The organism is Rhodococcus sp. BUPNP1 (assembly GCF_002215235.1).
Classification (GTDB): domain Bacteria; phylum Actinomycetota; class Actinomycetes; order Mycobacteriales; family Mycobacteriaceae; genus Rhodococcus.
In genome coordinates, this window is record NZ_NERM01000003.1 from 283,661 (window position 1) to 336,714 (window position 53,054).

Consider the following 53,054-nt stretch of genomic DNA (forward strand, 5'->3'; position numbering starts at 1 on the left):
ACCTCAAGGCATTGTCGCTGCACCTCGACCTCCGTCCCGGCGACCGCTTCCTCTGGTACACCAGCCCCAGCTGGATGATGTGGAACTTCCTGCTCTCGGGCCTGCTCGTGGGATGCACCGTCGTCACCTACGACGGCGCCCCGTCCCATCCCGAGGTCGATCGCCTGTGGCGGATCGCAGCCGACGAGAACGTCACGGTGCTCGGGACGAGCCCCGGTTACGTGCTGGCCTGCATCAAGGCCGGTGTCGTCCCGCAGGACGACCACGATCTGTCGGCCCTCCGCGGCGTCGGCGTCACCGGCTCGACGCTGCCCGCCTCGTCGTCGTTGTGGCTGGCGGACAACGCGGGGGAGCACGTGCAGGTGATGTCCATCTCCGGCGGGACCGATGTCGTCACGGCCTTCGTCGGGGCCGTCCCCACGGTGCCGGTGTGGCCGGGGGAGATCTCGGTGCCCTGCCTCGGCGTGGCGGTCGACGCCTTCGACGAGACGGGGCGGCCGGTGCGCGGAGAGGTCGGCGAACTCGTCGTGACCGCTCCCATGCCGTCCATGCCGGTGCGGTTCTGGAACGACCCGGACGGCACTCGTTACCGCGACTCCTACTTCTCCGTCTATCCGGGCGTGTGGCGGCACGGCGACTGGATCACGATCACCGAGCGCGACACCTTCGAGATGCACGGCCGGTCCGACTCCACGCTCAACCGTCACGGTGTGCGGATGGGCAGTGCCGACATCTACCAGGCCGTGGAGACCCTGCCCGAGATCGTCGAGTCGCTCGTGCTCGGCATCGAACGACCCGACGGCACGTATCGCATGCCGCTGTTCGTCGTCCTCGCCGAGGGCACCACGCTCACCGACGACCTGAAGGAACGGATCCGTGCGGCCGTGCGCGAGCACGCCTCGCCACGGCACGTGCCCGACGAGATCGTCGCCGCGCCCGGGGTGCCGCACACCCGCACCGGTAAGAAGCTCGAAGTTCCTCTCAAACGGATCCTGCAGGGAGCCGATCCCGCCAGGGCGGTGGACCGCACCGCGATCGACGATCCGGACCTGCTCGACTGGTACCGCGGCCAGGCGTGATCCGGAGCACTCGAGATCCCGAGCACTCGGGATTCGGGGCACTCCCTGAGTGTCGCCTTACTGGACAGCCCACGCCCGGAATGGTCGGATTGCGCCCATGGACATCGCCATCAAGATCTTCCTCATCCTGCACTTCATCGGCCTCGCGGGCATCATCGGATCGTGGCTCGCGGTCATCAAGGAACCCCGCGTCGTGGCCGGCATGCTGCACGGCGCGATCCTGCAGGTCGTGACGGGTCTGGCCCTGGTGGGCCTCCGGGAGGCGCAGGACGTCGTCGAGGTGAACCACATGAAGATCGGCATCAAGCTGCTGGTCGCCCTCGCCGTGCTGGTCGTCGCCTTCGTCGGTCTGAAGAAGGAGAAGCAGAATCCCGGTTCGACCGCGACACTCGCCCATGTCGCCGGCGGTCTGGGCATTCTCAATGTGATCATCGCCGTGGCGTGGACGTGATCGTCCGTACTCGGTGCACTCGGTGACAGTCGGTCGGCGCCCGAGTGGGCACCCTGTAGATTGGGGTCGGTGCGTATGTCATGGGCTCCGGTGATGACCGGCGGGTAACCTGCTTCGGGCGCCTCGGCCGACAGGCTGGGGATCCGTTGCTGCGTCCGGTCCTGCGGAGAGTCCTACCGCCCGACCACGCCGTAACGATCCTCACCTGCTCAGCAGATAAACCGAGAGGGTTGTGCGCTGCGCAAGCCACCGCCGATGGGGGATTGCGCGACGGTGAGAGAAAGGTTGGGGATTGGACTCGCTGGGTAACGGCGGATCGGACGCGGGGAACTCGCAGGGCGTCGTGCCGCCCGGGGCCTTTCCGCTCTCGCCGGCACAGCTGGGCATGTGGTTCGCCCAGCACGTCGACCCGACGGTGCCCGCCAACATCGCTCAGTACGTCGAACTCGAGGGCGACCTCGACCTCGACCTGCTGCACGCCGCGAGCGTCCGCGCCGCCCGCGAGATGGGATCGGGTTTCCTCCGGTTCATCGAGGTCGACGCCCAGCCCTACCAGCTCGTCGACCTCACGCTCGACGACTCCGTCGGCTACGAGGATCTTCGGGGCGAGCCCGACCCCCGTCGGGCCGCGCTCGACTGGATGCGCGACGACCGCAGCCGTCCCGTCGACGTCCTCCGCGACCGGCTGATCTCCGCGACGGTCCTGCGCATCGGTGACCGTCGTTACTTCTGGTACAACCGCGTCCACCATCTCGCGCTCGACGGTTTCGCCGCCGCGACCTTCATGACCCGCATCGCCGAGCTCTACACGGCGTCGGTCGACGGCGTCGAACCGTCCCCGAGCCTCGCGTCCGATCTGCGCAAGGTTTACGACGTCGAGATGGAGTACCGCGGATCGAAGCGGTTCGCCGACGACCGCGAGTACTGGGCGCAGCAGATCGAGGGCATCGAGGAGCCCACGAGCCTCGCCGGCCGAACCGCGGCGCCCGCGCCGGTCAGCCGCATCGACAGCGCGGCGCTGTCGGACGAGACCGAACGCCGCGTCGAGCAGCTGTCCGAGCAGGAGAACACGAGCCTCGCGACCGCCGTCATCGCGGCGTTCGCGGCCTACGTCGCCCAGATGACCGGGCAGACCGATGTCGTCCTGAGCCTGCCCGTCGCCGCCCGCACCACCGCCCTGTTGCGCCGCTCCGGCAGCATGGTCTCGAACGTCGTCCCGCTCCGGTTGAGCGTGACCGACGAGACCACCGTCCACGACCTCATCGCGGCGTCCGGTGCCGCCGTCTCGGGCGCGCTGCGTCACCAGCGCTACCGGCACGAGGACATCGTCCGCGACCGCGATGCGAGCTCCGCGGGTGGAGCACAGTCCACCTTCTTCGGGCCGTGGGTCAACATCATGCTGTTCGACAACGAGGTCCGCCTCGGCGACATGGTGGGACGGATCAACATCCTGTCGACCGGTCTGATCGAGGACCTCGGCGTCAACGTCTACACCAGCGGCGACAACACCCACATCGACTTCGAGTCGAACCCGAATCTCTACGGACCCGACCGGGCCGCCTCCGACCACGCGCGGTTCGTCGAGTTCTTCGACCGTTTCGTCGGTTCGGCCTCCGACCGGCCCGTCTGGGACATCCCGCTCGCCGGCGGCACCGAACTCGACCGGGTCGTCCGCGACTGGAACCGCACCGACCATCCCGTGCAGCGCCGCGACCTGCTCGCGGAGTTCCACGACCGGGTCGCGACCTCTCCCGACGCGACCGCGCTGGTCTTCGAGGGCGAATCGCTGACCTACGCCGAATTCGCCGCGCGCGTGAACAGCCTCGCCCGGGCACTGGTCGATCTCGGGGTCGGCCCCGAGTCCCTCGTCGGACTGTCCATCCGACGCTCGCTCGAGCTCGTCGTCGGCATGTACGCGATCGTCGAGGCGGGTGGCGCTTGGGTGCCGATCGACCCCGACCACCCGGCCGATCGCACCGCGTACATCCTCGAGACCGCCCACCCCACGGCGGTGCTCACCACGGCGCGCGACGACGTGACGCTGCCCGAGGGCATCCCCACGATCGAGGTCGACACCTTCGACCACTCGCGGTTCGACACGGCGCCGCTCACCGACGCCGAACGACGCGGACCGATCCTTCCGGACACGACCGCCTACGTCATCTTCACCTCCGGTTCGACGGGCCGGCCGAAGGGCGTGGCCGTGAGCCACGTGGCGATCGACAACCAGATCCAGTGGATGAACGACCAGTACGGTCTGACGTCCTCCGACGTGTACCTGCAGAAGACCGCGACGACCTTCGACGTGTCGCTGTGGGGCTTCTTCATGCCCCTGCGTGTCGGCGCGACCCTCGTGATCGCGACGCCCGACGGGCACCGCGACCCGGTCTACGTCGCGAACAGGATCGCCGAGCACGGTGTCACGATCACCGACTTCGTGCCGTCGATGCTCACGGTCTTCGTCGCGAATGCGCCTGCCGGAACGTGTGATTCGCTGCGGCACGTCTTCGTCATCGGTGAGGCCCTGCCGTCGGAGACCGCCGCGGACTTCGCGCGCATGTGCTCGGCCGGACTCCACAACCTGTACGGACCCACCGAAGCCGCGGTCTCCATCACCTACCACCGGGCCGCTCCCGGCGACGTGCACAGCGTCCCGATCGGCGTTCCGCAGTGGAACAGCCGCGCATACGTCCTCGACCGGCGGCTGCGTCCGGTGCCGGTGGGCCGCCCCGGCGAGCTCTACCTCGCCGGTGTCCAGCTCGCGCGCGGATATCTCGACCGTCCCGACCTGACCTCCGACCGTTTCCTCGCCGACCCCTTCGGGGCGCCCGGCGAACGGATGTACCGCACCGGCGACCTGGTGCGCTGGGAGACCGCCGCCGACGGCACGGGTCTGCTCGAGTACATCGGCCGCACCGACTTCCAGGTCAAGTTCCGCGGCCAGCGCATCGAGCTCGGCGAGATCGAAGCGGTGCTGCTCGCGCACCCCGCCGTCTCGCAGGCCGTGGTGCTCGTGGTGGCGACCCCCACCGGCGACCAGCTCGTGGGGTACGTCGTCGCGGCTCCCGGCCGCACGATCGACACCTCCGATCTCGCCGACCACGCCGGCCGGTCGCTGCCGTCGTACATGGTTCCGGCGTCGCTCATGGTGCTCGACGCGCTGCCGCTCAACACGAGCGGCAAGCTCGACCGGAAGGCGTTGCCGGAGCCGGTCTTCAGCAGCACCCGCATCTTCCGTGAGCCGCGCACCCCCGCCGAGCGTGCCGTCGCCGAAGCGTTCGGTGAGGTCCTCGGTGTCGAACGTGTGGGTCTCGACGACGACTTCTTCGAACTCGGCGGCAACTCCCTCGTCGCCACCCAGGTGGTCTCCCGCATCGGAGCCGCGCTCGACACCCAGGTGCCCGTGCGTGTGCTGTTCGAGGCGTCCACCGTCGTGGGTCTCGCGACGCGGCTCGCCAAGCAGATCGGTACCGGCGCGCGGTCCCCGCTCGTCGCCCGGCCGCGACCGGACGTGCTGCCGTTGTCGACTGCGCAGCAACGGATCTGGTTCCTCAACCGCTTCGACGTCAGCACCGCCGCCTACAACCTTCCGTTCACGGTGCGGCTCACCGGCGCCGTCGATCCCGCAGCGGTGTCCGACGCCTTCGCCGACGTGGTGGCGCGGCACGAGAGCCTGCGGACCGTCTACCCCGAGGTGGACGGCGAACCGCAGCAGATGATCCTGCCGGTCGAGCAGGTCGTCGTCCCGCTGGAGCCGATCGACGTCGGCGAGCAGGACCTCCACGCGGCCGTCGTCGACCTCGCGAGCCGCGGTTTCGACGTCGTCCGCGACGTCCCCTTCCGGGTCGCGCTGTACCGGCTCGCCCCCGACGACTACGTCCTGGCGATGGTGCTGCACCACATCGCCGCCGACGGCTCCTCGTTCGGCCCGTTCGCCCGCGACGTGGTCACGGCCTACAGCGCCCGCGCCGAGGGGAACAAGCCGAGCTGGACGCCGCTTCCCGTCCAGTACGCCGACTACGCCGTCTGGCAGCGCGAGGCTCTCGGTGACGAAGCCGACCCGAATTCCGTTGCAGCGCAGCAGCTCGACTACTGGGTGAACGAGCTCGACGGTCTGCCCGACCAGCTCGACCTGCCCACCGACCGGACCCGTCCCGCCGTCTCCTCCTACAACGGCGACAAGCACCGCTTCGAGATCGACGCCGAGACCCACCGCGGTCTCGTCGACCTCGCCCGCAAGCAGCACGCGTCGCTGTTCATGGTCGTCCACGCGGCCTACGCCGCCCTGCTGTCCCGCCTCAGCGGATCCGACGACATCGCCATCGGTACCGCCGTGGCAGGTCGCGGGGAGAAGGACCTCGACGACCTGATCGGCATGTTCGTCAACACCCTCGTCCTGCGTACCCGGATCGATCCCGGCATGTCGTTCGAGGACTACCTCGCCGGTGTCCGGGAGACCGACCTGACGGCGTTCTCGAACGCCGACGTTCCCTTCGAGCGTCTCGTCGAGGTGCTCAACCCGCCCCGCTCGACCGCGCGTCACCCGCTGTTCCAGGCCGCGCTGTCCCTCGAACCGGGAACCGCGCGCGACGTCTCGTTCGCGGGAGTCCACGCCGTCGGCGCCGAACTGGACGTGCCGATCTCGAAGTTCGACATCCAGCTGTGGGTGACCGAGAAGACCGGCGACGACGGCGAACCCGCCGGCCTCGACGCCCTGTTCGAGTACGCCACCGACCTGTTCGACGCGGCGACGGTCGCCGTCTTCGCCGAACGCTTCGCGCGGATCCTCGCGGGGATCGTCGCCGATGCGTCGACCTGCGTGGGCGACCTGGCGATCCTCTCTCCCGGAGAGGCCGAACGCCTGCTCACGGCGACGGGACCCGAGCCCGCCGAGGCCCGCACCCTGGTGGAGCTGCTCACCGCCGGCGCCGTCGAGCATCCCGACCGTGTCGCGGTCCGCGACCGCGACACCATCCTGACCTACCGCGAACTCGACACCTGGTCGAACCGCATCGCCCGGCGGCTCGTCGAGCGCGGTGCCCGGCCCGACGGCATCGTCGCGCTGGCCTTCCCGCGGTCGTGGGAGATGGTGCTCGCTGTGTGGTCGGTCGCCAAGACCGGCGCCGCCTACACGCCCGTCGACCCGGAATACCCGGCCGAACGCGTCACCCACATGCTCGACGACTCGTCGGCCGTCTTCGGCCTGACGACGGGGGAGCACGCCACCGGTCTGCCGTCGGCCACCGAGTGGATCCGGCTCGACGACCCCGAGTTCGTCGACGCGTGCGCGTCGTGCCCGGACGGCCCGCTCACTGACGCCGACCGCGCTGCGCCGCTGCGCCTCGACCACACCGCCTACGTCATCTACACCTCCGGTTCGACGGGCAAGCCCAAGGGCGTCGCCGTCACCCACCGCGGCCTCGCCGGTCTCGTCCGCGAGACCGTCGAACTGTACGGCGTGACAGAGGAATCGAAGCTCCTGCACATCTGCTCGCCGAGCTTCGACCCGACGGTCCTCGACTGGACGCTCGCCGGGTCCACCGGCGCCGAACTCGTCGTGACACCGCCGTCGATCTACGGCGGCGCCGAACTGCGCGCGCTCATCGAACGCACCGGTGTCACCCACACCGTCATCACCCCGGCGGTGCTCGGTTCCGTCGACCCGAGCGGGCTCGACGCCCTGCGCGTCGTGAACGTCGGTGGCGACGTGTCCACAGCCGATCTCGTCTCCCGCTGGGCGCCCGGCCGTCGCTTCTACAACGCCTACGGACCGACCGAGACCACGATCGTCTCGACGCGCGCCCTCCTCGAACCGTCCGGTCCGATCACCATCGGACGGCCCGTGGCCGGCGTGCACGCCCTGGTCCTCGACAGCCGGCTCCGTCCCGTCCCCGCCGGTGTCGCGGGTGAGCTCTATCTCGCGGGCGACGTGCTCGCCCGGGGCTACCACCGCCGTCCGGCGCTCACCGGCGACCGATTCGTGGCGAACCCATTCGGCGCGAACGGAAGCCGCATGTACCGCACCGGCGACATCGTGCGCTGGGACGGGCAGGGCCGCATCGAGTTCGCCGGCCGCGCCGACTTCCAGGTCAAGGTCCGCGGCTACCGCATCGAACTCGGCGAGATCGACGCCGCGCTGCTGACCCACCCCCTGGTCGCCTTCTCGACCACCGTCGGCCACGAGATGCCGTCGGGCCAGACCGCGCTCGTCGCGTACGTGCACGGGGACGAGCAGATCGATCCTGCCGAACTCGCCGATCACGTCGGCCGCTCCCTGCCGTCGTACATGGTGCCCTCGCAGATCATCGTGCTCGACGAGGTGCCGCTCAATCCGGTCGGCAAGCTCGACCGCCGTGCCCTGCCCGAACCCGATCTCGGCATCAGCTACCGCGAGTTCCGTGCCCCGACCACACCCATCGAGGAAACGGTCGCGAACGTCTTCGCCGAGGTGCTCGGCGTCCAGGGCGTGGGTCTCGACGACGACTTCTTCGAGCTCGGCGGCAACTCGCTGCTCGCCACGCAGGTCGTCTCCCGGCTCGGTGTCGCCCTCGACGCGCAGGTGCCGGTGCGGGCGCTGTTCGAATCCAGCTCGGTGGCGGCCCTGGCGGTGCGCGTCGAGCAGGAGGCAGGTCGCGGAGCGCGCATCGCTCTGACGAAGATGCCGCGGCCCGAACGTGTTCCGCTGTCGCTCGCACAGCAGCGCATGTGGTTCCTCAACCGCTTCGATCCGCGGTCGTCCACCTACAACCTCCCGATGGCACTGCGCCTGACCGGCGAACTGGACGTCGCCGCACTGCAGGTGTCGATCATGGACGTCATCGATCGGCACGAGTCGCTGCGCACCGTCTTCCCCGACTCGCCGAACGGACCGCACCAGGTCGTCCGTGCCGCGGCGGAGGTCGTGCCGGATCTGACCCCGACCCGGATCACCCCCGACGAGCTGCCCGCCTCCGTCCGGCGCCTGGTCTTCACCGGCCTGGACGTGACGTCGGACGTGCCGATCCGCGCCGAGCTGTTCGAACTCGGCGACCAGGAGCACGTACTCGCGCTCGTCGTGCACCACATCTCGGCCGACGGCTGGTCCACCGGTCCGATGGCGCGCGACATCATGGTCGCCTACACCGCCCGCACCGAATGGGAGGAGCCCTCGTGGGCGCCCCTGCCGGTGCAGTACGCCGACTACACGCTGTGGCAGCGGCAGGTACTCGGAGCCGAGGACGACCCGCAGTCGCTGATCTCCCGGCAACTCGACTACTGGCGTCGCACCCTCGCCGGTGTGCCCGACCAGCTCGATCTGCCCGCCGATCGTCCGCGCCCGGCCGTGCAGTCGTACTCCGGTGCGACCGTGGACTTCTCGATCGATCCGGAACTGCACCGCGAGCTCGTGGCCCTGGCGCGCACCCGCAACGCGTCGCTGTTCATGGTGGTGCACGCAGCCCTGAGCGTGTTGCTCGCGCGGATGTCCGGTCAGGACGACATCGCGATCGGTACCCCGGTCGCGGGTCGCGGCGAGCAGGCGCTCGACGACCTGATCGGCATGTTCGTCAACACCCTCGTGCTGCGCACCGATGTCGATTCGGGTACGCCCTTCACCACGCATCTCGCCCGGGCGCGCGACGCGGCGCTCGGCGCCTTCGGTCACGCCGACGTGCCGTTCGAGCGGCTCGTCGAGGTGCTCAACCCGGCGCGCTCCACCGCCCGGCACCCGCTGTTCCAGGTGATGCTCTCGTTCGAGAACCTGCGCGCCGCGCACGTCGAACTGCGTGGCCTGACCCTCGACGTGCTCGACATCGACACGGCGGTCGCCAGGTTCGATCTGCAGCTCACCCTCACCGAGGACTTCGCCGAGGACGGCACGCCGAACGGTCTCGGAGCGGCGTTCACCTATGCGACCGACCTGTTCGATCACTCGACGGTGCGCGGATTCGCCGATCGCTTCGTCCGCATCCTCGAGGCCGTGGTGCGCGAGCCGGAGGTCGTCGTCGGCGACATCGACCTGCTCGACGCCGGCGAGCGTCTCGCGGTCCTCGAATCGTGGAACGACACCGCGCACGAGCTGGAACCGGCCACTCTCGTCGACCTGTTCGACGCCCGGGTCGCGACGGATCCCGACGCCGTGGCCGTGGCCTTCGAGGGCGAGCAGCTGACCTACGCGGACTTCGACGCGCGGGTGAACCGCCTTGCCCGCCATCTGGTCTCGCAGGGTGTCGGACCGGAGTCGACCGTCGGACTCGCGGTACGGCGATCCCTCGACCTCCTCGTCGGCATGTACGCGATCGTCAAGGCCGGCGGTGCCTACGTGCCGCTCGACCCCGACCAGCCCGCCGACCGCAACGCGTACATCCTCGACACGGCGGCGCCGGTCGCGGTGCTGACCACCACCCGCGACGCCTTCGAGTCGACCGCGGCCGTGCGCACGATCGAGATCGACACGCTCGATGTGTCGGACCTGCCGTCCGGCCCGATCACCGACGCCGACCGCATCGCCACGCTCACGCCGACGAACACCGCGTATGTCATCTTCACGTCCGGTTCCACGGGACGCCCCAAGGGTGTCGCGGTGCCGCACGGCGCGATCGTCAACCGCCTGCTGTGGATGCAGGACGAGTACGGCCTCGGCCGCGACGACGTGGTGCTGCAGAAGACGCCGTTCACCTTCGACGTGTCGGTGTGGGAGTTCTTCTGGCCCCTGCAGATCGGTGCGCGCCTCGAGATCGCGCTGCCCGACGGTCATCGGGACCCGGCCTATCTCGCCCGGGTCATGGCCGACCGCGGTGTCACGGTCGCGCACTTCGTGCCGTCCATGCTCGCGGTCTTCGTCGCCGAGAACGCCGCGGCCTCGGCCTCGTCGTTGCGGATGGTCTTCGCCTCGGGCGAGGCACTGCCCGCCTCGGTCGCCGCACGCCTGCGGTCGATCCTGCCGGGCGCTCGCCTGCACAACCTGTACGGCCCCACCGAGGCGGCCGTCGACGTGACCTACCACGAGGTCACCGCCGCCGACTCGGTGTCGGTGCCCATCGGCGTCCCGGTCTGGAACACCGGCGTCCACGTCCTCGACGGCCGACTGCATCCGGTGCCGGTCGGTGTCGCGGGTGAGCTCTACCTGTCGGGTGTCCAGCTGGCGCGCGGTTACGTCGCGCGGCCGGACCTGACGGCGGAACGCTTCGTCGCCTCGCCGTACGGGGCGGGGGAGAGGCTCTACCGCACGGGCGATCTCGTGCGGTGGGTCGCCCGGGAGGCCTCCGACGCACGCACGGCACGTGCCGAACTCGAATACATCGGCCGCACCGACTTCCAGGTCAAGCTGCGCGGCCTGCGCATCGAACTCGGCGAAATCGAGACTGCCCTGCTCGCGCTCGACGACGTCGACCAGGCCGTCGTGCTCGTGCGCTCGGACGCCCACTCCGGTGAACACCTCGTCGCCTATCTCGTCGCCACCGACGGCCGCTCGCTCGACACCACCGCCGTCTCGCGTCGTCTCGCCGGCTCGCTGCCGGCCTACATGGTGCCGTCGGTCTACGTCGTGCTCGACGAGTTCCCGCTCGGATCGTCGGGCAAGCTCGACCGCAAGGCCCTGCCGGCCCCGGTCTTCGAGGTCAAGGAGTTCCGCGCCCCGACGACCCCGGTCGAACAGATCGTCGCGTCGGTCTTCGCCGACGTCCTCGGACTCGACCGCGTCGGTCTCGACGACGATTTCTTCGCGCTCGGCGGCAACTCGCTGATCGCAACACAGGCCGTCTCCCGTATCGGCGAATCCCTCGGTGGCCGAGTGGCATTGCGCGCGATCTTCGAGGCGTCCACCGTCGAGGCGCTCGCCGCGGCCGTCGAGGCCGACTCGTCGGGTGCGGCCCGCACACCGCTCGTCGCCGGGCGCCGCCCCGAACGGGTTCCGCTGTCGCTCGCGCAGCAGCGCATGTGGTTCCTCAACCGCTTCGACCCGGAGTCCGCGGTCAACAACATCCCTGTGGCCGTGCACCTGTCCGGTGCGCTCGACGTCTCCGCGCTCGGGACCGCGCTGCGCGACGTCGTCGCACGGCACGAATCGCTCCGCACCGTCTACCCCGACGTCGACGGCTACGGCTACCAGAAGGTGCTCCCGGTCTCGGAGGTGCCGGTCGAGCTGACCGTCACCCGCATCGACGCCGACCGTCTGCCCGCCGAACTGCGGGCACTCGCGGCGACCACCTTCGACGTCGTGCGCGACGTGCCGATGGTGGTGCGGTTGTTCGAGACCGGACCCGACTCGCACGTGCTGGTCGCGGTCCTGCACCACATCGCCGCCGACGGTTTCTCGATGGTGCCGCTGACCCGCGACATCATGATCGCCTACGCGGCCCGGTCGCAGGGCGAGGTTCCGGCCTGGACCCCGCTGGAAATCCAGTACGCCGACTTCACCCTCTGGCAGCGCGAGGTGCTCGGCGCGGAGGACGATCCGGAGTCGGTGCTGGCCCGCCAGATCGACTACTGGACCGACACCCTCGCCGACCTGCCGGAGAGCCTCGGCCTGCCCACGGACCGGCCGCGTCCGGCGGTCGCGTCGTACCGCGGTGCCGTCACCCGGCTGACGATCGACCCCGAACTGCGCGCCGCGGTGGAACGTCTCGCGCAGCAGCGGCGCACGACCGAGTTCATGGTCGTGCACGCGGTGCTCGCGACGCTGCTCGCGCGCCTGAGCGCCTCCGACGACATCGCGATCGGCACGCCGATCGCCGGTCGCGGCGAACGCTCCCTCGACGACCTGATCGGCATGTTCGTCAACACCCTCGTCCTGCGGACCCGGGTGGACGTCACCGCCACCTTCGACGAGTTGCTGGCCCACGTCCGCGAGGTCGACCTCGGCGCGTTCGCCCACGCCGAGATCCCGTTCGAGCGTCTCGTCGACGTCCTCGCCCCGGTCCGCACCCAGGCGCACAACCCTCTGTTCCAAGTGATGCTGGCCTTCCAGAATCTCGGACAGGTGTCGCTGCAGCTGCCGGAACTGTCGGTCACGAACGTGCCCCTCGACAACGGACTGTCCAAGTTCGACCTCGTGGTGACGGTTCTCGATGCCGACACCGAGGGCGCATCGTCCGACGGCTGGGTCGTCGAACTCTCCTACGCGACCGATCTGTTCGACGCCGAGACGATCGACGTCCTCGGTGAGCGGTTCGTCCGTCTGCTCGCCGCCGCGACGGCGACTCCCGCCACCGGGATCGACGAGCTGCCGCTGCTCACCGCCGGCGAACGCGACGCCGTCGACGCCGCCGCGCACGGTGCCCGCACCGAGCTCGGCACGACCGCGACCCTGCCCGCCCTGCTCGACGCGCAGGTCGCCCGCACGCCCGACGCCCTCGCCGTCGTGCCCGGCACCGACGCGGTCGGAACGCCGCTGACCTACCGCGAGTTCGGGGAACGGGTCAACGCGTTCGCACGCCACCTCGTCGAGCTGGGCGTCGGCCCGGAGACCCGGGTGGGCGTGGCGATCGGCCGGTCCGTCGACATGCTCGTCGCCGTCCACGCCGTGATCGCCGCCGGCGGCGCCTACGTGCCGCTCGACCTCGAACAGCCCGCCGACCGCATCGCGTACGTCCTCGAATCCTCCGCTCCCTCACTGGTTCTGGTCGCATCCTGGGACGAGCTCCGGGACCGGACCGGTTTCGGGGACATCCCGACCGTCGAGATCGACGCCGTCGACCTCTCCGGCCGCGACGGCTCGCCCGTCCGCGACGACGAGCGGACCCGTCCGCTGCGAGCCGAACACCTCGCCTACGTCCTCTACACCTCCGGTTCCACCGGCCGCCCCAAGGGCGTCGCCGTGCCGCACGGCGCGGTGGTCAACCAGTTGTCGTGGATGCAGGACGAATTCGCCCTCTCAGCCGACGACCGGGTGCTCCTCAAGACCCCGGTCACCTTCGACGCATCGGTCTGGGAACTCTTCCTGCCGCTGCACGCCGGCGCACGCACGGTCGTCGCATCGCCGGGCCTGCACCGCGAACCCGCCGGAATGGCCGCCGAGATCGCCCGGGCCGGCATCACCGTCGTCCAGTTCGTCCCGACCGTCTTCGACGCGGTGCTCGAGCACCTGGGGGAGGAGGCCGCGGCCTCGCTCACCCACGTCTTCTGCGGCGGCGAGAGCCTCTCCGGGGAGAGCGCCGCCCGCTTCCGCAAGCTCGGCGCAGCACCGGTGCACAACCTCTACGGTCCCACCGAGACCACCATCCAGACGCTGCACCGCACCGCCGAACCCGACGACCACCCCGCGGTGCCGATCGGCTCGCCGGTGTGGAACACCGCCGCTCGCGTCCTCGACGCGCGCCTGCGGCCCGTCCCGGTGGGAGTCGCCGGAGAGCTGTACCTGTCCGGTGCGCAGCTCGCCCGCGCCTACCACGGTCGGCCGGACCTGACCGCGGAACGCTTCGTCGCCGATCCGTTCTCCACCTCCGGTGGCCGCCTGTATCGCACCGGCGACCTCGTGCGATGGGTGCGCACCGCCGGCGGCGACCGTCTCGAACTCGACTACATCGGCCGCACCGACCAGCAGGTCAAGCTGCGCGGTCTGCGGATCGAACTCGGCGAGATCGACACCGCGCTCACCGCGCAGCCCGCGATCGGTCGTGCCGTGACGGTGGTGCGTGAGGATCCCCGATCAGGACCGCAGCTCGTCTCGTACGTCGTGCCGATCGCCGGCGCCGACATCGACCCGGCGGACGTCAAGACCGCGCTGCTCTCGCGACTGCCGTCGTACATGGTGCCCGCCGCGATCGTCGCGCTCGACTCGCTGCCGCTCAACACGAGCGGCAAGGTCGACCGTCGCGCGCTGCCCGCACCGACCTTCGAGGTGCAGGAGTTCATGCCGCCGCGCACGCCGGTCGAGGAGATCGTCGCGGGTGTCTTCGCGCAGGTGCTCGGTGTCCCGCGCGTCGGCCGCACCGACGACTTCTTCGCGCTCGGCGGCAACTCGCTCGTCGCGACGCAGGTGGTCGCCCGTCTCGGCGACGCCCTCGACACGACCGTCCCCGTCCGTGCCCTGTTCGACGCCCCCACCGTCGAGACCCTCGCGGTCCGCGTCGAACAGTTCGGGGGAGCCGGTTCGCGGCCCGCCCTCGAACGGCGCGAGCGTCCGGAACGGATCCCGCTGTCGCCCGCACAGCAGCGCATGTGGTTCCTCAACCGCTTCGACCCGGCCTCCGCGGCGAACAACATCCCCGTCGGTGTCCGCCTCACCGGCGACCTCGACGTCGGGGCGCTGCGCACCGCGCTCGGCGACGTCGTCGAGCGGCACGAGTCGCTGCGGACGGTCTACCCGGACATCGACGGCGTGGGCCACCAGTCGGTGCAGCCGCCCTACGAGGTGGAGCTGTCCGTCGAACGGGTCGACGAGAGCACCCTGTTCGAGCGCGCGGAGCAGCTCACCTCGGCCGGCTTCGACGTCACGAGCGAGGTGCCGCTGCGAGTCGTATTGTTCTCGCTCGGCGCGCGCGAGCACGTGTTGTTCCTCGTGGTCCACCACATCGCGTCCGACGGCTTCTCGCTGCGGCCGCTCGCGCGCGACATCATGGTCGCCTACGCGAACCGTTCGCGCGGTGAGACCCCGAGCTGGGCGCCGCTCGAGGTGCAGTACGCGGACTACGCGTTGTGGCAGCGCGACGTCCTCGGCTCCGAGGACGATCCGCGTTCGGTGCTGTCGCGTCAGGTGGAGTACTGGACCGCGCAGCTGGCGGACCTTCCCGACCAGCTCGACCTGCCGTCGGATCGTGCTCGCCCCGAGGTCGCGTCGAACACCGGACGCACCAGCCGGTTCCGCATCGAACCCGAGCTGCACTCGGCTTTGGAAAGCCTTGCCCGGGAGCGGAACACGTCCCTGTTCATGGTTGTGCACGCGGCGCTGGCGGTGCTGCTGTCGCGACTGTCCGACAGCGAGGACATCGCGATCGGCACGCCGATCGCGGGCCGCGGCGCGGCCGCCCTCGACGACCTCATCGGCATGTTCGTCAACACGCTCGTACTGCGTGTCGGTGTGCGCAACGACATCCGGTTCCAGGACCTCCTCGCCGAGGTGCGCGACACCGACCTCGACGCCTTCGCGAACGCCGACGTCCCGTTCGAGCGGCTCGTGGAGATCCTCGACCCGCAGCGTTCGCAGGCGCGCCACCCGCTGTTCCAGGTGGCCCTGACCTTCCAGAACACCGGCCGGGTCGAATTCGACCTCGACGGCGTCACCGCCGCGGCGGTCGACTACGAGGCGCCCACCGCCAAGTTCGACCTGCAGTTCACCTTCGCCGAGACCGTCGGCGAGGACGGCTCGGCGGCCGGTATGGACTTCGCCGTCACCTACGCGACCGATCTGTTCGACGACCTGCGGGTCGCGGCGTTCGCGGAGCAGCTGCTGCGCATCCTGCGCGGGGTGGCCGAGGATCCGGCAGCGGTGGTCGGCGACATCGAGATCGTCGACGACTTCGAACGCGAACTGGTGGTCTCGCGCTGGAACTCGCTGGGCGACGACGTCGCACCGGCCGGCACCACACTCGTCGACATGTTCGAGGCGCGTGTCGCCGAACGCGGCGACGCGGTTGCGGTGCGGTTCGGGGACGAGCAGTTGTCCTACCGTGATCTCGGTGCGCGGGTGCATCGCCTGGCGCGTCATCTCATCGATGTCGGTGCCGGTCCGGAGGATCTGGTCGCGGTGGCGATGCCGCGTTCGCTGGATCTGATCGTGGCGTTGCTGGCGGTGCTCGAGGCGGGTGCGGGGTATCTGCCGATCGACCCGAACTCGCCGTCCGATCGGATCGAGTTCCTGGTCTCGGACGCGACGCCGGTCGCGGTGGTGACCACCTCGGACGTCGAGGTGGCGTTCCCGGGTTCGGTGCCGGTCGTCGAGATCGATCGTCTGGATCTGTCGGAGGTCGATGACGCACCGATCCTCGACGCGGAGCGCCGTGCGCCGTTGACGTCGACGAATCTGGCGTACGTGATCTACACGTCGGGCTCGACGGGACGCCCGAAGGGTGTGTTGATCCCGCATCGCAATGTGGTGCGGCTGATGGTCAACACCGAATCGGTGTACGGCTTCGACTCGTCGGACGTGTGGACGATGTTCCACAGCTACGCCTTCGACTTCTCGGTGTGGGAGCTGTGGGGACCGCTGCTCTACGGCGGGACCCTGGTGGTGGTCGACTACTTCACGTCGCGTTCACCGGAAGCCTTCCGCGAGTTGCTGATCCGTGAGCGGGTCACCGTGCTGAACCAGACCCCGTCGGCGTTCTACCAACTGGTCGAGGCCGACCGGGTCGCGGGCGACGAGGCGCAGCTGTCGCTGCGGTACGTGATCTTCGGTGGTGAGGCACTCGAGCCGCGGCGTCTGGCCGGGTGGTTCGAACGTCACGGGGATGCGGGGCGAGCGCAGCGACGGGGGATCGGCACAGCTCCGCGCCTGGTGAACATGTACGGCATCACGGAGACGACCGTGCACGTGTCGTACCGGGAGATCGGTGCCGACCTGGCGCAGGGCGCGTCCGCGAGCGTGGTCGGTGTCCCGATCGCGGGTCTGCGGGTGTACGTGCTCGATCGGCGGCTCAAGCCGGTACCGGTGGGTGTGGCCGGCGAGATGTACGTCGGCGGCGGCCAGTTGGCGCGTGGTTACCTGCGTCGGCCCGAGTTGTCGGCGGCGCGCTTCGTCGCCGATCCGTTCTCGTCCGACGGTGCGCTGCTGTACCGGACGGGCGATGTCGCACGCTGGGTCGTCTCGGGTGATCTCGAATATCTCGGACGCGCCGACGACCAGGTGAAGATCCGCGGTTTCCGCATCGAGCTCGGTGAGGTCGAGGCTGCGGTGCTCGCGCAGGACGAGGTTGCCCACGCGGCGGTCATCGTGCGCGAGGACACCCCGGGAGCAGCCCGGATCGTCGCCTATGTGGTTGCGCACGAGGGTATGTCGATCGACACCGAAGCGCTGCGCAGCGGTGTCGCCGTGGTCCTGCCGGAGTACATGGTGCCCTCGGCGTTCGTGGTGATCGACGCGATCCCGCTGACGGTCAACGGCAAGCTCGACCGTCGGGCGTTGCCCGAGCCGGTGTTCGAGACGCGTGGTTTCCGCGCGCCGAGCACTCCGATCGAGGAGATCGTGGCGGGCGTGTTCGCCGACGTGCTCGGTGTCGACCGCATCGGCGCCGACGACGATTTCTTCGCACTCGGTGGCAACTCGCTGATCGCGACGCAGGTCGTTTCCCGGCTCGGTGCCGCGCTCGATGCGCAGGTGCCGGTGCGGGCGTTGTTCGAGGCGTCCACCGTCGCCGAACTCGCGACACGGGTCGAGCAGGAGTCCGGTCGCGGTGCTCGGGTGCCGCTCACGGCGCGGACACGGCCGGAGTCGATCCCGCTGTCTCCCGCACAGCAGCGGATGTGGTTCCTCAACCGGTTCGATCCCGACTCGACGGCCTACAACATCCCGTTCGCGTTGCGGATGACGGGCGCACTGGACGTCGACGCGTTGCGTGCCGCGGTCGCCGATCTCGTCGCACGGCACGAGTCCCTGCGCACCGTCTACCCCGAGACCGAATCCGGTCCGGTGCAGCGCATCCTGCCGGCCTCGCAGGTCCGGCCCGAACTCGAACCGGTGGACGTCACCGCCGCCGATCTCGAGCCGCGGATGCGGGAGATCGCCGCAGCCGGGTTCGACGTGACCGTCGATGTGCCGGTGCGGATGCATCTGCTCCGCGTGGCCGACGACGATCACGTCCTCGTCACCGTGGTCCACCACATCAGCGCCGACGGTTCGTCGATGGTGCCGCTGGTCCGCGACGTCATGACGGCCTACGCCGCCCGTTCCGCGAACAGTGATCCGGCGTGGGCGCCGCTCGAGGTGCAGTACGCCGACTTCGCGTTGTGGCAGCGGGAGGTCCTCGGCTCCGAGGACGATCCGGAATCCACCGCCGCCGAGCAGCTCGGCTACTGGCGCACCGCGCTCGCCGACCTGCCCGACCAGCTCGACCTGCCGCTCGACCGTCCGCGGCCGGCGCAGCAGAGCTTCCGCGGCGACCGAGTGGAGTTCACCATCGGTGCCGATCTGCACCGCGAGCTGCGGGATCTGGCACGCAACCGGAACGCGACCGTGTTCATGGCCGTGCACGCGGCTTTCGCGACGCTGCTCGCGCGTCTGTCCGGCTCGACGGACATCGCGGTGGGCACCCCCATCGCGGGTCGCACCGAGCAGGCCACCGAGGACATCATCGGCATGTTCGTCAACACGCTGGTGCTCCGGCTGGAGGTGGACGGCGGTGCGTCCTTCGACGAACTGCTGTCCGCAGCACGGGAAACAGATCTGCAGGCCTTCGCGCACGCGGACGTGCCGTTCGAGCGTCTCGTCGAGGTCCTGAATCCGGCCCGTTCGACGGCCCGGCATCCGCTGTTCCAGGTCGGCTTCTCGTTCCAGAACCAGAACCGCTCCGAACTCGCCCTGCCCGGGCTCGACATCGAACCGATCGATCTCGAGGGTGGCACCGCCCAGTTCGACATGCACCTGATCGTCGCCGACAGCTACGGAGACGACGGCGCACCGCAGGGCATCGATGCGATCCTCACCTACGCGACGGATCTGTTCGACCGCGAGACCGCGGAGGCCGTCGCGGCCCGTTTCGAGCAGCTGCTCGAAGCGCTCGTCGCGGCACCGGCACTGCCCGTCGGTGATCACGCCCTGCTCCTTCCGCAGGAGCGCGACACGGTGCTCGGCGCGTGGAACGACACCGCGCACGGAACCGACCCCGGCGCGACCCTCGTCGGTCTGTTCGACGAGCAGGTCGCCGCACACCGCGACGACGTCGCGCTCGTGTACGAGGGCCGGCGGTGGACCTACGGCGAGTTCGACTCGTCCGTCAACCGTCTCGCCCGGCACCTGCTCGGTCTCGGTGTGGGGCCGGAGGATCGGGTCGCGCTCGCGATCCGTCGTTCACCCGAGCTGCTCGTGGGCATGTACGCGATCGCGAAGACCGGCGCTGCCTACGTGCCGGTCGACCCGGACCAGCCCGCCGAACGCAACACCTACATCCTCGACACGGCCGCTCCCGTCGCGATCGTGACGACGCGCGGCAACCGGGTCGAGCACGGCACGGCGCCGGTCGTCGAACTCGACGGCCTCGACCTCGCCGGGCTCTCCGACGATCCGATCACCGACGACGACCGGTCGGCTCCGCTGCGGCCGGGCAACACGGCGTACGTGATCTTCACGTCGGGTTCGACCGGGCGCCCCAAGGGCGTCGCGGTCTCCCACGCCGCGATCGTCAACCAATTGCTGTGGAAGCGTGAGTATTTCGGTATCGGGGCCGACGACGCGGTGCTGCTCAAGACCGTCGCGACGTTCGACCTGTCGGTGTGGGAGTTCTGGTCGGCGCTCACCTCCGGCGCCCGCCTGGTGATCGCCACCGCCGACGGACACCGCGATCCCGACTATCTGCTCGCGTTGTTGCGCGACGAGCAGGTCACCACGCTGCACACCGTTCCGTCCATGCTGTCGATGCTGATGACGGTCGCGGCCGGTCCGGTTGCGCCGTCGCTGCGGCGGATCCTCGCGATCGGTGAGGCACTGCCAGCGGCGGTGGCCCAGCAGTTCCGCGCGGACGACACCGCGACGCTGTACAACCTCTACGGACCGACCGAGGCCGCGGTCTCGGTGACCGTCCACGAGGTCGACGACGCCGACCGGACCGTCGTCCCGATCGGTGTGCCCGAGTGGAACACCGCCGTCTACGTCCTCGACGACCGGCTGCGGCCGGTGGCGCCGGGTGTCGCCGGCGAGCTGTACCTCGCGGGTGCCCAGCTCGCGCGGGGCTATCACGACCGTCCCGACCTCACCGCGGACCGGTTCGTCGCCGATCCGTACGGGCGCGGACGCATGTACCGCACGGGCGACATCGTCCGGTGGAACCGTGCCGGTCGCCTCGAATACCTCGACCGCGCCGACTTCCAGGTCAAGGTGCGCGGTTACCGCATCGAACTCGGCGAGGTCGAGACCGTCCTGCGCGAGCTGCCGGACGTGAAGGACGTCGCCGTCCTGGTGCGCAACACCGCCCACCTCGGCGACCGGCTCGTCGCGTACGTCGTGCCGGCCGCCGACTCGTTCGATGCCGGTGCGACACGGACGGCGCTCGCGGAGCGACTGCCGTCGTACATGGTGCCGTCGGCCTTCGTCGAACTCGAGGCGCTGCCGCTGAACACCAACGGCAAGCTCGACCGGCGGGCCCTGCCCGACCCCGAACTCGACGCGGGGCAGTTCCGTGCCCCGACCGATCCCGTCGAGGAGATCGTGGCTGCGACCGTCGCCGAACTGCTCGGTGTCGAACGGGCCGGTCTCGACGACGACTTCTTCGAACTCGGCGGCAACTCGCTGCTCGCGACGCAGCTCGCCGCCCGGCTCGGTGCCGCACTCGACACCCGCGTGCCCGTCCGGACGGTGTTCGAGTCGTCCACGGTGGTGGCGCTCGCCGCCCGCATCCGGCCGTCGGTGGGCGAGGGTGCCCGTCCGGCGCTCACGACCGTCCCGCGTCCCGAGCAGGTGCCGCTGTCGCTCGCCCAGCAGCGCATGTGGACCCTGAACCGGGTCGATCCCGAATCGGGTGTCTACAACATCCCCGTCGCCGTGCGCCTGACCGGTGCGCTCGACGTGGATGCCCTGCGCGCCGCGGTCGCCGACCTGTTCGCACGGCACGAGGTGCTGCGCACCGTCTACCCGGACAGCGGTGACGGTCCGGTGCAGGTCGTGCTGCCTGTCGCGCAGGCCGTGCCCGAACTCGCCCCGGTGGACGTGACCGCCGACGAACTCGTCGAGCGTCTCACCGAGATCCTCGGCAGCGGATTCGACGTGACGGCACCGGTCCCGCCGGTGCGGGTCGCGCTGTTGCGTCTCGCCGCGGACGAGCACGTCCTCGCGGTCGTCGCGCACCACATCAGCGCCGACGGGTACTCGATGCGTCCGCTCGTGCGCGACGTGATGACCGCCTATCTCGCGCACGCGGCGGGGGAGACCCCGGGCTGGGCACCGCTCGAGGTCCAGTACGCCGACTACACGCTGTGGCAGCAGAGCGTTCTCGGCTCCGAGGACGATCCCGGGAGCGAGCTCTCGCGTCAGCTCGACTACTGGGCCGACGAACTCTCCGGTGTCCCGGAGGTTCTCGCCCTGCCCACGGATCGTCCGCGCCCCGCCCGACAGTCCACCGTCGGTGAGTCGTTCACCTTCACGATCGGTGAGGAACTCGCGCAGCGGATCGAGAAGACCGCCCGCGAGCACAACGCGACGGTCTTCATGACGATGCACGCCGCCTTCGCGGTACTGCTCGCCCGCCTGTCGGGCAGCGAGGACATCGCGGTGGGTACACCGACCGCCGGTCGTGGTGAGGAAGCGCTCGACGACCTCGTCGGCATGTTCGTCAACACCCTGGTGCTCCGAACCCGGGTGGCCGGCTCGGCGACCTTCGCGGAGTTGCTCGCGCAGGCCAAGGAGAAGGACCTCGCGGCGTTCGGCAACGCCGACGTGCCGTTCGAGCGGGTCGTCGAACGTCTCGGGGTGCGACGCAACAGCGCGTACACCCCGCTGTTCCAGGCGATGCTCACCTTCCAGAACATCGACACCGGCACCTTCGCCCTGCCGGGGCTCGAGGTGACCGCGCTCGAGACAGGAGCCGACCAGGCGAAGTTCGACCTGCAGTGCACGGTGGTCGAACGGTTCTCCGAGTCGGGAGCACTGACCGCGCTCGATGTGACCTTCACCTACGCCACGGCACTGTTCGACGCCGCGACGGTCGAGACCTTCGGCGATCGCTTCGTCCGGATCCTCGAGGCCGTCGGCGCCGACCCGCAGGTCGTCCTCCGTTCGATCGACATCCGCACGGATGCCGAGCGGACGCGGGCGGCCCGGCCGAAGAAGGCGCGCACCGTCGCCGATCTGCCGGCGCTCGTGGCGGCAGCGGCCGCCGTGGCCCCGGACACCGTCGCCTTCCGGCACGGTGAGCGTGAGGTCACACTCGGCGAGTTCGCCCAGCGTCTGGACACCATGGCCACCACGACCGGCGGTGCGCTCACCGCCGAAGCGCTCGTGTCGGTGGTTTTGAACGGCCTCGTACCGGGGATGCTGCCCCAACTCGGCGCCGACGGTCTCGCACAGTTGGTGCGCGATGTGATCGCCGTCGCGGAAGGCGTCGATGCCGATGCGGTGGGAGACGCGGATTAGTCCTGTGTCGGTCACTTCGGGATAATGGAAGATCGGCTGTCGTTCGACTGCCCGGCCAGTACGGTGCCGGGTGGCAGCGGGGGGCGGTGTCGCGTGCACAGCGCGATGCCGAGCGCAGGTTATTTCAGGAGGCTGACGTAGATGACGGGTGACATGGCGGGCAAGCCGGCGCTGGCGATCGAGGACCTTCCCCGGTTGCTCGCCGCCGTCGCGGAGATCGAACCCGACCGCGTCGCCCTCACCGACGGAGACACCCGTATCGGCTACGCGCGCCTGCGCGACGAGATCGCCACGCTCGACACCGCCATGGGTGGCGCGCTCGGTTTCGACGCGCTGTTCCCGGTCGTCCTGTCGAACATCGCGCCCGCTCTGCTGGGTGCTCCGGGTCTCGCGGGGGTGGTCGACGCCCTGCTGGCCGACGCCGTCGAGGTCCTCGGCGACGATGCAGCAGCACCGGCCACGGTCGATCCCGACACACTCGTGGCGCGTTTCGACGCCCAGGTGGCGCGGACCCCCGATGCGGTCGCTCTCGAGTTCGACGGGCAGGCCCTGACCTACCGCGAATTCGATGCCCGCGCCAACCGTCTCTCACGTCACCTCATCGGTCTCGGTGTGGGCCCCGACGCACGTGTCGGTCTCGCCGTCCGCCGGTCGTTCGATCTGCTGGTCGGCATGTACGCGATCGTCAAGGCCGGTGGCGCCTACGTGCCGCTCGACCCCGACCATCCGGCCGACCGCCTCGCCTACGTCCTCGAGATCGCCGAGCCGGTCGCCGTCGTCACCACCGAGCGCGACGCCGTCGATCTCCCCGGTTCCGTCCCGGCGCTGACGATCGACACCCTCGACCTGTCCGAGATCTCCGGCGATCCGATCAGTCCGGAGGAGCGCCGCGGCGCGCTCACGGCCGATCACCTCGCCTACGTCATCTTCACGTCCGGTTCGACGGGACGACCCAAGGGCGTCGCCGTCGAGCACCGGGCGATCGTCGCGAACATCGACTGGCGCCAGTCCGAGTACGGGATGCGCGCCGACGACGTGGTGCTGCAGAAGACGCCGTTCACCTTCGACGTGTCGGTCTGGGAGTTCTTCTGGCCCCTGCAGGTGGGTGCCCGCCTCACGATCGCCGTGCCGGACGGGCACCGCGACCCCGCCTACCTCGCGCAGACGATGATCGAACGCGGCGTGACGATCGCGCACTTCGTGCCGTCGATGCTCGCCGTCTACCTCACCGAGCCCACCGCCGCGTCGGTGAGCACCCTCCGCTACGTCTTCGCGTCCGGTGAGGCGCTGCCGCCGCAGACCGTCGCCCGCTTCTACGAGATCTCCTCGGCGCGTCTGCACAACCTCTACGGGCCCACCGAGGCCGCGGTCGACGTCACCTACTTCGCGACCTCCGCCGACGACACCGTCGTGCCGATCGGTGCCGCCGTGGCCGACACCGGCCTCTACGTCCTCGACGAGGGCCTGCGTCCCGTCCCGGACGGTGTCGAGGGTGAGCTCTACCTCGCGGGCGTCCAGCTCGCGCGCGGCTACCTCCGTCGCCCCGATCTGACCTCCGATCGCTTCGTCGCCGACCCGTTCGGCGAGCCCGGCGACCGCATGTACCGCACCGGCGACCTCGTGAAGACGAACGAGGACGGGCAGATCGAGTACATCGGCCGCACCGACTTCCAGGTGAAGCTGCGCGGTCTGCGCATCGAACTCGGCGAGATCGAATCGGCGCTGCTCGACCACCCGGGCGTGCGGCAGTCGGTCGTCGTCGTGCACTCCGACCCCGCGCTCGGCGACCACCTCGTCGCCTATCTCGTCACCGACGGCCGCGACATCGAACGGTCCGAGCTCGCCGACGCCGTGCGCCGGCGCCTGCCCGACTACATGGTGCCGTCGCTGTTCGTCGAACTCGACGAGTTCCCACTCGGCGGAAGCGGCAAGCTCGACCGGAAGGCCTTGCCCGCACCGGATTTCAGCTCCCTGCAGCGCGAGTACCGCGCACCGTCGACGGCCACCGAGCACGCCGTCGTCGCCGCTTTCGAGCAGGTCCTCGGCATCGAGCAGCTCGGTGTCGACGACGACTTCTTCGAACTCGGCGGCAACTCCCTGAGCGCGACGCGGGTCGTCGCGCGGCTCAGCGCCGATCACAAGGTCCGCATCGACGTCCGCGAGTTCTTCGATGCCCCGACAGCGGCCGAACTCGCCTCGCTCGTCGACGCCGCCATGGCCTCGGGCGGCGACGGACGCGCACCGCTGGTCCCGCAGGTGCGTCCGGAACTGGTGCCGTTGTCGCTCGCGCAGCAGCGGATGTGGTTCCTCAACCGATTCGAGCCCGAATCGGCGGTCAACAACATCCCCGTGGCGATCCGCCTGTCGGGGGCACTCGACGCGGCGGCCCTGCAGGCCGCGGTGACCGACGTGCTCGGCCGGCACGAGTCGCTGCGGACGATCTACCCGGACGTCGACGGTGTGGGCTATCAGCAGGTGCTGCCGGTGGACGAGGTGGTGCCCGACCTGACGCCGGTCCCGGTGGCCGAGTCCGATCTGATCGCCCGGGCCACCGAGATCGTCGGCACCGGCTTCGACGTGACGACGCAGGTCCCCTTCCGGGCCCGGTTGTTCGCCGTCACCGAGACCGGGACCGCGGCCGAGCACGTGCTGGTGCTGGTCGTGCACCACATCGCGTCCGACGGTTTCTCGATGGGTCCGCTGACCCGCGACGTCGTGACGGCCTACGCCGCACGCGTCTCGGGCGACGCCCCGCAGTGGGAGCCGCTCGCGGTGCAGTACGCCGACTTTGCCATCTGGCAGCGGGAGGTGCTCGGCTCGGAGGACGATCCGGAGTCGATCATCTCCTCGCAGGTCGCGTTCTGGCGGGAGACCCTCGCCGGTCTGCCCGAGCAGCTCGACCTGCCGGCGGACCGTCCGCGACCGGCGGTCGCGAGCTACCGCGGTGCCTCGCACCGGTTCGTCCTGGACTCCGAACTCCGTTCCGCCGTCCGCGATCTCGCCCGTCGCACCTCCACCACCGAGTTCATGGTCGTGCACGCGGCACTGGCGGTGCTGCTGGCGCGTCTGTCGGGCACCGACGACATCGCGATCGGCACTCCGGTGGCCGGTCGTGGCGACGCGGCGCTCGACGACCTGGTGGGCATGTTCGTCAACACCCTCGTGCTGCGCACCAGGGTCGAGGGCGGCGAGTCGTTCGAGCAGGTGCTCGGCCGGGTGCGCGGCGCCGACCTCGAAGCGTTCGGGCAGGCCGACCTGCCGTTCGAGCGGCTCGTCGAGATCATCGACCCCGAACGGTCGACGGCACGGCACCCGCTGTTCCAGGTGCTCCTCGCGTTCCAGAACCTCGACGCCGACTCCCTCGAACTGCCCGGCCTGACCGTCTCGGCGCTCGACGTCGACGCGGCACTGGCGAAGTTCGACCTGCAGATCACCGTCTCGGACGACCTGACCGCCGAGGGTTATCTCGTCGACCTCACCTATGCCACCGATCTGTTCGACGCCCGGACGATGGAGTCCTTCGCCGAGCGCCTGACCCGGATCCTCACCGCGGTCGTGACCGAACCCGCACTCCCGGTCGGTGATGTCGCGCTGCTCGACGATGCCGAGCGCACCGATGTGCTCGCCACGTGGAACGACACCGAGCACGAACTCGGCGACGCCGGGACCCTCGTCGATCTGTTCGCCGAGCAGGTACGGCGGTCGCCGGACGCGGTCGCGGTGGAGTTCGAGGGCGAGTCGCTGACCTACGGCGAGTTCTCCGAGCGTGTGAACCGTCTTGCACGACACCTGATCTCGCTCGGTGTCGGGCCGGAGTCCTCGGTGGGTCTGGCGATGCGCCGCTCGCTGGATCTGCTCGTCGGTATGTACGCGGTCGTCACGGCCGGTGGTGCCTACGTGCCGATCGATCCGGATCAGCCCGACGATCGCAACGGGTACATCCTCGACACGGCCGCGCCCGTGGTGGTGCTGACCACCGAACGCGACGGATTCTCCGTGCCGGCCACGGCATCGGTGCCGTCGCTCGCGATCGACGGCCTCGACCTGTCCGCGACACCGGCCGAGCCGGTCACCGACGCCGACCGACTCTCGCCGTTGCGGCCGTCGAACACCGCGTACTCGATCTTCACCTCCGGTTCGACGGGACGCCCGAAGGGTGTGGCGGTCGCCCATGCCTCGGTCGTCAACCAGATCCGGTGGATCACCACCGAATACGGGATCGGCCCCGGCGATGTGGTGCTGCAGAAGACCCCGTTCACCTTCGACGTGTCGGTGTGGGAACTCTTCGGCACCCTCGCCGTCGGTGCGCGCATGGTGATCGCGGTCCCGGACGGTCACCGCGACACCGCCTATCTCGGCACCGTCATCCGCGAGCGCGCGGTGACGGCGACCTCCTTCGTCCCGTCGATGCTCGCGGTGTTCGCAGCGTCGGTATCGTCCGACGACTGCGCGTCGCTGCGCACCGTGCTCGTCGCCGGTGAGGCCTTCCCGCTGTCGGTGGCCCAGCAGTTCTCCCGGATCAGCGACGCCGAGCTCCACAACCTCTACGGCCCCACCGAGGCCACGGTGCACGCCACCGCCCGCCCGGTCGCAGGAACGACGGGTGGCTCCGTCGCGATGGGTGCTCCGGTGTGGAACACCCGCGCCTACGTACTCGACTCGCGACTGTCGCCGGTTCCCGCCGGTGTCGTGGGTGAGCTGTATCTCGCGGGCGTGCAGGTGGCGCGCGGTTACGTCGGCCGCCCCGATCTGACCGCCGAGCGTTTCGTCGCCTCGCCCTTCGGCGAGGGTGAGCGTCTGTACCGCACAGGCGACCTCGTGCGCTGGAGCAACGACCGCAGCGGCGATCTCGAGTATCTCGGCCGCACCGACTTCCAGGTCAAGCTCCGCGGTCTGCGCATCGAACTCGGCGAGATCGAGACCGCACTGCTCGACCACACCGGGGTGTCGCAGGCCGCCGCGCAGGTGCGGCACGATCAGCTCGTCGCCTACGTGGTTCCGGCCCCGAACACGACCTTCGACCGCGACGGTGCGCAGGCCGCGCTGGGCGCGGTGCTCCCGGCCTACATGGTGCCGTCGCAGTTCGTGGTCCTCGACGAGATGCCGCTCGGCAGTTCGGGCAAGGTCGACCGGAAGGCGCTTCCCGACCCGGTCTTCGAGGCTCGCGGCTTCCGTGCACCCACGACCCCGGTCGAGGAGGTCGTCGCCGGCGTGTTCGCCGACGTCCTCGGTGTCGACCGTGTCGGGCTCGACGACGACTTCTTCGCCCTCGGCGGCAACTCGCTCATCGCGACGCAAGTCGTCGCGCGCCTCGGCTCCGAACTGGGAACCGTTGTACCCGTTCGTGTCCTGTTCGAGGCGCCGGGTGTGGCCGCCCTCGCCGCCCGCGTCGAGCAGAGTGAGGCCCAGGGCCGCACGCCGCTCGTCGCACAGGAACGTCCCGAGCGGGTCCCGCTGTCGCTCGCGCAGCAGCGGATGTGGTTCCTCAACCGCTTCGAACCGGAATCGGCCGTCAACAACATCCCCGGCGCGATCCGGTTGACCGGCGCTCTGGACGTCGAGGCGCTGCGCTCCGCGGTGGTCGACGTGCTCGGCCGGCACGAGTCGTTGCGGACGATCTACCCAGACGTCGACGGTGTGGGCTACCAGCAGGTGCTCCCGGTGTCCGAGGTCGAACCCGACCTCACGCCGGTCGACGTCACCGAGACGCAGTTGGTGCAGAGCATCACCGATCTCGTCTCGTCCGGCTTCGACGTCTCCACGCAGGCACCCTTCCGGGCGCAGCTGTTCGCGGTGTCGGCGACCGAACACGTGCTCGCGCTCGTCGTGCACCACATCGCCGCCGACGGTTTCTCGATGGGCCCGCTCACCCGCGACATCGTCTCCGCCTACGCGGCCCGCGCCGCCGGCGGCGAACCCGGCTGGGAGCCGCTGCAGGTGCAGTACGCCGACTTCGCGATCTGGCAGCGGGAGGTGCTCGGCTCGGAGGACGATCCGGAGTCGGTCATCTCCTCGCAGGTCGGTTTCTGGCGGGAGACGCTCGCGGGTCTGCCCGAGCAACTCGACCTGCCGGCCGACCACCCGCGCCCTGCCGTCGCCACCAACCGGGGTGCCCTGCACGAGTTCACCATCGACGAGACGCTGCACGACCGCATCGTCACGCTCGCCCGCGAACGCAACGCGACCCCGTTCATGGTGGTGCACGCCGCGCTGGCCGTGCTGCTGGCGCGGCTGTCGGGCACCGACGACATCGCGATCGGCACCCCGGTGGCCGGTCGTGGCGACGCGGCGCTCGACGACCTGGTGGGCATGTTCGTCAACACTCTGGTGCTGCGCACCCGGGTGGAGGGTGGCGAGTCGTTCGAGCAGGTGCTCGGCCGGGTACGCGGCGCCGACCTCGAAGCGTTCGGTCACGCCGACCTGCCGTTCGAACGACTCGTGGAGGTGCTCAACCCTGAGCGCTCCACCGCACGCCACCCGCTGTTCCAGGTGATGCTGTCGTTCCAGAACCTCGAGACCGGCACGCTCGAACTTCCGCGGCTGACCGTCGAGGCCGTCGACCTCGACATCGCGACCGCCAAGTTCGACCTCCAGTTCGTCGTCACCGAGACGCCGACCGCGACCGGTGCCGCCGAGTACTCGGTGGGCCTGACCTACGCCACCGATCTGTTCGACACCCGCACCGTCGAGCGCATCGCCGAGCGCTTCGTCCGTCTCCTCGATGCGGTCACCGGTGATCTCTCCGCCGCGATCGGTGATGTCGACCTGCTCGACGACGCCGAACGCGTGCAGGTCCTCGAGCAGTGGAACGACACCGACCACGCGCTCGACGGCACCTCGACCCTCGTCGATCTGTTCGCCGAGCAGGTCCGGCGGTCGCCGGATGCGGTCGCGGTGGAGTTCGAGGGCGAGTCGCTGACCTACGGCGAGTTCTCCGAGCGTGTGAACCGTCTTGCGCGGCACCTGATCTCACTCGGCGTCGGCCCCGACGCGCGGGTGGGTCTGGCGATGCGTCGCTCGCTCGATCTGCTGGTCGGCATGTACGCGGTCGTCACCGCCGGTGGTGCCTACGTGCCGATCGACCCGGACCAGCCGGACGATCGCAACGGCTACATCCTCGACACCGCCGCTCCCGTGGTGGTGCTGACCACCGCTCGCGACGGATTCTCCGTGCCGGGGGAGAGGTCCGTCCCGAGCCTGCTCGTCGACACCCTCGACCTGTCCGCGACGGCGTCCGATCCCGTCACCGACGCCGAGCGGACGTCCCCGCTGCGGGCGTCGAACACCGCCTACGTCATCTTCACGTCCGGGTCCACCGGACGGCCGAAGGGTGTGGCGGTGCCGCACGGCGCGATCGTCAACCGCCTGCGCTGGATGCAGCACGAGTACCCGCTCACCGGCGCCGACGTGGTGCTGCAGAAGACCCCCTTCACCTTCGATGTGTCGGTGTGGGAGTTCTTCTGGCCCTTGCAGATCGGTGCCCGACTGGTGGTCGCCGTGCCGGACGGTCACCGCGATCCGCGGTACCTGACCTCGGTGATCGAGCGCCGCGGCGTGACCGTCGTGCACTTCGTGCCGTCGATGCTCGCGGTGTTCGTCGCCGAGGCGTCGGCCGACGAACTCACGTCGCTCCGCCACGTCTTCGCCTCCGGTGAGGCGCTCCCGCCCGCACTGGCCGCACGCACGCGGGCACTGCTGTCCGACGCCGGCCTGCACAACCTCTACGGCCCCACCGAGGCGGCCGTCGACGTGACCTACCACGAGGCCACCGACGCCGACACGGTCTCCGTGCCGATCGGTGCCCCCGTGTGGAACACCCGCGTCTACGTCCTCGACGAGCGTCTCGCACCCGTGCCCGTGGGGGTCGCGGGAGAGCTCTATCTCGCGGGCACCCAGCTCGCGCGCGGGTACATGCAGCGCCCCGACCTCACTGCCGAGCGCTTCGTCGCCTCGCCGTTCGGCGACGGTGAGCGGTTGTACCGCACCGGCGACCTCGTGCGCTGGACGGAGGGGGCCGGCGAACTCGACTACATCGGCCGCACGGACTTCCAGGTCAAGCTCCGCGGTCTGCGCATCGAACTCGGTGAGATCGAGACCGCGCTGCTCGCCCTCGACGAGGTCGATCAGGCCGTCGTGCTCGTCCGTCAGGACCAGCTCGTCGCCTACGTCGTCCCGCAGGCCGGTGCGACCTTCGATCAGGTGGCGGCCGGTGCGGCACTGTCCGCACAGTTGCCGGCCTACATGGTGCCCGCCACCTACGTGCTCCTCGACGCCATGCCGCTCGGTGCGTCCGGCAAGCTCGACCGCAAGGCACTGCCCGACCCGGTCTTCGAGGTCAAGGAGTTCCGCGCTCCCACCACGTCCACCGAGCAGGTCGTGGCGTCGATCTACTCCGAGGTCCTCGGTGTCGACCGCGTCGGCCTCGACGACGACTTCTTCGCCCTTGGCGGCAACTCGCTCATCGCCACCCAGGTGGTCTCCCGCATCGGTGCCGCGCTGAACGCCACCGTGCCGCTGCGCCTGCTGTTCGAGGCCTCCACCGTGGAAGAGCTTGCGGCGCGCCTCGAACGCGGGGTCTCCGGCGGTCCGCGCCGGCCCCTCGTCGCCACCGAACGACCCGACCGGGTTCCGCTGTCGCTCGCGCAGCAGCGCTACTGGTTCCTCAACCAGTTCGACACGGCGTCCTCCGCGGTCGACAACATCCCGATCGCCGTGCGGCTCGTCGGTACCCTCGACGTCGAGGCACTCCGTGCGGCAGCACGCGACGTCATCGCGCGGCACGAATCGCTCCGCACCATCTACCCGGATTCGCCGGAGGGCCCGCACCAGGTGGTGCTCCCGCTCGACGGTGCGCTGCCCGAACTCGTCGTGCGCGAGGTCGCGGAGGCCGAACTCGAACCCGAGATCGTCGCCTTCATGTCGACGACCTTCGACGTGACCTCCGAGGTGCCCGTCGCGGTGCGCATCTTCCGCGTCAGCGACGACGAGCACATCCTCGCGCTGGTCGTGCACCACGTGTCGGCCGACGGCGCGTCGGTCGGCCCGCTGACCCGCGACCTGATGACGGCCTATGCGGCGCGCTCGCACGGCGACGCCCCGGCATGGGAGCCGCTGCCCGTGCAGTACGCCGACTACGCGCTGTGGCAGCGCGAGGTGCTCGGCAGCGAGGACGATCCGGAATCGCTGGCCGCGAAGCAGGTCGAGTACTGGAAGCAGGCCCTCGCCGGCCTGCCCGACCAGCTCGATCTCCCGTCCGACCGCCCGCGTCCGCCGAGCCAGAGCTTCCGCGGCGAATCGTTGCAGTTCACGATTTCGCCCGAACTGCACCGCGGCCTGCAGGACCTCGCGCGGTCGAAGAACGCGACGTTGTTCATGGTCGTCAACGCGGCCTTCGCGACCCTGCTGGCGCGGCTCTCGGGTACCCGCGACATCGCGATCGGCACCCCGATCGCCGGTCGCGGCGAGCGCGAGCTCGACGACCTGATCGGCATGTTCGTCAACACGCTGGTCTTCCGCAGCGACGTCGACCCGGCCCAGTCCTTCGAGCGACTCCTCGAAGGCACCCGTGAGACCGACCTCGGTGCCTTCGCGAACGCCGACGTGCCGTTCGAACGCCTGGTGGAAGTGCTGAACCCGGTGCGCTCGACCGCCCGCAACCCGCTCTTCCAGGTGGGTCTGTCGTTCCAGAACCTGGCGCGTACCCAGCTCGAACTGCCCGGCCTGACGGTGAGCTCCACCGATTTCGAGCTGCAGCTCGCCAAGACCGACCTGCAACTCACGGTGTTCGACCACTACGACGACGGTGCGCCCGACGTCATCGACGCCACCTTCACGTACGCGACCGATCTGTTCGACGAGTCGACGGTCGAGGGCTTCGCGCAGCGCTTCGTGCGTGTCCTCGAGGCGATCGTCACCGACCCGGCCACGGCCGTCGGCGACATCGACATGCTCGACGGATCGGAGCGGGTCGAGATCCTCGAGTCGTGGAACGCCACCGACCGTGCGGTCGAGCAGACGTCGACCCTGGTGGATCTGTTCGACGAGCAGGTTTCGCGGGTGCCGGATGCGACGGCGTTGGTGTTCGAGGGTGAGTTGCTGACCTATGCGGAGTTCGATGCGCGGGTCAATCGTCTTGCGCGCAGGTTGATCTCGGAGGGTGTGGGTCCGGAGTCGACGGTGGCGCTGGCGATGCGTCGTTCCGTCGAGTTGCTCGTCGGTATGTATGCGGTGGTCAAGGCCGGTGGCGTCTACGTGCCGGTCGATCCCGATCAGCCGGACGATCGCAACGCCTACATCCTCGACACCGCTGCTCCGGTGGTGATCCTGTCCGCCGAGCGCGACGAGTTCACGGCACCGGGGGAGAGGTCTGTCCCCACCCTGCTGCTCGACACCCTGGATCTGTCCGAACTGTCCGCGGCGCCGGTGGCCGATACCGAGCGGGTCGCGCCGCTGCGTGCGACGAACACGGCGTATGTGATCTTCACGTCGGGTTCGACGGGTCGGCCGAAGGGTGTGGCGGTGCCGCACGCGGCGATCGTCAACCAGTTGCTGTGGAAGCGTGAGCATTTCGGTCTCGGTGCCGATGATGCGGTGTTGTTGAAGACGGTCGCGACGTTCGACCTGTCGGTATGGGAGTTCTGGTCCGCGCTGGTCTCCGGCGGCCGGGTGGTCATCGCGTCGGCGGACGGTCACCGCGATCCGGCCTATCTGAACCGGTTGCTGACCGAGCAGTCGGTGACGACGCTGCATGTGGTGCCGTCGATGCTCGAGGCTCTGATGGTCGATGCGGGCGGCACCCTCACGCCGTCCCTGCGACAGGTGTTGGCGATCGGTGAGGCCCTCCCGCCGGCCACCGCGAGGCGGTTCGTCGAGCACAACGCCGCCCGGTTGGTGAACCTGTACGGTCCGACCGAGGCCGCGGTGTCGGTCACCGCCGGTGATGTCACCGACACCTCGGGTGCGTCGGTGCCGATCGGTGTGCCCGAGTGGAACACCCGTGTCTACGTGCTCGACGAGCGTCTGCATCCGGTTCCGGCCGGTGTCGCCGGTGAGCTCTACCTCGCGGGCACACAGTTGGCGCGTGGTTACTTCGGGCGCCCGGATCTGAGCGCGGAGCGGTTCGTCGCCTCGCCGTTCGGTGACGGAGAACGCTTGTACCGCACGGGCGACCTGGTGCGGTGGACCCGTGACGGGCAGCTGGATTACCTGTCGCGCACGGACTTCCAGGTGAAGGTGCGTGGTTTCCGCATCGAGCTCGGTGAGATCGAGTCCGCCCTGCGTGCGATGGATGCGCTGCGTGATGTCGCGGTGATCGCCCGGGAGGACGAGCGGGTCGGCACCCAGCTCGTCGCCTACGTCGTGCCCACCGAAGCCGACACCCTGGACGTGGCGACGGTCAGGAGCGACCTGGCGACGCAGGTGCCCTCGTACATGGTCCCGTCGGCGTTCGTGACGCTCGACGCGTTGCCGCTGAACGTCAACGGCAAGCTCGACCGCAGGGCCCTGCCCGAGCCGGTCTTCGAGACCCGTGAGTTCCGAACCCCCGTCACGCCGGCCGAGCAGGCCGTCGCCGCGGTCTTCGCCGAGGTGCTCGGCGTCGAACGGGTCGGTCTCGACGACGACTTCTTCGAACTCGGCGGCAACTCGCTGCTCGCCACCCAGGTGGCCTCCCGGCTCGGAGCCGCACTCGGTGCGAAGGTTCCGGTGCGCGCCCTCTTCGAGAACACCACCGTCGAATCGCTCGCCGGTGCGGTCGAGTCGCAGCGCGGCGACGACCGCCGGCCTCTCGAAGCCGTCGAGCGGCCCGCACGCATCCCGTTGTCGCTCGCGCAGCAGCGCATGTGGTTCCTCAACCGCTTCGACACCGAATCGTCGGCCTACAACGTGCCGATCGCGATCCGGCTCACCGGCGATCTCGACGTCGACGCGCTGCAGGCCGCAGTCGGCGACGTCGTGGCCCGCCACGAATCGCTGCGCACCTTCTACCCGGAAACCGAGGACGGTCCCGTCCAGGTCATCGTTCCGGCCGCGCAGGCGGTTCCCGACCTCACTCCGGTGGACGTGCCGGAAGCGGACATCGTCGCCGCCGTCCAGGAACTCGCGGCGACGATCTTCGACGTCACTACGGCCGTGCCGCTGAGCGCGCGACTGTTCCGGGTCCGTGAATCCGACTACGTCCTCGCCTTCGTGGTCCACCACATCTCCGCCGACGGCTCGTCGATGGGGCCGCTCACGCGCGACCTCATGACGGCCTACGTCGCGCGGTCGCAGGGCGATGCCCCCGCGTGGGAGCCGCTGTCGGTGCAGTACGCCGACTTCGCCATCTGGCAGCGCGCGGTGCTCGGCGACGAGGACGATCCCGAATCGCTCGCCGCCGAGCAGGTCGAGTACTGGAAACAGGCGCTCGCCGGCCTGCCCGACCAGCTCGATCTCCCGAGCGACCGGCCGCGTCCCGCGGTCCAGTCGTTCCGGGGCGGCCGCGTCGACTTCACGGTGGAGGCCGACCTCCACCGGCGCCTCGCCGACCTCGGCCGGCGCACGAACACCACGATGTTCATGGTGCTGCACACCGCGCTCGCGGTGTTCCTCGCACGCATGTCCTCGAGCGACGACATCGCGATCGGCACGCCGATGGCCGGTCGCGGCGAGCGCGAACTCGACGACCTGATCGGCATGTTCGTCAACACGCTGGTGTTCCGGACCCACGTCGAGTCGGACGCGTCGTTCACCGAGCTGCTGGGACGGACCCGTGAGGCCGACCTCGGCGCGTTCGCGAACGCCGACGTGCCGTTCGAGCGGCTCGTCGAGGTGCTCAACCCCGCACGGTCCACGGCACGGCACCCGCTGTTCCAGGTGGGTCTGTCGTTCCAGAACCTCGCGCAGGCCGCACTCGAACTCCCCGGTCTCACCATCGCCGGTCTCGACGCCGACATGGAGATCTCGCAGTTCGACCTGCACCTGATCGTCACCGACCGCTACAGCGACGACGGCACGCCCACGGGCATCACCGGCTACTTCACCTACGCGACCGATCTGTTCGACGAATCGACGGTCGCGGAGTTCGCCGCCCGGTTCATCCGCGTGCTCGACGCCGTGGTCGACGACCCGGCCCTGCCGGTCGGCGATCTGCCTCTCCTCGACACCGCGGAAACCGCGCGAGTGCTCGAGGCGTGGAACGACACCGCGCACCCCACCGCCTCTGCCACCTTGGTGGATCTGTTCGACGAGCAGGTTTCGCGGGTGCCGGATGCGACGGCGTTGGTGTTCGAGGGCGAGTCGCTGACCTATGCGGAGTTCGATGCGCGGGTCAATCGTCTTGCGCGCAGGTTGATCTGGGAGGGTGTGGGTCCGGAGTCGACGGTGGCGTTGGCGATGCGTCGTTCGGTCGAGTTGCTGGTCGGTATGTATGCGGTGGTCAAGGCCGGTGGCGTCTATGTGCCGGTGGATCCGGACCAGCCGGACGATCGCAACGCGTACATCCTCGACACGGCTGCTCCGGTGGTGGTGCTGTCCACCGAACGCGACGAGTTCACGGCACCGGGGGAGAAGTCTGTCCCCACCCTGTTCCTCGACAGCCTGGATCTGTCCGAGCTGTCCGCGTCGCCGGTGACCGATACCGAGCGGATTGCGCCGCTGCGTGCGTCGAACACGGCGTATGTGATCTTCACGTCGGGTTCGACGGGCCGGCCGAAGGGTGTGGCGGTGCCGCATGCGGCGATCGTCAACCAGTTGGTGTGGAAGCGTGAGCATTTCGGTCTCGGTGCCGATGATGCGGTGTTGTTGAAGACGGTGGCGACGTTCGACCTGTCGGTGTGGGAGTTCTGGTCCGCGCTGGTCTCCGGTGGGCGTGTGGTCGTCGCGTCGGCCGACGGTCATCGCGATCCGGCTTATCTGAACCGGCTGCTGACCGAGCAGTCGGTGACGACGCTGCACGTGGTGCCGTCGATGCTCGAAGCATTGATGGTCGACGCCGACGGAGTGCTGGCTCCCTCGCTGCGCCACATCCTCGCCATCGGCGAAGCGTTGCCGCCGGCGACCGCCCAGCGGTTCCTGACCCACAACCGGGCGCGGCTCGTGAACCTGTACGGTCCGACCGAGGCCGCGGTGTCGGTCACCTCCGGCGACGTCACCGATACCTCGGGTGCGTCGGTGCCGATCGGTGTGCCCGAGTGGAACACTCGTGTCTATGTGCTCGACGATCGGTTGCATCCGGTTCCGGCCGGTGTCGCCGGCGAGTTGTATCTGGCCGGTGCGCAGCTCGCGCGCGGCTACTTCGATCGACCTGATCTGAGCGCGGAGCGGTTCGTCGCCTCGCCGTTCGGTGACGGAGAACGCTTGTACCGTACGGGCGACCTGGTGCGGTGGACCCGCGACGGACAGTTGGATTACCTGTCGCGCACGGACTTCCAGGTGAAGGTGCGTGGTTTCCGCATCGAGCTCGGTGAGATCGAGTCCGCCCTGCGGGCGATGGATGCGCTGCGTGATGTCGCGGTGATCGCGCGGGAGGACGAGCGGGTCGGCACCCAGCTGGTCGCCTATGTCGTGCCCGCGGATGGTGCGCAGGCGGACATCGAGTCCATCAGGTCCGCGCTCGGCGCCCGGGTGCCGTCGTACATGGTGCCGTCGGCGTTCGTGACGCTCGATGCGCTGCCGCTGAACGTCAACGGCAAGCTCGACCGCAGGGCCCTGCCCGAGCCGGTCTTCGAGACCCGCGAATTCCGCGCTCCGAGCACCCCGGTCGAGGAGATCGTCGCCGGCGTGTTCGCGGACGTCCTCGGCCTCACCCGCGTAGGTGTGGACGACGACTTCTTCGAACTCGGCGGCAACTCGCTGCTCGCCACTCAGGTCGTCTCGCGGATCGGCGCGGCACTCGACACCCGCGTCCCCGTGCGCGTGCTGTTCGAGGCCCCCAGTGTCGCGGCGCTCGCCGTCGCGGCCGAGCAGCACACCGGTGCGGCGGCACGTCCGCCGCTGGTGCCGCAGCCGCGGCCCGAGCGTGTGCCGCTGTCGCTGGCGCAGCAGCGGATGTGGTTCCTCAACCGCTTCGACACCGAATCGTCGGTCAACAACATCCCGGTCGCGGTCCGCCTGACCGGGGCGCTCGACCTCGGTGCGCTGCAAGCAGCGGTCCAGGACCTGCTCGCCCGGCACGAAGTGCTCCGCACCGTCTATCCCGAGATCGACGGACAGCCCTACCAGCTGATCCTCCCCGTCGCGGAGGCCGCGCCCGACATCGACGTCGAATCGGCCACCGAGGGCGACCTGCTGCAGAAGGTGACGGCGGTCGTCTCCCGCGGGTTCGACGTCACCACCGAGATCCCGCTGCGCGCACGACTGTTCGAGCTCTCCGAGCGCGATCACGTGCTCGTCTTCGTCGTCCACCACATCAGCGCCGACGGCTGGTCCATCTCGCCGCTGACCCGCGACGTCATGACGGCCTACATGTCCCGCGCCGAGGGCGAGGCCCCCGGCTGGGCACCGCTGCCCGTGCAGTACGCCGACTTCGCGATCTGGCAGCGCGACGTGCTCGGCGACGAGGACGATGCCGCGAGCCTGCTCGCGGCGCAGGCCGACTTCTGGAAGCGCACCCTCGCCGGGCTCCCGGACGAGCTGAACCTGCCGATGGACCGGCCGCGTCCCGCGGTGCAGTCCTTCGCCGGCGGCAAGGTCGACTTCCTCCTCGACGCCGACACGCACCGCGGTCTCGCGGCGCTCGCACGGCGGACCGGCACGACGATGTTCATGGTCGTGCACACCGCGCTCGCGGTCTTCCTCGCACGGATGGCCGACACCGACGACGTCGCGATCGGCACGCCCATCGCGGGTCGCGGCGAGGCCGAGGTCGACGACCTGATCGGCATGTTCGTCAACACCCTCGTGCTGCGCAGCCGGGTGGACACGGGTGAGGGCTTCTCCGACCTGCTCGCACGGGTGCGCGAGGCCGACCTCGAGGCGTTCGCCCATGCCGACATCCCGTTCGAGCGGCTCGTGGAGATCCTCAACCCCGAGCGGTCGACGGCACGCCACCCGCTGTTCCAGGTGGTCCTGTCGTTCGAGAACCTGCCCGAGACCGCTCTGGAACTGCCCGAGCTCACCGTCTCCGGCGTCCCGTTCGAGGTCGACACCGCGAAGTTCGACCTGGGCCTGACCCTGCGCGAACACATCGACGGATCCGGCGCACCCGCCGGCCTGTCCGCCGAATTCTCCTACGCCAGTGCACTCTTCGACGAGAGCACGATCCAGCGTTTCGCCGAGCGGTTCACCCGACTGGTCGGCGGCATCCTCACGGACGACCGTGCCCCGGTCGGCGACCTGCCGCTGCTCGCCGACGACGAGTTCGCGCAGCTCACGGCCATGCGCGGACACGACGTCGTCACCGAACCGAGCACCCTCGCCGAGTTCCTCACGCGTGGGGTCGCGATGGATCCCGACGCCGTCGCGGTGCGGTACGAGGGACGGTCGATCACCTACCGCGAACTCGACGAGACCTCGTCGAGGCTCGCGCGGGTGCTGATCGATCGCGGCATCGGCCCGGAGAACTTCGTGGCCGTGTCGTTCCCGCGCTCGTACGACATGACGGTCACCGTCATGGCCGTGGCCAAGTCCGGTGCGGCGCACGTCCCCGTCGACCCGACCTATCCGGCCGACCGCGTGCGCTACATGCTCGACGACTCCGGGGCCACCCTGGGCATCACGTCGTCCGAGTACGTCGGTGGACTGCCCGACGACGCGGAATGGCTGCTGCTCGACGACCCGGCGTTCGCCGCGGACGTCGAATCCCGCTCCGCCGCACCGATCACCGACGCCGACCGGGTACGCCCGATCCGGGTCCACCACCCGGCCTACCTGATCTACACGTCGGGGTCGACCGGCAAGCCCAAGGGCGTCGTCGTCACCCACACGGGTCTGGCGGGCCTGAAGGACATGGTCACCGATCTGTACGGGGTGACCTCCGAATCGCGGTTCCTGCAGATCTGCTCGCCCAGCTTCGACCCGTCGGTGCTCGAGTGGATGGCGGCCTTCGCATTCGGCGCGACGCTCGTGATCGTGCCCGCCGGGATCATCGGCGGTCCGGATCTCGCCGAGCTGCTGAAGACCGAGCGCGTGACGCACACGATCATCACGCCGGCGGTGCTCGGCACGATGGACTCCACGGGCATCGACAGCTTCGAGGTGCTCTCCGTCGGTGGCGACGTGACGACGCCGGAGTTGCTGGCCGAATGGTCGCAGCGCACCACCTACGTCAATGCGTACGGCCCGACCGAGGCGACCATCGTGTCGACCTTCGGCGAGATGGAACCCGGACGTCCGATCACCATCGGCGAACCCATCGTGGGTATGACGGCCCTCGTGCTCGACTCGCGTCTGCGCCCCGTGGCCGCCGGCATGGCGGGTGAGCTCTACGTGGCCGGCCGGGCACTCGCCCGCGGCTACCACCGCCGCAACGCGCTGACCGCAGAGCGGTTCGTCCCCAACCCCTACGGCGAACCCGGCGACCGCATGTACCGCACCGGCGACGTCGTCCGGTGGCGGCCCGTCGAGGACCGGCTCGAGATCGAGTTCGTCGGCCGCAGCGACTTCCAGGTCAAGGTGCGCGGTTTCCGCATCGAACTCGGGGAGATCGACGCGGTCCTCAGTGCACACGAGTCGGTGAACTGGGCGACGACGGTGGGGCGGTCCACCCCGTCCGGCGCGACCGTCCTCGTGTCGTACGTGCTGCCCGTCCGCGGCCGCACGATCGACACCGCACAGCTGACGGAGTTCGTGGCGCGCTCGCTGCCGCCGCACATGGTGCCGTCGGCGATCGTGGTGCTCGACGAGGTGCCGTTGACGCCGGTGGGCAAGCTCGATCGTGATGCGTTGCCGGAGCCGGTGATCGAGGAGCGTGAGTACCGGGCTGCGGAGAGCGAGGTCGAGCAGATCATCGCGGAGGTGTTCGCGGAGGTTCTGCATCTGGACAAGGTGAGTGTCGACGAGTCGTTCTTCGCGCTCGGTGGCGACAGCATCGTGTCGATCCAGTTGGTGTCGCGGGCGAAGGCGCGGGGTGTGGTGTTCACGCCGCGCGATGTCTTCGAGCGTCGTTCGGTGGCGGGCCTCGCCGAGGTCGCCACCCGCGCCGACGAGACGCAGACCGAGCGACTCGAGGAACTCCCCGGCGGCGGTGTCGGCGACGTGCCGCTCACCCCGATCATGCGCGAGGTCCTCGGCTGGCCCGGCGGCTTCGACCGCTTCTCGCAGACCGTCGCCGTGACCCTCCCGGCCGACATCGACCGGGACGTGCTGACCCGCACCATCGGTGCGGTCGTCGACCATCACGACGCGCTGCGCTCGATCCTCGAACGCGATGCCGACGGAGAGGTGACCCTGCGGGTCCGCTCCGCGAGCACCGTGGATCCGGACGCCCTGCTGTCGCGGGTCGAGGTCGCGGCCGACGTCGACGACGCCGAGCTCACCGAGATCGCCTCCCGCGAACTCGATTCCGCGCTCGGAGCGCTCGACCCGTTCGCCGGTTCGGTGCTGCGATTCGTGTGGTTCGACTTCGGCTCGGCCGAACGTCGCGGCGTGCTCCTCGTCGTCGCCCACCACCTGGTGATGGACGGTGTGTCGTGGCGCATCCTGCTGCCCGACCTCGGTCTGGCTTGGGGACAGATCGTCTCCGGTGAGCAGCCGCGGCTCGAGGCCGTCGGGACGTCGCTGCGCCGCTGGGCCCACGGCCTGGTGGATGCCGCAGCACAGCGCCGGTCGGAGCTGCCGCTGTGGGAACGGATACTCGAGGGACCGGACCCACTGCTCGGCGAGCGTCCCTTCGACCCCGCCGTCGACGTCACCTCCACCGTCGAACGCATCGAGATGAACCTCGACGCCGCGCAGACCGATGCACTGCTCACCACGGTGCCGGCCCTGTTCCGCGGCGGTGTCGCCGACGGTCTGGTGGCCGCGCTCGGACTGGCACTCGTGAGCTGGCGCCGCGACCGCGGCATCGAATCCTCCTCCGCCCTCGTGAAGTTCGAGGGTCACGGCCGCGAGGAATCCGTGGTGCCGGGCGCCGACCTGTCCCGGACGGTCGGCTGGTTCACCAGCGCCTACCCGGTGCGGGTCGACCTTGCCGGTGTGGACGTCGACGACGCCGTCACCGGTGGTCCCGCGATGGGTGCGGCGGTCAAGGCCGTCAAGGAACAGCTGCTGGCCATCCCGGACAAGGGGATGGGCTTCGGTCTGCTGCGCTACCTCGATCCGGAATCGTCGGCGCGGCTCGCCGCCATCGCACGCTCACCGCAGATCAGCTTCAACTACCTCGGTCGCGTGTCCTCCGCGGACGTGCCGGAGGAACTCGCCGAGATCGGCTGGGCCCCGACCGACGCGCTGGGACGCGTCGACGCCGCCCTCGACGCCGACATGCCCGCGAGCGCGGCGATCGACATCAACGCGATCGTCAACGACGGCGCGGACGGCCCGCAGCTCGGCGCGAACATCGCCTTCCCCGCGGGTCTGCTCGACCGCGAGGACGTCGACGAGTTCGTGCAGCACTGGCGGGCCGCCCTCGCAGCGCTCGTCACGCACGCCGCCGACCCCGCCGCCGGTGGGCTCACGCCCTCCGACGTGCCGCTCGTGTCGGTCACCCAGGCCGATCTCGACCGTTGGCACGTGCGTTACCCGTCGCTGGCGGACGTGTGGCCGCTGTCGCCGCTGCAGTCCGGTCTGCTCTTCCACGCGTTGATGACCGGCGAGGACGACGTCGACGTCTACACGATGCAGGCCGTCCTCGACCTCGAGGGAGAAGTGGATCCCGAGCGGCTCCACCGCGCCGCGCAGGCACTGCTCGACCGGCACGCCAACCTGCGGACGGTCTTCGTGACCGACGCCGACGGCGACTCGGTGCAGCTCGTCCTCGACGACGTGCAGGTGCCGTGGCGCACCGTCGACATGTCCGCGGAGGTCGCCGCGGACGGCGTCACCGCCACGGTGCCGTTCTGGAAGGACGAGGAGGCACGCCGCTTCGTCATGGACACCGGACCGCTCATGCGGTTCGTCCTCGTGCACCTCGGCGACGGCCGCTACCAGCTCGGCGTGACCACCCACCACGTGCTGGTCGACGGCTGGTCGATGCCGCTGCTGATGCAGGACCTCATGGCCCTGTACGCGACGAGGGGAGAGGTGTCCCTGCTGCCGCGGGTGCGCTCGTACCGCTCCTTCCTCGAATGGGTCACCGCCCGCGACCGCGAATCCTCGCGTGAGGCGTGGGCGCAGACCTTCGCCGGCTTCGAGGAGCCGACGCTGCTCGCTCCGCAGACCCCGCGCCATCCCGGGCTCCAGGGCGACGACCGGGTGAAGGTCGAACTCGACGCCGAGCGACTGGCCGCCGTCAGCGGCGCCGCCGCGCGCCTCGGCGTCACGGTGAACACGCTCGTGCAGGCCGCCTGGGGCGTGCTGCTCGGCCGCCTCACCGGTGCCGAGGACGTCGTCTTCGGCGCCACGGTCTCGGGTCGCCCCGCCGACCTGCCCGGTGTGGAGTCGATGGTCGGCCTGTTCATCAACACGCTGCCCGTGCGGGTCGCCTTCGATCCGGACGAGCCCGTCTCGGCGTTCCTCGAACGCCTGCAGGGTGAGCAGGCCGCACTGCTCGGCCACCACCATCTCGGACTCACCGAGATCCAGCGGGCGACGAGTCCGTCGGTCGCCTTCGACACGCTCACGGTGTTCGAGTCGTACCCGCTCGACGAGGAAGCCCTCGCCGAGCAGTCCGCCTCCATCGACGGCATGGCTGTCACGGGTGTGGGCACCCACGACGCGACCCACTACCCGCTGAGCCTGTTCGTGCACCTGCGCTCCGCGCTCGAGGTCGAACTGCGTTACCAGCGAGCACTGTTCGACCGCGACCAGGTCGAGACGCTCGTCGAGCGTTTCGTTCGCGCACTCGAGGCGATGGCGCAGCAGCCGGAGATGCCGGTCGGCGACATCGCGCTGCTCGGCTCCGAGGAACTCGACCGGATCCTCCACGCGTGGAACGACTCCGATCATGCCCTCGACGGGACCGCACTGCTCACCACGCGTTTCGACGCGCAGGTGGCACGCACCCCGGATGCGGTCGCGCTGTCCTACGAGGGCGAGGAACTGACCTACGCCGAGTTCGACGCGCGGGTCAACCGGCTCGCCCGGCACCTGATCGGCCGTGGTGTGGGGCCGGAGTCGCTGGTCGGCCTCGCCGTCCGCCGCTCGACGGAACTGCTCGTGGGCATGTACGCGATCGTGCGGGCCGGCGGCGCCTGGGTGCCGATCGATCCGGATCATCCGGCCGACCGCATCCGCCACATCCTCGACACCGCAGATCCGGTGTGCATCGTGACCACGGCGCGCGACGAGTTCGAGATCCCGTCGGGAACCGCCGTCGACGCGGTGGAGATCGACCGGCTCGACCTCGCGGCCGTGCCGGCGACGCCGGTCCGCGACGAGGACCGGCTCTCGCCGCTGCGTCCCGACAACACCGCCTACGCGATCTTCACGTCCGGCTCCACCGGACGGCCGAAGGGCGTGGCCGTGACGCACCGCGCGATCGTCAACCAGACGGAATGGATGCTGCACGAATTCGAGATGACCTCGGAGGACGTGTACTTCCAGAAGACCGCGACGACCTTCGACGTGTCGCTGTGGGGCTTCTTCATGCCGCTGAGCGTGGGTGCGAAGCTCGTGATCGCCACCCCCGACGGTCACCGCGACCCGGCCTACCTGTCGGAGGTCATCGCCCGCGAGAAGGTGACCATCACCGACTTCGTGCCGTCGATGCTCACCGTCTTCGCCGCGCACGCCGACGCCGCCTCGTGCAGCACGCTGCGCGACATCTTCGTCATCGGTGAGGCTCTGCCGCCCGAGACGATCGACGGTGTGCGGCGGATCAGCTCCGCGGACATCGACAACCTCTACGGACCGACCGAGGCCGCGGTCTCGGCCACCTACTGGCAGGCCCCCGCCGAGGGGCCGGTCGACGTCGTGCCGATCGGTGTGCCCGAGTGGAACGTCCGCGCGTACGTGCTCGACGGTCGTCTGCGGCCGGTTCCCGTGGGTGTCCCGGGTGAGCTCTACCTCGCGGGTGTCCAGCTCGCGCGCGGCTACGTCCGGCGGCCCGACCTCACCTCCGACCGGTTCGTCGCGAACCCGTTCGGTGCACCGGGCGACCGGATGTACCGCACCGGCGACCTCGTGACGTGGAACGGCGACGGCGAGCTCGAGTACATCGGCCGCACCGATTTCCAGGTGAAGTTCCGCGGTCAGCGCATCGAGCTCGGCGAGATCGAGACCGCCCTGCTGGCACACGAATCGGTCAACCAGGCCGCGGTCCTCGTGGCCCAGACCCAGACCGGTGACCAGCTCGCCGGCTACGTCGTGCCGGTGCCGGGCCACGAGATCGACAGCGGTGCGCTGATCGAGTTCGTCTCCGGCTCCCTGCCGTCGTACATGGTGCCCGCCGCCGTGGTGGTGCTCGACGAGTTCCCGCTCAACACCTCGGGCAAGCTCGACCGCAAGGCGCTGCCCGCGCCGACCTTCGAGGTGCGCGAGTTCCGCGCGCCGCGCACGCCGGTCGAGGAGATCGTGGCAGGCACCTTCGCCGACGTGCTCGGCGTCGATCGCGTGGGTCTCGACGACGACTTCTTCGCGCTCGGCGGCAACTCGCTGATCGCCACGCAGCTCGTCGCCCGCCTCGGGTCCGCGCTCGACGTCCGGGTCCCCGTGCGGGCCCTGTTCGAGGCCTCCACCGTCGAGGCGCTCGCCGCGCACGCCGAACGGCAGACCGGTACGACCGGGCGTGCCCCGCTCGTACCGCAGCCGCGCACCGACCGCATCCCGCTGTCGCTCGCGCAGCAGCGCATGTGGTTCCTCAACCGCTTCGACAACTCGTCGGCCGCCGACAACCTGCCGGTCGCCGTGCGGCTCACCGGTGCGCTCGACGTCGAGGCCCTGCAGGCGGCGGTCCGCGACATGCTCGACCGTCACGAGGTGCTGCGCACGATCTACCCGGAGGACGACGGACGTCCCTACCAGCTCGTCCTGCCCACGGCCGATGCGGCACCGCAGGTCGTCGCCGAGGACGTCGACCCGGCGGACGTGCCGGATCGGATCCGCGAGATCGTCACCACCGGTTTCGACGTCACCGCGGAGTTGCCGCTGCGGGTGGCGCTGCTGCGCCTGAGCGAGACCGACCACGTGCTGGTCTTCGTCGTCCACCACATCAGCGCCGACGGCTGGTCGATGGCTCCGCTGACCCGGGACGTCATGACCGCCTATCTCTCCCGTGTACACGGGGAGGAACCGGGATGGACGCCGCTGCCGGTGCAGTACGCCGACTTCGCGGTGTGGCAACGCCAGGTGCTCGGCTCCGAGGACGATCCCGAGAGCGTGCTGTCCGCCCAGGCGGCGTACTGGCAGGACGCCCTCGCCGGACTTCCGGACGAGCTGAACCTGCCGATGGACCGTCCGCGCCCGCCGGTGCAGTCGTTCGCCGGCGGCACGGTCGGACTCACGATCGACGCGCAGACGCACCGCGCCGTCGCCGAACTCGCACGCCGGACCGGCACGACGATGTTCATGGTGATGCACACCGCGCTCGCGGTGTTCCTCGCCCGCATGGCGGACACCGACGACGTCGCGATCGGTACCCCGATCGCGGGCCGTGGGGAGCACGAACTCGACGACATGATCGGCATGTTCGTCAACACGCTCGTGCTGCGCAGCCGGGTGGACGGCGGAGAGAGCTTCACCGATCTGCTCGCCCGGGTCCGGGAGACCGACCTCGAGGCGTTCGCCCACGCGGACATCCCGTTCGAGCGGCTCGTGGAGATCCTCGCGCCGGAGCGGTCGACCGCCCGCCACCCGCTGTTCCAGGTGGCGCTGTCGTTCGAGAACCTGCCGTCGGCCGGTCTCGAACTCCCGGGCCTGACGGTCTCGGGTGTCCCCTTCGACGTCGACACCGCAAAGTTCGACCTGTCCCTGACGCTGCGCGAGCAGTACGACGAGACGGGCGAGCCCGCCGGCATCGGAGCCGAGTTCTCCTACGCGACGGCCCTGTTCGATCGGCGGACCGTCGAGGAGTTCGCGCGCAGGTTCTCGATGCTGCTCACCGGTGCGTTGGACGATCCGCAGTCGCCCGTCGGCGACCTGGCGATCCTCGACGCGGACGAATTCGACCGACTCACCCACGTCCACGGCGACCGTGTCAGTGCCGGGGGAAGCCTCACCGACATCCTCACGACCGGTGTCGCGATGGACCCCGACGCCGTGGCGGTGCGCTACGAGGGTCGCTCGATCACCTACCGGGAACTCGACGAGACCTCGTCGCGACTGGCACGCCTGCTCATCGAGCGTGGCGTCGGACCGGAGAACATCGTCGCGGTCGCGTACCCGCGGTCGTACGAGATGGTGCTGAGCGTGTGGGCGATCGCGAAGACCGGCGCCGCACACCTGCCGGTCGACCCGACCTATCCGGCCGACCGCGTGCGTTACATGCTGTCCGATTCCGGTGCGGCACTGGGCATCACAGGCGGCGCGCACATCGACGGCCTGCCGGACGAGGCCGACTGGCTCGTGCTCGACTCGGCGGAGACCGCCACCGCACTCGAGGCACGGTCGGCCGATCCGATCACCGACGCCGAGCGACTGCGCCCGATCCGGCTCGACCAGCCGGCCTACGTGATCTACACGTCGGGTTCGACCGGTCGACCGAAGGGTGTCGTCGTCACCCACACCGGACTCGGGGGAGTGGTCGACACCGCGGTGGATCTCTACCACCTGCGGGCCGGCCACCGCTTCCTGCACATCTGCTCGCCGAGCTTCGACCCGTCGGTGCTCGAGTGGATGGCGGCGTTCTCCAGCGGCGCCACGCTGGTGATCGTGCCCGCCGGGATCATCGGGGGCCCGGATCTCGCCGAGCTGCTGAAGACCGAACGCGTGACCCACACGATCATCACGCCCGCGGTGCTCGGCACGATGGATCCGACCGGCATCGACAGCCTCGAGGTGGTCTCCGTCGGCGGCGACGTCACCACGCCCGAACTGCTCGCGCGGTGGGCGCCGGGACGGAAGTACTTCAACGGCTACGGCCCGACCGAGACGACGATCATCTCGTCCTTCGGCAAGCTGCAGCCGGGACGGCCGATCACCATCGGCAATCCCACGCACGGGGTCTCCGCGCTCGTCCTCGACGCCCGGCTCCAGCCGGTGCCCGAGGGTGTCGCCGGTGAGCTGTACATGGCCGGTGGTGCACTCGCACGCGGCTACCACGGTCGCAGCGGCCTGACCTCGGAGCGATTCGTCGCCAACCCGTACAGCGCCGACGGATCCTGCATGTACCGCACCGGCGACGTGGTGCGCTGGCGCTCGATCGGCGGCGGCCCCGTCGAACTCGAGTTCGTCGGCCGCAGCGACTTCCAGGTCAAGGTGCGCGGTTTCCGCATCGAACTCGGTGAGATCGACGCGGCGCTGACCGAACACGAGACGGTGGACTTCGCGGCGACCCTGGGCCGCACGACCGGCTCGGGTGCCACGGTGCTGGTGTCGTACGTGCTGCCCGTCCGCGGCCGGACGGTCGACACGGCGGAGCTGACGGAGTTCGTGGCGCGGTCGTTGCCGCCGCACATGGTGCCGTCGGCGATCGTGGTGCTCGACGAGGTGCCGCTGACGCCGGTGGGCAAGCTCGATCGTGATGCTCTTCCGGAGCCGGTGATCGAGGAGCGCGAGTACCGGGCTGCGGAGAGTGAGGTCGAGCAGATCATCGCGGAGGTGTTCGCGGAGGTTCTCCATCTGGACAAGGTGAGTGTCGACGAGTCGTTCTTCGCGCTCGGTGGCGACAGCATCGTGTCGATCCAGCTGGTGTCGCGGGCGAAGTCCCGGGGTGTCGTGTTCACGCCGCGTGACGTCTTCGAGCGTCGTTCGGTGGCCGGCCTCGCCGAGGTCGCCACGCGGGCGGAGAGTTCCGGCCCCATCCGTCTGACCGAGCTGCCCGGCGGTGGTGTCGGCGAGGTGCCGCTCACGCCGATCATGCGCGACGTGCTCGGCTGGCCCGGCGGCTTCGACCGGTTCTCGCAGCTCGTGTCCGTCACGCTGCCGCAGGGCATCGACCGGGACGTGCTGACCCGCACCATCGGCGCGGTGATCGACCACCACGACGCGCTGCGCTCGATCCTCGAACGCGGTGCCGACGGCACGCATGTCCTGCGGGTCCGCGCGACCGGCACGGTCGAACCCGGAGCGATCCTCGACCGCGTCGAACTGTCCCCGGACGTCGACGACGCCGGGCTGACGGAGATCGCCAACCGCGAGATCGACGCGGCCCTCGGCCGTCTCGATCCGTCGAGCGGTTCCGTGATCCGCTTCCTGTGGTTCGACCTCGGCGACACCCGCCCGGGCATCCTCACGGTCGTTGCCCACCACCTCGTGGTGGACGGTGTGTCGTGGCGCATCCTGCTGCCGGACCTCGGGCTGGCCTGGGGCCGGATCGTCTCCGGTCAGGAGCCGCAGCTCGAGGCGGTCGGGACGTCGTTGCGTCGCTGGGCCCACGGCCTCGTCGAAGCGGCTCCGTTGCGACGAAGCGAACTGCCGCTGTGGGAACGGATCCTCGAGGGACCGGATCCGGACCTGGGGGCCCGCCCGTTCGATCCCGCCGTCGACACGATGGCGACGGTGCAGCGACTGGAGATCTCCGTCCCGGCGGCGGACACCGATGCGTTGCTGACGTCGGTGCCGGCCCTGTTCCGCGGCGGTGTCGCCGACGGTCTGGTGGCCGCGCTCGGATTGGCGATGGTGCGCTGGCGCCGCGATCGTGGCGTCGAATCCTCGTCCGCCCTCGTGAAGTTCGAGGGGCACGGTCGTGAGGAGGCTGTGGTGCCGGGTGCCGACCTGTCGCGGACGGTCGGCTGGTTCACCAGTGCCTACCCGGTGCGGGTCGACCTCGCCGGTGTGGACGTCGACGACGCCTTCGCCGGCGGTGCCGCGATGGGTTCGGCGGTCAAGGCCGTCAAGGAGCAGCTGCTCGGGATCCCGGACAAGGGCATGGGCTTCGGTCTACTGCGTTACCTCGATCGGGAATCGTCGGCGCGCCTGGCCGAGATCGCACGCTCGCCGCAGGTCAGCTTCAACTACCTCGGCCGGGTCTCCTCGGCGGACGTGCCGGAGGGGCTCGCCGAGATCGGCTGGGCGCCCACCGACGCGCTGGGCAAGCTCGACGTGACCCAGGACGCCGACATGCCCGCCAACGCGAGCGTGGACATCAACGCCGTGGTCTCCGACGGTGCGGACGGCCCACAGCTCGGGGCGAACATCGCCTTCCCGGCGGGTCTGCTGGACCGCGACGACGTCGACGAACTCGCGCAGCACTGGCTCGAGGCGTTGAGCGCACTCGCGCGGCACGCCGCGTCGCCGGCCGCAGGTGGCCTGACCCCGTCCGATCTGCCGCTGGTCGACATCGACCAGAAGGAGATCGAGACGTGGGAGCAGCGCTACCCGTCGCTGGCGGACGTGTGGCCGCTGTCGCCGCTGCAGACCGGTCTGCTCTTCCACGCATCGATGACGATCGACGAGCGCGTCGACGTCTACACGATGCAGGCGGTCCTCGACCTCGAAGGCGCGGTGGATCCCGACCGTCTGCGGGACGCGGGACAGGCACTGCTCGACCGGTACCCGAACCTCCGCACGGCATTCGTCACCGACGACGAGGGGCAGTCGCTGCAGCTCGTGCTCGACGAGGTCGAACTGCCGTGGCGGACGGTCGATCTCACCGATCGCGCGGACGACGTCCGAGAGGCCGAACTCGCGGACGTGCTCGCCGACGAGCAGGCCCGGCGTTTCGATATGGAGACGGCACCGCTCATGCGGTTCCTGCTCGTGAGGTCCGGGGCGGATCGCTACCACCTGGCGGTGACGAGCCACCACATCCTCCTCGACGGCTGGTCGATGCCGCTGCTCATGCAGGACCTCATGGCCCTGTACGTGCTGCGCGGAGACCGCACGGTGCTGCCGCGCGTGCGTTCCTACCGGAATTTCCTCGCTTGGCTCGCCGAGCAGGACCACGCCGCCTCGCTCGACGCGTGGGCGCAGACCCTCCAGGGGCTCTCCGAGCCGACGGTGGTCGCTCCGGTCCAGCGCGACCCCGACAACGAGACCATCTCGAAGGTCTCCGTCCTGGTCGACACCGATCACACCGCCCGGCTGACCGCGCTGGCCACCGAGCTCGGTGTCACGGTGAACACGCTCGTGCAGGCCGCCTGGGGTGTGCTGCTCGGCCGCATCACTGGCAACCCGGACATCGTGTTCGGCGCCACGGTTTCGGGTCGCCCCGCCGACCTGCCCGGCGTCGAGTCGATGGTCGGCCTGTTCATCAACACCCTGCCGGTGCGCGTGCGGGTCGATCCGCACGAGTCGGTGGCGCACCTGCTGCAGCGCCTGCAGTCGGAACAGGCCGGTCTGCTCGACCACCACTACGTCGGGCTGTCCGAGATCGAGCAGCGAATCGGGAACCCGATCGGTTTCGATTCGCTGCTGGTGTTCGAGTCGTACCCGATCGACCGCGAGGCACTGTCCGACGCCGCGGGGTCGATCGACGGCATGACGATCACCGGGGTCGGGGTCAAGGACGCCACGCACTACCCGATCACTCTCATGACGGTCGCCGACACGCAGATCGACCTGACCTTCAAGTACCTGGAGCGGTTCTTCGCCGAGTCGGAGGTCAGGAACATCTCGGAGCGGCTGGTGCGCGTGCTCGACGCGTTCGCCGCCGATCCGGAGTCGGCGGTCGGCGACATCGACCTCGTCGATGCGGAGGAACTCGCCCGCATCGTCGCCGAGTCCGGACCGTCCAGCGCGGCCGTGGACACCGGCGCGCGGACGCTGGCCACGGTCTTCGCCGAGGTGGTCGAGGAGGATCCGGCGGCGCCGGCGCTCTCGCTCCCGGCCGATCCGGAGATCGGCGGTGAGGGGACGGAGATCGCCTACCGGGAACTCGACGCACGGTCGTCCCGCCTGGCTCGGCTGCTCATCGGCCGCGGCCTCGGCACCGGCGATGTCGTCGCGGTCGCGATCCCGCGCTCGGTGGAGTCCGTGGTCGCCCAGTGGGCGGTGGTCAAGACCGGTGCCGCGATCGCGCCGGTCGATCCCACCCGCGTCGACGGGCAGCTGCCCGCCGGAGCCGCTCTGGGACTGACGGTCGCCGGTACCGCGGCGAACGGTGCGGACAGCTGGTTGGTCGTCGACGAGCCCGGTGTGCGGGACGAGCTGGCTGCGCAGCCGGCGGATCCGGTGACCTACGCCGACCGGTTGCGTCCGGTCGGCTCGGCGGACCCGGCACTCGTGCTGCCCTCGCGGACGTTCACGAACGTCGAACTGGTCGAGAGGATCGGCACGCTGCGGGATCGGTACGAGCTGACCTACGAGTCGCGCAGCCTCGCGGTGGGCGGTGTCGAGATCGAGGCGGTGGCGCTCGAACCGCTGGTCGTCACGGCGACCGGTGCCGTCGTCGTGGTCGTGCCCGAGGGCGCGTCGTCGGGTACGGCCCTGGACAGCGTGCTCTACAACGAGTGGGTCACCCACGTGCACCTGCCCGAGGCATCTCTGAGCACGCTCGAACCCGGGTCGCTCGAGGACCTCGCGGCCGTCGTCGTGGTGGACGACGCCCCCGACGGGTTGCTCGAGGAGTGGGGCGCGGCACACCGCCTGTACCGGCTCGCTGACCTGGACTGACGATGTGGTGGGGCCGCTTCGGGTGGCCCCACCACCTCGGCGGACGAGTCCCCGCGGGATGCGCCGGTAACGTCGGGAGTGGTCGGAGAGATGAACCCCATGGGGTTACTACCGAGTAAGTTCGCCCGTCTCCGACGGGTGACTATGCTTGCTCGGTTCGCAGACGCGACCGTTGGGATCGAAAGCGAAGGGTATGGGCTTTTTCATGCGTTCACGACACGATGGCAGCTCGAACGGGGCCTCTCCGGTGAACGCATCCTCTTCGTCCGATTTCCCTTCGGAGACGCAGCCTCGCGAGACGCAGGACGGTGCCCGCAGCCGGGCACCGCGTCCCGAACGTGCACCCCGTCCCGAACGCGCGCCTCGGCCCGAGCGCTCACCCCGCCCCGAACGTGGCGCACGCCCCGAGCGCGCTGCGCGCCCGGCGCGCGGCGAGCGTGCCCGTGGTCGTCGTGGTGTGTTGTTGCCGCAGTTGTTGGTGTCGGCGGTGGAGTCGGCCGGTGATGCGGTGGCGGTGGTGGAGGGTTCTCGGTCGTTGTCGTATCGGGAGCTCGATGCGGTGTCGTCGCGGTGGGCGCGGTGGTTGATCGGTCGTGGGGTGGGGCCGGGG

At 69.8% G+C, this 53,054-nt stretch carries 5 protein-coding genes (1 of these 5 cut by a window edge); all 5 read left to right on the forward strand.

What is annotated here, in order from left to right; all coding sequences use genetic code 11:
- Window positions 1-1,079, forward strand: the 3' portion of a protein-coding gene (locus tag B9C99_RS04935) for an acetoacetate--CoA ligase (RefSeq protein WP_088897115.1). The gene continues 868 nt to the left of window position 1, outside the view; the window shows 1,079 of its 1,947 coding nt (coding positions 869-1,947); the start codon falls outside the window, past its left edge; it ends in the stop codon at window positions 1,077-1,079.
- Between the two features lie 97 nt (window positions 1,080-1,176).
- On the forward strand, window positions 1,177-1,530 hold the full coding sequence (locus B9C99_RS04940) for a hypothetical protein (RefSeq protein ID WP_088897116.1): 354 nt from the start codon (window positions 1,177-1,179) through the stop codon (window positions 1,528-1,530).
- Window positions 1,531-1,822: 292 nt separating this feature from the next.
- Window positions 1,823-22,723, forward strand: a complete 20,901-nt coding sequence (locus B9C99_RS04945; protein WP_088897117.1) for a non-ribosomal peptide synthetase — start codon at window positions 1,823-1,825, stop codon at window positions 22,721-22,723.
- Window positions 22,724-22,864: 141 nt separating this feature from the next.
- Window positions 22,865-52,444 carry a non-ribosomal peptide synthetase gene (locus B9C99_RS04950; RefSeq protein ID WP_088897118.1) on the forward strand — a complete coding sequence of 9,860 codons (29,580 nt, stop codon included), beginning with the start codon at window positions 22,865-22,867 and terminating at the stop codon, window positions 52,442-52,444.
- A 247-nt stretch (window positions 52,445-52,691) separates the two neighbouring features.
- Window positions 52,692-53,054 (forward strand): hypothetical protein (locus B9C99_RS26005; protein ID WP_216359288.1); only part of this gene is annotated, 363 nt, incomplete at its 3' end.

What these genes read in the sequence shown, in the direction of transcription:
- B9C99_RS04940 (WP_088897116.1), top strand. Translation starts at nt 1,177, where the DNA reads ATGGACATCGCCATCAAGATCTTCCTCATCCTGCACTTCATCGGCCTC.
- B9C99_RS04950 (WP_088897118.1), top strand. Translation starts at nt 22,865, where the DNA reads ATGACGGGTGACATGGCGGGCAAGCCGGCGCTGGCGATCGAGGACCTT.